The following is a 57,671-nucleotide window of genomic DNA, read 5'->3' on the forward strand; positions in this document are numbered from 1 at the left end:
CCCCGACGGCATCCCGGATCCCGAGAACCACCTCCTCGATCATCTTGGGGAAAAGACCTTATGAATCCCCGCGCTCTCCATCCTGAGCCCATCGCCTGCGAGCCCATTAGAGATAAAATACCAACAATGCGAACAGCGCGATCACCACCATAAAGTAAAGCAGCGGCGGCTTCATCACCGCAGGGGGCATCCAGGGCAACAGGTCCATAATCGGGTTGTTCGGACCCGGGGGCTGAAGGATCTCCGGGAAGGGATAGCCGGCCCGGTGCAGGAAGAACAGGATCGAGCCGACGATCAGCCATCCGTTGAGCGCCCCCGCGGCGAAGCCGGCGATGATCTCGGTGCCTTTCTCCCGTTTCGCCCGGCCAGCCAGCTGAATGGAGAGCGCCGGGCCAGCATATCCAAAAATCGCGGCTATGGCGATCGCAGCGGTCTCAATGAAAAAACCGGTGGCCGGATCCCGGGTGAACGATTCCCATATCGCCGGTGCGAATTGTTGCAGCAGGCTGAAGAAGAACATAATCCCCACGATCGAAGCGCTGACCAGGATCTCCTTGGCCACCCCCCGCAAGGCTCCGATCAGGGCGAACAGGGCCACAAAGGCCCAGAAGACCGCGTGCAACGCGATCATCCCCCCCTCCCGACCCCGAATCCTGCCGGAATGGAACCGTGAGCTTTCATCCACCCCATCACCAGGGCCGCCAGGCGTTCCGCTGCCTCCGGCCGGGCCAGTGCCGCCATCCGCTGGCGCATCTCGCTCAAGCGACCCGGGCTGCGGAGAAGATCCCGCACCACCTCGCCCAGCCGTTCCTCGATCTCTTCATCCGGGACCATGACGGCACCCCCATGTCGGACCAGGTAGGCCGCATTGCGTTCCTGGTGGCGCCGCACGTAAGGATAGGGCACCAGCACCGCCGGCAATCCGAACAGGGGGAGCTCTCCCAGCGTGGAGGCTCCTGCCCGGCACACCGCCAGATCCGCCATGGCCAGCGCCTCCCCCATCTCTTCATCCAGATACGCGACCGGCTGGTAACGAGCCCGGCATTCGGGAGACAACACCGCTTGCCGTTGTTGCATCGCTTCCAGATCGGCAGGCCCGGTGAGGTGGAGGACCTGGGCCTCCGCTGTCAGCGCCTCCAGATGACGGGCGACCGCCCGATTCAACCGGCGGGCGCCCCGGCTTCCTCCAAACACCAGCACGACGGGAACCTCCGGGGTAAACCCCCAGCGGGCGAGTCCCCGCTGTCGGGCTTCCTCTCGGACCCGGGCTGCCTCCACCAGCGCCCGACGCACCGGGTATCCGGTGACCACCACCGATCGTCGCGGAAAGGCCTCCCCGGCTTCCGACGCGGTCACCGCCACCCAGGCCGCCAGACCGGCCAGGATGCGGACGGCCAGGCCAGGCTCGATGTCCGGCAGGTAAACCAGAATCGGGATCCTCCACCATGCCGCGGCGAGGGCGGCCGGGATCGATACGAAACCTCCGGTGGTGAACACCGCCTGGGGGCGTCGCCGACGCATCTCCCCCCAGGCCTGAACCGCTCCCCGAACCGTCCGCCAGAGCCCCTGCAATCCCCGACGCCAGCCCATCCCATACACCCCGCCCGCTTCCACGGGAAGGAAGGCATAACCGCGGGATGGAATCAGGCGGGCTTCCATCCCATCCCGCGCGCCGACCCAGATCAGCTCCAGATCCGGATCAGCGGCCTGAAGCGCCTCCGCGACGGCCAGCGCCGGGTAGATGTGCCCGCCGGTCCCGCCCGCGGCGATCCAGATCCTCATCCCCTCGCCTCCTGGCGACGCTGAGCAACATCCCCGCCCCCATCAGCTCGCTGAGCAGCGCGGAGCCGCCGTAACTGATAAAGGGGAAAGGGATCCCGGAAAAGGGGATCAGGCCGGTCAGCCCGCCGAGATGGATCAACCCCTGCCATGTGATCCACAGCGTCACCCCCAGCGCCAGCAGACCCCCAAAGGCATCACGGGCATGTCGAGCCGTGCGGAACCCCAGGAACACCCAGGCGCTCAGCAGGCCGATCACCCCGATCACCCCCGCAAATCCGAAGGCCTCCCCCACCACCGCAAAAGCGCTGTCCGAATGGGGAAGGGGAACCTGGCCGCTGAGGACATAGAGGCTCGCTCCCGGCCCCTTCCCGAAGAGACCCCCGGAACGGATCGCCTCCCGGACCACGCCCAGATGCCCTGAAGCGCCCTCCGGGGTTCTCAGGGCCTCCAGGTAATCCAGCAACCGCGCCATGGCGTGGGGATGGATCTGCACCAGCGCCCCGAACACCCCAGCCCCCAGCGCCAGCCCCAGCAGCACCTGAATCCAGGTGGCGCCCGAGGCCACAAACATCCAGGCGGCGACCATTCCGATTAACAGCCCCGTCCCCAGGTCCGGCTGCAGGAAGATGGGGATGACCACCGTGCTGAGCACCATCAGGAAGGGGATAAACCCCCGGCTGAGCTCCCGCAGGCGCTCGCCCTTGGTAGGCAACCAGGTGGCCAGATACAGGATGATGATCGGCTTGACGAACTCCGAAGGCTGGAAGGAGCCGCCCGAGAAGGCCCGTCGAGCGCCCAGGCGTTCCTCTCCCATAACCAGCACAGCGACCAGAGAGGCCACCCCCAGCAGCATCAGGGGGATGGAGAGCCGCTGGAGGCGGCGATAATCCACCCGCCACAGCCCCAGAAGGGCGAGAGCTCCCACCAGCGCGGCCCCGGCCTGACGCCGGACGAAATAAAACGGATCATTGAAGACCTGGCGCGCCAGATAGTAAGTGGCGCTGTAGACCAGCAGCAGGCCCGATAGCACCAGAACGGCCAGCAGGATCAGCAACCCCAGCTCCAGGGAGGTGATCCCGGGCAGCAGCGTCAGGGGCCCGCTTTGTGAGACCGACTGCTCATACCACCTTCTTCGCGCCGTGGTCATCCCAGCGCCTCCACCAGCTGACGGAAATGGGCGCCGCGCTCTTCGAAATCCCGATAGGCATCGTAGCTGGCCCCGCCCGGCGACAGCAACACTACCTCCCCGGGGCGGGCCAGCCGGGCAGCCAGCGCCACCGCCTCCTCCAGCGTGCCCACCCGCTCCACCCGCTCCAGAACGGCCTCCCCCAGGCGAGCCCGGGCGGCCTGCACCGCCTCCACAATCCGATCCCCCATCTCTCCGAAACTGATCAGGATCCGCACCCGTCGGACGATATCCCGGGCGGCCTCATCCCAGGGAAGCTGTTTATCCCGCCCTCCAGCCAGCAGAATCAGGGGCTCATCGAAGGCCTCCAGCGCCACCCGCACGCGCTCCGGGGTCGTGGCGATGGAATCGTTCACATAGCGCACCCCGCGCACCTCCCGCACCAGCTCCAGGCGATGGGGCACGCCGGAGAAGGTGATCGCCACCTCCCGGATGGGATCGATGTCCACCCCCAGGCTGCCGGCGATCACTGCCGCTGCCAGAAGGTTCCACCAATTATGCCGGCCCCGCAGGCGCACCTCCTCCACCCGACAGATCGGCCAGGCATCCGCCCCCAGACGCAGGAAGAGGGTCTCCCCTCGAAGGAAGGCCCCACGAGCGACCTCCCGCTCCCGGCTGAAGAACCGCAGCCGCCCCCGCACCGCCGCCGCCAGGGATCGGGCGTTGGGATCATCGTAGCCCAGCACCGCGATGTCCTCGACATCCTGGAAATCCAGGATCCGCTGCTTGGCGGCGATATAGGCTTCCATAGTCTTGTGACGATCGAGATGATTCGGGGTGATGTTCAGCACCGCGGCCACCCGCGGGCTGACCGTCATGATCTCCAGCTGGAAGCTGGAAAGCTCCAGCACCACCCGATCCTCCGGGCCGATCTCCTCAACGGATTCGATCAGCGGGTTGCCGATGTTCCCGCCCACCCACGTTCGAAAGCCCGCCGCCCGGCACATCGCCCCCACGAGGGCCGTCGTGGTCGTCTTCCCGGAGGAGCCCGTGATCCCCGCCGTCCATCCTTGGCAGCGCTCCAGGAACAGCTGCGCATCGTTGGCCAGAGGGATCCCCCGCCGGATCGCCTCCTGGACGATCGGGATGTCCAGGGGAACGCCCCCGCTCAGACAGAGGAGATCGCAATGCTTCAGCAGCGAGAGCGGGTGATCCCCGAGCGCATACCGGATCGGCAGGCCTTCCAGGGTTTGCAGGAAGCCCTGAAGGCGCTCGGCCGGCTGTCGATCGCTGACGGTGACCTCAGCGCCCTGCCGGACCAGCCAGCGGGCCAGCGCCGATCCCTGCCGGCCCAGTCCCAGAATCACTACACGAGCACCAGCAAGATCCCGCATGGCCCATATTCCTGACACCAGGAATCGATCGTCACAACAGCGCCAGCGCCACGCCGATCATGGCGGACCAGATGGCGATTAACCAGAACCGCTGCACCACCTGGGTTTCGGACCATCCGAGCAGCTCGAAATGATGATGGATCGGGCTCATCCGGAACAGCCGCTTCCCCCGCGTCCATTTGAAATAAGCCACCTGCAGGATCACGGAGAGCGTTTCCACCACCGGGATCAGCGCCACGATGGGCAACAGGAGCCACTGGCCGGTCATCAGCGCCACCACTCCCAGGGTCGCCCCCAGGGCCTGGGAGCCGATATCGCCCATGATCAGCTGCGCCGGGTGGGCATTGAACCACAGGAACGCCAGGCACGACCCCACCACGATGAAGGCGAATGTCGCCAGATAGATCTGCCCCTGGAGATAGGCGATCACACCGTAGGCGATGAAACTCGTCGCAGTGATGATCCCGGCCAGGCCGTCCAGGCCATCGGTGAAGTTCACGGCGTTCGCCGAGCCCACGATGATGAACACCGCGATCGGAAGGTAGAAGAGCCCGATGTCGATCTTCTGCGGCACGGTGGGGATGGCCACGCTGCGCAGGCCCATCCCGAAATGCAATACCAGCGCCAGGGCGGCCCCGAGGGCGATCTGGATCGGGAATTTATGACGGGCCAGAAGCCCGCCGTTCCCCCGCACGCCCATCCAGTCATCCACCGCGCCCAGCGCCCCGAAGGCCAGCATCGCCGCCACCGGCACCAGGATCGAACGCCCGATCAGCTGATCCCCCGGCCATCCCATCTGCCTCAGGAACACCCGTCCCACCTCGGTGTTGGCGATCAGGTTACCGATGTTCAGGATCAGCGTCAGGACCACGACCGGCACGACGATCATCAGGCCGCCCATCGTGGGCGTCCCCATCTTCACCAGGTGGGTTCGCGGTCCCTCGATCCGGATCTTCTTCCCGATCCCGTTCGCCCGCAGCCAGCGGATCAGGGGTGGGCCCCATACGACAGCCAGCAGAAAGGAAAGGCCTCCCATGAACAACGCCTGTGCCACAGAGGCACCTCATTGGTGAAGGTATGGTTTTTCCCCTTCCCCCGGATCTTTTGGGCCCTGAGGAAGGGAGGCGCAAGTCCGGATCCAATTACCCCTCGCACAGGGCGCTGACGATTTCCTCCATATGCAGGCCCCGGGAGCCCTTCACCAGCACCACATCTCCGGGCTCCAGGATCTGCCGGAGGACCTCAATGGCCTCCTGGTTGGAATCACAGATCCACACCCGATGAGGTGGCAGGCCCACGGCCATCGCCTCCTGGGCGATGATGCGGGCCCGCGGTCCTACTGTGATCAGGAGATCCGCCACCGCTCCGGCTCGTCCCCCTACCAGCCGGTGCCCCTCGATCTCATAAGCGCCCAGCTCCAGCATATCCCCCAGCACCGCGATCTTCCGGCCATCCAGCTCCGCCAGCAGGTTTAGAGCGGCCAGCATCGAGGGCGGGCTGGCATTATAGGTATCATCGAGGATCGTAGAGCCCCGAAGGCCCGGCACCGCCACCAGGCGCAGCTGGGCCCGCCGATCCCGCAGGCCCGCGAAGATCTCCTCCCAGGTCAACCCTTCCAGAATGCCTACGGCGATGGCCCGCAGGGCGGTGTGGACGCTGTGGCGTCCCAGCAACGAGACCCGGACCCGCCGGAAGGTCTCGCCCCGATAGTGCAGATCGAACCGCACCCCCTCCAGCCCCTCACTCACGATCTCGTCCGCCCACAGATCCGCCTCCGGATCCAGGCCGTAGAAGAAGACCCGGGCCCGGGTCCGTTCCGCCATCCCTCGAACATACGGATCATCCCGGTTCAGCACCGCCACGCCATCTTCGGGCAGGGCCTCTACCAGCTCCGCCTTCGCCGCCGCGATGGCCTCCATGCTCCCCAGACGCTCCAGATGGACCGGGCCGACCATCGTGACCACGCCGATCACCGGGCGGGCGATGGCACAGAGGGCGGCGATCTCCCCTCGCGCATACATCCCCATCTCCAGCACCGCCCGCTGGTGGCGCGCCGTGAGCTGGAGCAGCATCAGCGGCAGCCCGATCTCGCTGTTCAGGTTCCCCTCGGTCTTGAGCGTCTCATACCGCCGGGAGAGGATCGCCCAGGTCAGCTCCTTGGTGCTGGTCTTCCCCACACTCCCGGTGATGCCGATCACCCGCACCGGAAAGCGAGCCCGCCACCATCCGGCCCAGCGGTGGAGCGCATCCAGCGTTCGGGGGACCCGAAAGCAAACCGGGAAGGTCAGGGATTCCGGCCATGGCCCTCGCTCGAGATCTACCACCATCGCGCCCGCTGGAACGTCCTGATGAACCAGGGCGGCGATCGCCCCACGATGGAACGCATCGCCCACATATTGATGTCCATCGGTCCGCTCCCCGGGCAATGCCACAAAGAGATCCCCTGCCTTGCATGTCCGCGAATCGATGGCCACATGCCGGATCGGCGTCTCCCAGGGCGGACGGCGTCCGCTCAACGCCTCGGCCAGATCCGCCAGCGTCATCCCCTCCACTGCAACTCGCGTCCCGATCTCCCCGGACATCCCGCTTTCACTCCATCACAGGATCGCTCGGCCCAGCGGCCAGCCGTGTATCCCTTCTTCAAGGGCAGCTCCTTACGGCCCTGACGACGATGGTGGGACCCCCAACAGCGGCAGGATCCTCGCAGCGATCCGGGCGAACACCGGGGCGGCCTCCTCGGAGCCCCACGGCGAGCGCCGGGGGCGATCCAGCTTCACCAGGATCAGCACCTGCGGATCCTCTACCGGACCGAATCCGACAAAGGAGGCGATGGTATCCCGGGGATCGTAACCCAGCGGCGTGGGGATCTGGGCCGTCCCGGTTTTGCCGGCCATCCGGTAACCCGGCACCCGAGCCTTCACCGCCTCCCGCTCGATCACCGCCGCCAGCATCTCCCGCAGCGTCCGCGCCGTCTGGGCGGATATCGCCCGACGGCGGATCCGGGGTTCCGTCCGCTTCACCCCCTCCGGGGTGCGGACCTCCTGCACCACGAAGGGCCGCATGATCAGGCCATCGTTGGCCACCGCGGATGCCGCCACGGCCATCTGCAAAGGCGTCACGGAGACTGCTTGCCCAAAAGACTGACGCCCCAGATCGGCCTCCCGCCAGTCTGGATCTCCATATGCTCGCACCCGCATCACTGCCTCGTAGGGGAGATCCACATCCGTGGGCTCCCCGATCCCGAAAGCGTGAAGAGCCGCGTAGAACCGCTCCGGACCCAGGAGGCGGGCCAGGTGGGCCGCGCCCACGTTCCGGGAGTAGATCAAAAGCTCCGTCATATCCAGCCAGCCCCGCCCGCCCGGGTAACGATCCCGATCCCAGTTGCAGATCGGCGCCCCCCCGAATTCCACGCACCCCTGGTCCAGATAACGATCCTCCGGCCGGATCACCCCGCTCTCCAGGGCCGCCGCCATGGTGAGGATCTTGAACACCGACCCCGGCTCATAGAGATCCTGGACCACCGGGTTGCGGGCATCTCGATCCAGGGTCTCCGGGGAATTGGGATCGAAGGACGGCAGGCTCACCATCGCCAGGATCTCACCGGTGCGAGGGCGGAGCACCACGGCATCCCCTCGCTGCGCCCCGCTCTCCTGCAAGCCCCGCGCCAGCTCCTCCGCCACCATCGCCTGGATTGTCCGATCGATGGTCAGCACCACCTCTCCCCCCGGCTCGGGCTGGGTCAGCGCCTCCTCCCTCACCGGCAACGGGCGTCCTTCCGCATCCACTGGGACGCGCAGGGTCACCGGCTTGCCGCGCAGGAATTCATCGTAGGCTTTCTCCACCCCGGCGGCGCCCTGCCGTCCTTCCATGCCCTGATCTCCCGGCCCGAAGAACACGAAGCCAACCACCGTGGCCAGCAACGAACCCTCCGGATACACCCGTTTCCAGTAAGGCATCACCCGCACCCCCCGGAGGCCGGTCTCCCCGACCCGTCGGCTGACCACCCGGGCCAGATCCTCCGGGATCCCCCTGGCCACCGGAAATTGCCACCCGGTATCCGGCCAGCCCCGCGCGGCCTCCTGGACAGAGAACCCCAGCAGGGGATTCAGGACCTCATCCACCTGTTGCAACCACTTTGCCCGACGGGTCGGATCTCCTCCGTAGGCGATAGGCGGATATTCCAGAACGACCTGATACCGCGGCGCATCGATGGCCAGCACCGCCCCGTGGCGATCCAGGATCCGGCCTCGCTGTGCTTCGAGCCGCAACTCCAGAGACTGAACGCCCAGCGGCTCCCCCGGCGCATAGAAGGTCAGATAGATCAGGCGGATCACCACCAGCCCGAGGAACAGGGCAGGCGGGAACGCCACCGGATGCAACCGCAGCGTCGATCCCGTTTCCCTCATGGCCCCGGGTTCTCCAGCGGAAGCGTCACCGGCAATGAGAGCGGCAGGCCTGGATGTTCCCCGCCGGGAACGAATCCCATCGCCCGGGCCCGCTCCCGTAGGCGCGGGATCGCGCTTTCCCGGGCGATAGCCTCTTCCATCGCGGCGTTCTCCCGCTCCAGCGCAGCACGGGTCTCGCTCAGATGCTGAACGATCTGCCCCTGCTCCACCGCCGTGGTGGAGAGGAACGTGAACAGCAAAGAGAAGGAAGCCAGGAACAGCAAGGCTCCTACCACCGCCAGAAGAAGGCGCTGCCGTCCGCTCATCCCAGTCGCTCCGCGATCCGCAATCGCGCGCTGCGGGCCCGCGGGTTGATCTGAATCTCCTCCTCCGAAGGCCGAAGCGGTTTGCGCGTGATCAGGCGCAGGCTCGCGCGATGTCCGCACGTGCAAACCGGAACCTCCGGCGGGCAGAGGCAATCCCGCGATTCCCGCTGGAAGAACGCCTTCACGATTCGATCTTCCAGGGAATGGAAGGCGATCACGGCCAGCCGGCCGCCCGGCCTCAACAACGAGACCGCCTGGGGAAGGGCCTGTTCCAGCGCCTGAAGCTCCTCGTTCACCACAATGCGCAACGCCAGGAACGTCCGCGTGGCCGGATGCTGATCCTCCCGCCCCCGGCCCACCACCCGGGCGATCAATTCGGCCAGCTCCGTTGTGGTTCGGATGGGCCGGTTCCGCACGATCGCCCGCGCGATCCGCCGGGCGAACCGTTCCTCCCCGTATCGACGGATGATCTCCGCCAGCTGCTTCTCCGGCCAGCGGTTCACGATCTCGGCCGCTGGGACCCCGCGGCCGGGATCATACCGCATGTCCAGCGGGCCCTCGATCTGGAAACTGAACCCTCGATGGGGATCCGCCAGCTGCCACGAGGAGAGCCCCAAATCGAACAGGATCCCATCGACCTCCAGGAAGTCATACCGCACAGCGATCCGCCGCAACTCCGCATAGGAACCATGGACCAGGATGGCCCGCTCTCCAAACGGACGCAGGCGCTCTCGCGCCCGCTCCAGCACCTCCGGATCCCGATCGATCCCCAGCAGGCGGCCATCCGGCGCAGAGCGCTCCAGGATCGCCGCCGCATGCCCTCCCCCACCGACTGTGGCATCGATATACACGCCGCCGGGTCGAACCTTCAGGCCCTCCAGCACCTCGCGAAGCAGAACCGGGATGTGCATGGTGAATCGCCGTTGCGACCGGGCAGGGCGCTAAATCTCGAGCTTCATCCAGTGCTCTGGCGGGATCCGGCCGTTTTGAAATCGCCCCAGGATCTCCTGCCAGGCAGAAGGAGACCAGATCTCCAGATATGTGTGAACGCCCACAATCACGGCTTGACCCTCCAGGCCCGCATACGCCCGGAGAGAAGCGGGGATGAGAATCCGACCCTGCTCATCGGGGATCACATCAAAGGCCCCGCCGAAGAAGAACCGGCGCCATTCACGGGCCTCCGGGGCCGTGAGAGGCAACTGGCTGATCCGCTCCGCCACCCGCCGCCATTCGGGAAGCGTGAACAAATACAGACAGGGCTCCAGGCCTCTGGTCAGCACCGCTCCCGCCGCAAAAAACGGCCGATAACGCGCCGGGAGGAACATCCGCCCCTTCGCATCGATCCCATGCCGATACTCCCCCAGGAACATCGGGGGATCCCCCGGGGGAAGCACCGGTGGCTCCAGCTCGTTTTTCCGTCGTCCTCTCATCACCACATCCCTCCACTTTCCACCACCCTACGCCTCCATTATACGGATTCCCTCCACCTGCACAAGAGATTTGGGAAATCTTAACGCAAGGCTTGGGTTATCTTGCGATAACGCCGTTCACTCCCGAAGCCTGACATTCAGCTCCAGAGAACGGCCGGAGGCTGGCGCTTTGTTGGGGAGAGCGCGAATACATTCGACCCGGAGGGCCTCTGGCCGATGCGGCGCATGGAGCGCGTCGAAGGAATTCCAACGCCAGCCGGAAGAGGTTTTCCGCATCGGCGTAGGCTGGGGCGCGGCGCGAAGCGCCAACAAGCCCGATTCCCATCGGCGCAAGAGGCCAAACACGGGGACCGGGAGCGTGCCGAACGAATTCGACCTTAAAAGCCTTCGGCCACCGGCCAGCCCCCGTCGGCCAGAAGGAGGCTTTCGTGCCAGCGAAGGCTGGCACCCGGGGCTCCAGCGCCTCGCCAGACCGACCTCGATCGACGCATCGGCCCGCTCCCGGCGAATGGTTTGCGTCCCATGCGCTCGACCGCACAGGGCTCCGCATTCAAGACGCAAAAGCTGCTCTTGTTTCGATGTCGTCGCTCAAGCGGCTTCGACAACGATCACCCGGCGGGTTCTTATCTGGGAAATCGCACGGTTGGCCGCTCCCGGCCGGAAGGACTGGGGGTTGCGCTATAATAGAAATGTTGTCGGGGGGATTCATCGCGATTCTATCCCTGCGAGGAGCACTCTATGCTGGCCGTTTACCTGAACCGGGGGCTGGAGATTCGACGCGACTATCCGGTGCCTCCGCCACCACCGGGGGAAGCCCGCGTTCGAGTGAGGATCGCTGGAATTTGCAAGACAGATCTGGAGCTGATGCGCGGCTACCTTGATTTCCAGGGCATCCCCGGCCATGAGTTCGTGGGCGTGGTGGAAGAGGCCCCGGGTCACCCCGAATGGATCGGCAAACGGGTGGTCGGCGAGATCAACGCTGCCTGTGGGATCTGCCCTACATGTCGGGCCGGGCGGCCCACCCATTGCCCCCATCGGACCACCCTGGGGATCTCCGGCCGCGATGGCGCGTTCGCGGAATATCTTCTCCTGCCCGTGGTGAACCTTCACGAGGTCCCCCCGGAGATCCCCGATGAAGCAGCGGTGTTCGTGGAGCCTCTGGCGGCGGCCCTGGAGATCACCGAACAGATTCACATCCATCCGACCGACCGCGTGGTGGTGCTGGGCGATGGGAAGCTCGGCCAGCTGGTCGCGCAGGTGTTGCAGCTCACCGGGTGCGATCTCCTGGTGATCGGGCGGAACCGGAACAAGCTGGATCTCCTGGCCCGGCGGGGGATCCCCACCGCGCTGGTGGAGGAAGTGGACGCGCTATCCGCCGATGTGGTGGTGGAATGCACCGGTTCTCCAGAAGGCTTCCATCTCGCCCGCCGATGGGTGCGCCCGCGGGGAACGCTGGTCCTGAAGAGCACCTATCACGGCACGGTGGAAGCCAACTTGACCATGATCGCCGTGGACGAGGTGGTGGTGATCGGCTCCCGTTGTGGACCATTTCCACCGGCCCTCCGGCTCCTCCAGCAGGGGCTTGTCGATGTGTTGCCGCTGATCCACGCTCGCTATCCGTTGCGCGAGGCTGCCCAGGCCTTTGAACACGCCGCCCGCAAGGGCGTGTTGAAGGTCCTGCTGGATGTTTCCCCATGACGGCGTTTATACACTGGGAAGCTGTGCAGAGGGAGGCTATTGTCTTTTACCGCTTCCGGGGCTCTCCGTGGAGCGACATTCCTCATGGCTTCCTCACCCGGAAGGGAGGGGTGAGCGCCCCTCCTTTCGCCTCCCTGAACCTGAGCCATTCCGTTGGCGATGACCCGGCAGCGGTGGCCGAGAACCTGCGTCGGGCCTTCACGGCCATCGGATTACAAGGGGAAGAGGCCGTCACCGCCTGGTTGATCCATGGGAACCAGGTGGCTCTGGTTGACAAGCGCCACCGCGGCATGATCCTGGAAGGCGTGGATGGGTTGGTCACCGTGGAGCCGGGGCTGGCCCTCTTCATGCGATTCGCCGATTGCATCCCGGTTCTGCTCACGGATCCAGCGCTCCCGGCGGTCGGCATCGTGCATGTCGGCTGGCGGGGGCTGGCAGCGGGGGTTCTGGAAGCCGCCCTGGAGCTCTTCCAGCGCCGCCTGGGACGCCCCCCCTCTGCCCTCCATGCGGCCCTCGGCCCTGGGATCGGAGGGTGCTGCTATGCAGTGGGCCCGGAGGTCATCGAAGCCCTGGAACCCCGCATCGGGAAAGCCCTTCCCCTGCACCGGCGCAACGGCGCCTGGCATCTCGATTTGCCGGAGGCTGTGCGCCAGCACCTGCGCGATCTGGGAGTGGCCTCTGTGATCGCCGCCGGGGTGTGCACCGCCTGCCATCTCGAGGACTGGTATTCCCACCGGGCTGAGCATGGAAGGACCGGACGCTTTGGGGCCTGGATCCGAAATCCGTGAGGGGATTTCCCCGCCGGCCCCGGCGGATGAGCGCGCCGCCATGCCGCGACAGCGACGGTTCCGGCCGGGAACGGAGGCCAGCCCCTTCCATCAGTTTATGGTGGCCCTGAACCGCCTGGAACGCCTTCCGTGGGCCTTCCTGGCCCTGTGGGCGCTGGCTCTGGGGGTGATCATCGGGCTGGCCTGGGGGAAAGCATCGGGATCCCTGGAGATCGGTATAGCCGCCGCAGGGACGTTCCTCGCCTTCGCCGGGGGCGATGCCCTGATGCTGATTCTGCTGCCTCGCCTCGGGTATTCCTTCGGCCCGCCCCGGCCCCCATTCGTCGCCTTCACCCTCTTCCGCCTGTTCTTGAGCCTGGGCACCCTTCCCCTTCAGCCGTTCTCCTGGGCGATCGGGCTGGCACTGATCGGACACCTCGCCTTCACCGGAAACCTCCTCAACGCGCTTTACCGGGAACCCTTCCGGCTGACCCTGACGGAGCTCGTGGTGGCCTCCCCCAAGTTGCGGGGAATGCCTCCCCTCCGGGTTCTGCACCTCACCGATCTTCATCTGGAGCGCCTGACCCGGCGGGAACAGCAGGTCTTGCGGTGGATCGAGGAGCTGGATCCCGACCTGATCGTCTTCACGGGGGATCTCCTCAACCTGAGCTATGTGCACGATCCCCAGGCCCAGGCTCAGTGCAGCCGGTTCCTGGAGGCGCTGCGCGCCCCCCTGGGCGTTTATCTGGTCACCGGGACGCCTCTGGTGGATCCGCCGGAGGTGGTGCGGCGGATCCTCTTCGGCTTCACCCACATCACCTGGCTGAACAACCAGGTGGTCCGCTTCGGGAAGCTGGGCCATCAAGGGCCTCAGGTTTGCCTGCTCGGCCTGACATGCACGCACGATCCGGAGCGCGATGGCGAGCGGCTGCGGGAGCTGATGCGCCAGATCCCGGCTCACGCCCTCACCGTCCTGCTCTACCACTCGCCGGATCTCTTCCCCGAAGCCAGCGCGCTGGGGATCGATCTCTATCTGTGCGGGCACACCCACGGCGGGCAGATCCGCCTGCCCCTCATCGGCGCGCTGGTCACCGCTTCAATTTATGGGAAGCGCTACGAGATGGGCCTGTATCGACGGGGTCCGACCACGATGTATGTGAGCCGGGGATTGGGAATGGAAGGACTCGGGATGCCCCGGATTCGCCTGATGTGCCCGCCGGAGATCGTCCTGATCCATCTGCAAAGCGATGAGCCGGAAGGGTCAAAAGGCCTTTCGACTTCCTCGTGAGACCGACACGACCGGACTATGATTAGGATAAGTGGAACCATGCACATCCCGATCGGGAAGGGATAGCCCGGCAATGCGCCGTCGCATGGAAACCGCGATCTCCCTCTTCCTCGCGCTGACCGTTGCTGGAGTCGGATGCGGGATCTGTATGCTGGGGACCCTGGCCATCCGTGGGGATCTCTCCTGGAGCATACGGGGCGCCCAGTATCGCCTGTGGTTGATCCGCGAACGGGAGGGCACAGGTCTGGCCCTCTCCCAAACGACACCCTACCGGAACCCGGAAGGCCGCCTGTGCCAGCGCACGGACGTCTGGTTCTGGCTCTGGGCGCCCCGGCTGAGCCTGCAACCGGTGACGTATGAAGAGTGCCCGCCTTCGGGTCATAGCCATGATCCCCGGTCATCCCTGAACTCCTCTTCTGCGCAGGCCAGGGAGAACGGGGCGGATGGGCCCACTGACCATGGGAGGGCAGGCAATTACCTGACCCTCAGAGCCCTGGTGGGGACCTCCGGCAGTGGAATAGCCTAAGAAGAATGTTTGGCCCCGTTCCTTGCCCTCTTCATGGCCCCCGGTGTAAGATGAACGTTGCACTTCGTCCTTATCCGGAGGATTTATGGATTTTGAACGCTTCCTTCGTTTGATCGGCATGCTGGTGCTGGGGGTCGCCGGGTGGCGGCTGGGGATGGACGCGGCCCGGCTGGGGCTGGATTCGCGCCCGGCCTGGCAATTCGCCCTGGCCTTCAGCCTGGTCGGCGCCATCCTCGGCCTCATCCTCACGCCCTGGCTCACCATCCGCCCGGCCGCCATGATCCGCCAGATCATCCGGCCGATCCCCTTACAGCAGCTGATCGCCGGCACGATCGGATTGATCCTTGGGTTGATCATGGCCGGGCTGGTTTCCTATCCGCTTTCTCTCCTTCCGGATCCCCTGGGCCGGGTGATGCCCTCCCTGGGGGCCGTGTTCTTCGGCTACCTGGGCCTCACGGTCGCCAGCACCCGCTACAAGGACCTGCTGGCCATATTCCCTCGCCACCTGCGCGATGGACGGGACGGTGAGCACGCGATCCTGCTGGATACCAGCGTGATCATCGACGGCCGGATCGCCGATGTGGCGCGCACCGGGTTCCTCCAGGCCACGCTCCTGGTGCCCCGCTTCGTCCTGAACGAGCTCCAGCACATCGCCGACTCCCAGGACCCCCTGCGGCGCAACCGGGGCCGCCGGGGCCTGGAGATCCTTAACCGGATGCAGAAAGAAGGTCACGTCCCGGTCCGCATCGTGGATATGGACGTGGAAGGTCGGGAGGTGGACGAGAAGCTGATCGCCCTGGCCCGCCGCTTGCGCTGTCCGATTATGACCAACGACTACAACCTGAATCGGGTGGCCGAACTGCAGAACATCCGCGTTCTCAACATCAACGAACTGGCCAACGCCGTGCGGACGGTTCTGCTGCCCGGGGAAACGTTCACGCTTTCCATCATCCAGGAAGGGAAGGAGCCCGGACAGGGTGTGGGTTACCTGGAGGATGGGACGATGGTCGTGGTAGAGGAGGGGCGCCGCTACATCGGCCGGGAGATCCCGGTGGTGGTGACCAAGGTGCTTCAGACGGCGGCCGGTCGGATGATCTTCGCCCGGCCCGAGGAACCGAGCCGCGGGGGCTCCTCTTAAGGCCTTCGCCTCACGGATCCCCCGGCGATCCGCTTCGCTACTTCGCCTGTCTACTCTACAAAGGAATCTCGCCGAGCGCACGGGAGGGGCGAGCGCCTCTCCGTCAGCTCAGGGAACCAGTTCGGGAGGCTGCGGCTGTCGCATGCCACATCTTCAGGAGGTGCGAAACCGATGGGCCTGGTGGTCTATAACTTCCTGACACGTCAGAAGGAGCCCTTCGTTCCCCTGCGCGAGGGGCGGGTTCACATGTATGTCTGTGGACCGACCGTCTACGATCACGCCCACCTTGGACACGCCAAGCTTTATGTCTCCATGGATGTGATCGTTCGCTACCTCCGGTATCGCGGCTATCAGGTCCGCTACGTCCAGAACATCACGGACGTGGGGCACCTGCTGGATACCGGGGAAGACCGCATCCTCAAGGGAGCTGCCCGGGAACGCCTGGAGCCGATGGAGCTGGTGGAGAAATACATGCGCAGTTATTTCGAAGACATGGACGCGCTGGGGGTGGTGCGTCCGGATATCTCTCCCCGGGCCTCCTGCCATATCCCGGAGATGATCGAGATGATCAAAGTCCTGATCGAAAAGGGCCACGCCTATGAAGTGAACGGCTCGGTTTATTTCTCGGTGGAATCCTGGCCGGAATACGGGAAGCTCTCCGGTCGCCGTCTGGAGGAGCAGGAGGAAGGTGTCCGCGTCCCGGTGCGGGAGGAGAAACGGCATCCTGCCGATTTCGCCCTGTGGAAGCGGGCAGAGCCGGAGCACATCCTGCGCTGGCCCAGCCCATGGGGCTGGGGCTACCCGGGCTGGCATATCGAATGCTCGGTGATGGCCACCAAATATCTGGGGCAGCCGTTCGATATCCATGGGGGAGGCATCGATAACCTGTTCCCCCACAACGAGAGCGAGATCGCCCAGGCGGAGGCCGCCAACGGGGTGCCCTTCGCCCGCTACTGGCTGCTCACGGGATCCCTCACCGTCAACGGCGTGAAGATGAGCAAAAGCCTGGGGAACGTGGTGCGCATCAAGGATGCCCTCCAGCAATACCGACCCCAGGCGATCCGCCTGTTCATCCTCTCCAGCCATTACCGCTCCCCCATCGACTACAGCGAAGAGGCCATGGAGGCAGCGGAGAAGGGCTTGGACCGCCTCTGGAACACGGTGATCGAGGTTCGGGAGCGGCTCGCCCGGGGAGATGTTCCCGAAACCGCGGAGCCGGAGACGTTCATGGAGGAGATCCAGCGGGCACGACGTGCGTTCCTGGAGGCGATGGACGACGATTTCGGCACACCGGAGGCCCTTTCGGTGCTCTTCGAGTTCTCCAAAACGGTCAACAGCCTGCTCTTCGGCGGGGCCCCAGTGGGGCGTCCCATCCTGGAGGCCATCGACGCCGTCTATCGGGAGTTCGGCGGCCAGGTCCTGGGGGTGATCCCCGACGTCATCCGGCCGGACATCCCCTCGGATCTGGTGGCCGGGCTGGTGCAGCTGCTTGTCGAGATCCGGGCGGAAGCCCGCCGCCAGCGCGACTTCGCCCGCGCCGATCAGATCCGTGATCGCCTTCGGGCCATGGGGATCATCCTGGAAGACCGTCCAGAGGGCACCGCATGGCGGATGGCCCGTTCTTGAATCGAAGGAATCCGACCCCAAAGGGCTTTCGGCCGACGGCCGGCCTTAGGATGTCGAATGAATTCGACCTTTTGAGGCCTCCGGCCAATGGCCGGCGCCGGCCAAAAAGCATCCTCGCGTCGGCGCAGGCCGATGCCCGGCGCGCAACACCTCATCCGGCCGATTTCCATCGACGCGATGGGCCGACACGAGGCCCATGGGTGTCTCGCAAGGCCGATCGGCCATCGGCGCGAAGCGCCAACACGGGGAGGCGGCTCATCTTCTCCGAGGCGGGGGCAGGATCCCCTGGCTCCAGTACCACTCGAGGGTCCGCCTGGCTCCTTCTTCAAAAGGCGTCGGTTCGAACCCCAGCTCCCGTTTCGCCTTCTCAGAGGAAACTTTCCAGTCGTAGAACACGTAAGAGGCCAGCGTCAGGGGATAATAGGGCTCCCGCCCGGTGAGATCCGCCAGCTTCGTCCAGATCCATGCCAGCGTTCGCATGGGCACGGCCGGCACGTTCACGCGCCACGCGGGAACTCCCGCGATGCGGGCTACGATCTCGTAGATCTCCCGATGCTGCCGGCTGCGATCCGCTACGTTGTAGATCTCCCCTACCCGTCCCTGGCTCAGCGCAGCCTCGATGACCCGGCACAGATCCGGGACGAAGATCGGAAACGTATAGCGACGGCCGCCGTGCACCTGAAGGCGCAATCCCTTCAGGAAATCCTCAAAAAAGAGCCGGTTGAACGCATAACGTCCCCACGGGCCATAAAACGCCCCGGGCCGTAAGATCACAGCCGGAAGCCCTCTGCCGGCCGCCTCCTGAACGATCCGCTCTCCTTCCAGCTTCGTCCGCTGGTATTCATCCACAGGCTGGCACGGATAGGTTTCATCGATCACGGTCCCCGGGCGCGGCCGCCCGACCACCGCCACCGTCGAGATGTGGATGAACCGCTGAACCCCCATCCGCTCCGCCGCCTGAACCACGTTCTGGGTCCCGATGACATTCACCGCCCAATACTGATCCCGAGGTCCCCAGAACCGAAAGTAGCCCGCGGCATGAATCACCGCATCGCATCCGGCGAGGGCCGCATGAACCGAGCCGGGATCCTGCACATCGCCGAAGGCGATCTCGACTCCCCGCTCCGTCAGGAACCTCCAGTCCGAGGACGGTCGAACCAGGGCGCGCACGGAATGCCCCCGTTCCACCAGGTAAGGACAAAGGTTCCGGCCCAGGAAGCCGGTCGCCCCGGTGACCAGCACGCGCATCGCTTTTTCCTCAATGCGGATCGAGATTACCCGGGTTGGGCTCAAACCCGGAGAGGGGGATCAACCCTGAAAGCCCTCCGCAGGAAACCAGCGGCGCCTCGCTTAGGGGGCCGCCTGAGCGACAAATTCCAGCCCCAAACGCTGAAGGGTTTCCATGGTGGGCTGGCCCGTCTCCGGGTCCCATCCGCGGACCTCATAATATTCCCGCAGCATCGTCTCCAGATCCGGGACGAAGCCCGCGGCCCCTCCATCGGCCAGGGGCTCCAGCAAACGCCCGGGCAACCGATCATCGGCCCGGGTAGCGCCGAGACGGCCGTTGATCGCTCGCTTCAATTGCCAGCCCCGCTCCCCCGCCTCCAGCATCGTGGGCAGATCCCAATCCCAGCCCATAGCGGCATTGAGCAGCGCGAGGACCATGCGGGGGGCGACGTTCGCAAAATAACACAGCACCAGGCTGTTACATACCGTGCGCCAGTCCTGATGGATCGCCACATAGCGCGCCTTCCCTTCGATCTGATGCCGGTCCAGATACGGGATGCCCAGTTCCTCGATGGACTGGCCCAATTCCACCATGAAGAAATCGCTCTGGTTATGGCAGGCCCCACGCGGGGAAGTCGCATAGCTCAACGCCATCCCGGCAACCCCCCGCGGATCGTGATAGGGAACCTCGAGGCCCTTCACCTCGACGGCCAGATCCTCCGCCCCGAACGCCCGTCCCAGCCCTCGCGCCCCCAGGGCCAGGAGCGCGCCGAACCCCTCCCGCCGGGCCGTCTGGGCAATCAGAGTCTCCACCGGCCGGACATCACCCCAGCGCAGGATGAGGCCGCCGGTCTCCTGCTCCGTGATCCGACCTTTTTCGAACAACAAATAGGCCAGGCCCAGCACGTTCCCCATGCTGATCGAATCCAGGCCGTAGCGATCGCAAAGATCCCCCAGGTGCGTGATCGTCGGAAGATCATCATGGAGAAGGTTCGGGCCGAAGGCCGCAATGGTCTCATATTCCGGACCCTTCGCCTTCGTCCGGGCATAGGGGCCCTCGGGGATGGTCACCACACGCCCGCAAGCGATCACACAGGCATGGCAGGCCGACACCCCGGAAAGGATGGTCTCGGCCATGGCCGCCCCGCTGATTCGGGAGGCCCCTTCCCAGGCCCCCTGCCCGTAATACCGTTTGGGCATGCTCCCCAGCAACTCGAAATACTCCGCCGCGCCCGCTGTTCCGGTCTCCCGGAACACCCGGGTCAGGTTATCCTCCCGCAGCGCCCGGTTGACCTGGGCTCGCAGCGTCTGGAAGACTTCCGGGCGGGCCAGGGGCACGGGTTGAGATCCCCGCACCGCAATGGCCTTTAAGTTCTTGGAACCCATCACCGCTCCCATCCCGGTGCGGCCCGCGACTCGCCCGTGATCGCACAGGATCAGGGCGAAGGGAACCTGGTTCTCCCCCGCAAGGCCGATGGCCGCCACCCGGGCGAGGGGGTCCCCTACCTCCTTCCGCACGATCGTCTGCACGGTATAGGGATCATGGCCCCAGAGATGAGAAGCGGGGCGGATCTCTGCCCGTCCCGAAGCGATCCACAGATAAACTGGCTCCGGGGCACGTCCTTCGATCAGCAGCGCATCATAGCCCGCGAACCGCAGCTCCGGCCCCCAGAACCCACCGCAGTTGGATTCACCCCACAGGCCAGTGGCGGGGGAACGGGCGCATACCGTGAACCGTCCTACCGCCGGCCCTGCCGTTCCGGTCAGGGGCCCCGTGATGAACAGCAGGGGGTTCTCCGGGCCCAGGGGGTCCACCTCCGGCTGCAGGCGCTCCCATAGCAGGCGAGCCGCCAGAGCGCTTCCCCCGATGAAGCCCTCGATCCAGGAGGGAGGGATCTCCTCCTGCGCGATGGCGCCAGTGGAAAGATTCACCCGCAGCAATCGCCCGAACCGTTCCATAGGGTCCCTCCGACAGGAGTTCCGCAGCGCATTTTCCCCACAAGCCCCATGGGATACCCGGAAAGCCCCATGCCCAGCGCCCTGACCTTCCAGAAGATCCACAAGATCCGCGTTCTGGGCCCTTAATCCGGATAATCCGCTTCCGGATCTGTATAGATGGGGAGGGGATGGGGGGTCCGTCGAACCCGCCACAGGCCTCGCAGATCCTCCAGGGCGGTGCGCACGATCTTCACCCGGGTATCCGGATCCTCCCGCCAGATCACCGGGACCTCCCATATCGTGTAACCCCGTTGTTCTGCCCGCAACAACAACTCCGTGTCGAAGAACCACGACTGATTGGCCACCAGGGGGATCAACTCGCGGGCCGCCTGGCGGGTGATGGCCTTGAACCCACACTGGGCGTCCTGAAAACGCCGGTGGGGGAAAAGCAACCAGACGATGAAGTTATAAATGCGGGAGATCAGCTCGCGTTTGAGCGAGCGCGTGATCCGGGATTGGGGGTGTAACCGGTTCCCAGTCGCGATGTGATAGCGCCCTTCGACCAGAGGCTGGATCAGGGGCATGAAGGCGCTGAGGTCAGTGGAGAGATCGACATCCATATAGGCCATCACATCGGCATCGCTCTCCAGCCAGGCCTTGCGCAGCGCCCGCCCCCGCCCCTTGCGGTTCAGCCGGATATAGCGCACCTCATCGGGCCATTGTGCGGCCAGCCGCTGCCCGATCTCCGGCGTGCGATCCACCGAGGCGTTGTCGGCGATCACAATCCGCCAGCGATACGGACAGTGCTCTCGCAGAAAAGCGCGCAATTTGTGAACACTGGGCTCCAGGTCCCGCTCCTCGTTGTAAACCGGAATCACCACATCCACCCGTATGGACCGGCTCATCGAGCGAAGGCCTCCAGGGCAACATTTCCCGCCCCGATATTTTAACCCGGGTCGCCAGAGATCTCCCCGGGAGGACACGCTTCCCTTTTCGAATCCCGGAGTGCGGTGCCCCAGCAACGCTTTAGAAGAGCGGCACCTCGGTGCCGCACTCCTAAAAGAATCTCGGAATGCGGTGCCTCGGCACCGCTTTGGAAAAGCGGCACCAAGGGCGCCGCACTCCTAAAAGGCTTATAGCTGGCTGCAGTGACCATATAGGTGCCCGGTTGCACCAGCCAATGGGGGGAGCATGAGGCCAGAAATCCATCTTTTCCTCCATCGATTCGGTATGTGATGCGCCACTTTAGAAGAGCGACACCAAGGTGTCGCACTCCCAAAAGCAGGAGAAGAGCGGCACCGAGGTGCCACACTCCAAAAGGCAGTGCCTCATCCATCTTGCTGTTCCACATCCCACGGAGCAGGACGGGGGGAGCCCTGGAGGGATTCCATAATCATTGGGGCGAACTCCGGGTAGAGAGCGGCGAAGGCCCGCAACAGCCCGAAGCAGCCAGCCAGCATCATATCCCCATAGGGAACGGCGAAGTAAACCGGATGGCGGGACCCCCGCAGCAGCCCGCGGCGAGGCCCCACAACCGCTATCCCTTCCGGATCCATCGGCGTCCTCTCGAACATCAGCGCCCCATGGCCCATATCTCCAAACACTTCCTCAAAATCCAGCGCGCCTTCCGCCAGCCGGCTCAGCAGGCGATCCAGCTTCTCCCCATCCAGAAAGCCCGTGTGGTGCTCGAAAAGTCCCTCCACCCGCCCCTCCCGCAAGCGAAAGGCGAGGGTGTGGAAATTCCCCACATTGACAACGAGGCATTGCCGCCAGGCCGCCACCCGGGGATCCAGGGTCGCCCCCAGGACCGCCGCGGGAGCTGTATCCATCCCCACCACCGGCCCATCGAAGACCTCCCGAACGGTGCGCACCACTGCCTGCAATCGGGTCAGGGCGGGAGGGATCTCCTCCCCTCGATGGGCGAAAACTGTGAGATCCCGATGCTCGGAAAGCTGCCGGGCGAGATAGTCGAACCGGAACTTCCGATCGGAATATCCAGGGGGCGCCGCGCCGTGATCGAAGACCGCCACCGCGATCCCATCGGGCCGAAGGGGGACATCGAAGGCTTCAAAAGCCTGCCGCAGCGCATCCCAATCGAAATCCCGCAACACCAGGCGGACCGCCTGCTCGTCCATGCGGGCGGCTTCTTCCTCCCCAATGATCCGCACCCCCATGGCCTGCACCGCGTCTAGGTCATCGTTGAATGTGCGCGCCGCCTCGGGCGTCGCATACACCGGAAGGCCCGCCCGGAGGTGGTCCTCCACGGCCCACTGGCATGGGCCTCCCCCCATCGTAACGCCGGTGAGGAGAACGGGCCGCCGCTCCCGGGTCGCCTGGCGGATCGCCTGAGCGACCCGGATCGTGGGCGAGGGCATGATCAGCTGATAGGCGTTCTCCAGCTCCCTCCGGCTATCGTAGAGCAGGATGTCCTGGGTCCCTGTCCCGATATCCACACAAAGGATCTTCAAGAGAACCTCCTCTACACTGAAAACACAGGTGAATCGCCAAGTCAACCCCATGGACGGGAGATCCGCTCCACCGGGCGTTCCAGCCGGGCCTCCAATGTCGCGATGGCTTCCTCCGGCGTCTCCACCAGCTGCGGGATCGCCGCATCCTCCTCCCGGATGTAAAACGGATCCAGATACGCTTCCAGCAAGCGGCGCCATCGGGAGCCCAGAAGCAGAAACGGCCGGGGAGGAAGCTCACCGGTTTGCAGAAGGCTCCAGGCCAGCGCCATCTCGCTTAGGGTGCCGATGCCCCCGGGGAGGGCGATCAGCGCATCGCCGGTGGTGACCAGATAGTGAAGGCGCTGAAAGAGAGTGGGGAATTTGATCTCCACATCCAGGTAAGGATTGGCTTTCAGGCCCCAGCGATCGAACCGATCCACCGTCACCCCGATGGTCCGACCGCCGGCCTCCTTCGCCCCGCGGCTCACTGCCTCCATCGTCCCGCGATATCCGCCGCTCACCACCACGAACCCGGCCTGGGCCAGCCGGCGACCGAGCTCTCGAGCGATCTGATAATCGGCGGATTCCGGGGGTGGAGCGCTGCTGCCGAAGACCGAGATCATCCGCTGCCGCATTCGAGTTCTCCTCCCGGGCTTCCGCGAAATCAACGCACGCCATACGGCTCAATGCCCCGTTGAGGGGAGCCACCCGAGGCCCCCTACTCCATTATTCATAAGCCATGAGCGCAGGCCTCTCCTGGAGGGTGGGCGGACGGCCCCGGGATGAACATCGCACTAAAACGTCCCGATGCCTCGATACCGAAAGCGCTCGATGAGAAGGATACCGAAGAAGGTGAGGAGGAGCAACAGCGTGCTCATCGCCATCGCCTGGCCCAGGTTCAGCTCGCCGGGCTGGCTCAGGAAGCGGGCGATGGCCAGGGGCATGGTGGTCATCGTCGGCCGGGCGATCAGGGCGGTGGCGCCGAACTCCCCCAGGGAGACGCAGAAGGCGAAGATCGCGGCCGTGAGCAGCGCCCGCCCCAGCAGCGGGGCTTCCACATACCACCAGACCCGCCAGGGGGAAGCCCCCAGGGTCATCGCCGCCTCCCGCCAGCGAGGGTTCATCCCCTCCATCGCCGGCAGGAGAATGCGCACCACAAAGGGATAGGCGATCAGCGTGTGGGCGATCACCACCAGAAGCGGCGAGGTACGCAGCGCCATGAGGGCTTCCACGATCCCTGGCCACGCCTCCAGAAACGTCGGAGGACGGCTGAACCCCACCAGGAACCCGAACCCCAGCGTGACCGCAGAAGTCGAAAGGGGAAGCATCAGCAGAGGATCCAGCCAGCGACGGCGGCGGCCGGCCATCCCGTAAGCCGCCAGCCCCCCCAGCAGAAGCGAGAGCACCGTGACCGCGACGGCGAAGACCAGGGAGTTGCGCACCGCCTCGATCGGCGGAATATACGTGACGGACCCCCTCCGGTTAATCCACAGCTCCCGATAATAACCCAGGGTGATCCATCCGGTGTAGACCGCCGCCTCCCCCGGCTTGCGGAGGGTCATTGGGGTGAGCGAACGCAAGACCAGCGCCAGCAACGGCAGCCCGATCCACAGGAAAAGCACCGCCAGCCCCAAACCCACTCCCACGCGCTCCAGCCCCCCGCGCGGCGGGCGGGTTGTGGAAGCCGCCGGCCGCCATTCCAGCGGGAACGTGAGCCGGGCCTGGAGGCGAGCATAGATCGCCAGGATCCCGAAGGTCAGCCCCAGCTGAGTCAGGGCCAGGGTGGCGGCAACGGGAAGGTTGAAGAGGCCAACCGCCTGCCGGTAGATTTCCACCTCCAGCGTGGCGTATCGGGGGCCGCCCAGCAACAGCACGACACCGAAGCTGGTGAAGTCGAAGAGGAACACCAGCGCCGTCGCCGCCAGGATCGCCGGCATCAGAAGGGGAAGCGTCACCCGTCGCAGGGTTTGCCAGCGGTCCGCCCCCAGGGTGCGAGCCGCCATCTCCAGTGTCGGATCCAGATGGGCCCAGGCGTTCCCGACGATGCGCAGCACCAGCGTAAGGTTGTAGAACACATGAGCGACCACGATGGCGGTCAGGGTGTTGAGGAAAGAGATCGGCGGCTCTGAGAGACCCAGCGCGGCCATCAGGATCTGGTTCACCCAGCCCCGGGGGCCCAGGAGCGCGGTGAAGGCGGCCGCCACCACGACGGTTGGCAGGACGAAAGGCACGGTCGCCATCGCCTGCCACCAGCCCCGGCCCGGAAAGGGATAGCGAGCGAAGAGGCCTGTTAAAGGCAGACCCAGCGCCAGGGTGACGCCGGTGGAAAGCGCCGCCTGACCCACCGTGAACCCCAGGACCCTCCAGAAGGCGGCCCCTCGAAGCGTTTGAGCCATGACCTCCCAGCGGATGATCCCTTCAGGGGCCAGGCTCAGGCGCAGGATCGAAACCAGTGGGTAAAGATAGAACACCGCAAAAAACAACAGCAGGGGAATCAACAGAAGATCCCGGCGGGACATCCGCGCCCTCGCTCCCTTATGGGATATGCTTGCACATCAGGCATGCTCCTATTTTGGCCTTATCCGCCTGAGGAGATTTCAGGATATAGGCGGCCACCGAAGGCGTCCCTCACCCTTCCCATGGCCATTTGCGCTATGATAGATGAAGAAGGCCATTAGGCTTTCCGATCGGAGCCCAAAGGTGCAGGCCCTGAGGATCGGAAAGGGGGCGCAGTGAAGCGAGCGCAGGTGCGGCAGGAGCTCGTGGAGATCTTCGGACCCCGCGGGGTGCTCTGGGAAGATCACCATCTCCTCCTCTACGAATACGATGCCTCCATCGATAAGGGACGCCCGGATTTCGTGGTCTTCCCCACTTCCACAGAACAGGTGGTCGCCGCCGTTCGGATCGCGAACCGCTACGGGCTGCCCATCGTGGTGCGGGGCGCCGGGACCGGGCTGAGCGGCGGCGCGGTGGCCGACCAGGGCGGCCTGATGATCGTCACCACGCGAATGCGCCGCATCCTGGAGATCGATCCGGTGAACCTGAGGGCCGTGGTGCAGCCCGGCGTGGTGAATATCGCGGTCTCCCAGGCGGCGGCGGCCCACGGCCTGTATTATGCCCCGGATCCCTCCAGCCAGAAGGCATGCACCATCGGTGGCAACATCGCGGAGAACTCTGGGGGGCCTCATTGTCTGGCCTATGGGGTGACGACCAACCATGTCCTGGGCCTGGAGGTGGTGCTGCCCGACGGCGAGGTGGTGGAGGTCGGCGGCGCCGCCTTCGACTGGCCGGGCTACGACCTCACCGGGCTGATCGTCGGTTCGGAAGGCACCTTGGGGATTGTTACCCAGGCGATCCTCCGCCTGATGCCGGCGCCCGAAGCGGTGGTCACCCTGCTGGCGGTCTTCGACACCGTGGACCAGGCCAGCGAGGCCGTATCCGCGATCATCGCCGACGGCACCATCCCGGGAGCCATCGAGATGATGGACCACACGGCGATCCAAGCCGTGGAGAGCGCCAAGCGCTGCGGTTACCCGATGGATGCCGGGGCCGTGTTGCTCATCGACGTCGAAGGGCTGCCGGAGGGCCTGGAGGAGCTCGCGCATCACATCGCCCGCATCTGCGAGCACTTCGACGCCCGGGAGGTTCGCATCGCCACGGACCCGGCCGAGCGAGAGCGCCTGTGGTCCGGCCGCAAGGGTGCCTTCGGGGCCATGGGCCGCCTCGCGCCCAGCTACTACGTTCAGGACGGCGTGGTGCCGCGGGATCAGCTGCCACGGGTCCTCCGTCAGATCCAGGAAATCGGGCAGCGCTATGGCCTCACCATCGCCAACGTCTTCCACGCGGGAGATGGAAACCTTCACCCGCTGATCCTCTTCGACGAGCGGGATCCGGAGCTCACCCGACGGGCCGTGGAGGCCGGAGCGGAGATCATCCGGGCCTGCGTAGAGGCCGGTGGAACCCTGACCGGCGAGCACGGGGTCGGGCTGGAGAAGCGGGATCTGATGCCCCTCCTCTTCTCGCCGGCGGACCTGGAGGCGATGGCCCGCATCAAGGCAGCCTTCAATCCCGAGAACCGCCTCAACCCCTGCAAGATGTTCCCTTCCACAAAAATGTGTCTGGAAACATGGAGCCGCCGCAAGGCCCGTATGACGGAGCCTGTTCGATATCGCACCACCCCGCCTCCTGCGGAGATGGAGGAGTTGTGGATCTAACCACCCGTTATTCCCTGAACGGTTCGGTCCCTTCGATCGTGCGGCAACCGCAAACCGTGGAGGAGGTCGCGGAGACCCTTCGGGAGGCAGCCCGCTCGGGATGGGCGGTGGTGCCATGGGGGAGCGGCGCCCATCAGGGCATCGGCCACGCCCCGACTCGTTACGACCTCGCCCTGGATCTCATCCGGCTCTCCCGGGTCCTGCGCCATCGCCCGGCCAATCTCACCATCCGGGTGGAAGCCGGGATCCGCCTTGCCGATCTCAACGCGATGCTGGCCGAACACGGCCAGTGGCTTCCCCTCGATCCGCCCTTTGGGAATCGGGCGACGATCGGCGGGATCCTGGCCACGGGCCTGAGCGGGCCGTTGCGGGCCCGCTACGGCTCGGCCCGGGATTTGCTGATCGGGATCCGGGTCGCCCTGGCCGATGGGACGCTCATCCAGGGCGGAGGCGAGGTGGTCAAGAACGTGGCCGGATATGACCTCCCGAAGCTGTTCCACGGCGCATTGGGGACGCTGGGGGTGATCGTGGAAGCGGCCTTCAAACTATGGCCGCGCCCCAGGGCGGAGGCCACGTGGGTGTTCAGCTTCCCCCGTGTAGAGGCCGCGCTGCCGCTGACCCTGGGCATGCTCCGCCACCCGGGCTTCCCCCTGGCGGTGGAGGTCCTGAACGCCCGGGCGTGGGAGATCCTGCGGGAAGAGATAGAACTCCCCGCGGATCCCGGAGCACGGGTCTGGGTGCTGGTGCGGGCCGGCGGATGGCCGGCGCAGGTTGAGCGGATCGGGCGGGACGCCGTGGCCGCGGCCTCCGGGGCCCGGGCGAGGGATCGCCTGCCGGAGGAAACCGCATCGGCCCTGTGGGCTCGCGTTCCCTCCGTCGCGGTCCTCCCCACCCCAGCGCCGGTGGGGGCGCTGGGCGTGCGCCTGGGGCTGCTGCCTTCCCAGCTAACGGAGGGCGCCGCGGCCCTGGAAGCTCTGGAAGAGATCCCGGTGCTCTGGCGAGCCCATGGGACCCTGGGCCTGATCTATGCGGAAGGCCATGGGCCGCTGGAGACCCTCCTCCGATGGGCGCAAGCGCTCCGCTCCTTCGCTCTCGCCCATAGGGGGCATTTCATGATCCTGGGTGGCCCGGAGGGGATCAAACAGACCCTGGGCCTGTGGGCCCCGCTCCGACCCGAGGTGGAGGTCATGCGCCGGATTAAAGCCCAGCTCGACCCGGAGGGCCGGCTGAACCCCGGGCGCCTGGGCTGGGCATAACCGGCAGGACCGCTGCGTGCCATCGTTCCGTGTGGTCAGGATAGAGGTTGAACATGAGCTGCGCCTTCTGCCGGATCCTTCGCGGTGAGGCCCCTGCCTTCATGGTGCTGGAGGATGAACGCTCCGCGGCCTTCCTGGACCAGCGTCCCCTGTTCCCGGGGCATTGTCTTCTGATCCCGCGGGATCATTATGAGACCCTGATCGATTTACCGCCGGAACTGGTGGGGCCGCTGTTCCAGAACGCCCGCCTCCTGGCCCGGGCGGTGGAAGTCGGGCTGGGAGCGGAGGGGTCCTTCGTGGCCATCAACAACCGGGTGAGCCAGAGCGTGCCCCATCTGCACATCCACATCGTCCCCCGGCGAAAAGGGGATGGGCTGAGGGGGTTTTTCTGGCCCCGGCAGCGTTACGCCAGCGAGGCCGAGATGGCCGAGATCGCCCGAAAGCTGCGCGAGGCGATCGATCGGCTGCGGGAGAGGGAACGTTGAAAACGACATCCTTATTCAGCATTCAGCCTTGTTCAGCCCAGAGTGCATTGCCCAAACGGCCCATACGGCGCATCAGACTCTCCCTGAGACTCCACCAGCGCTCCGGATTCGCTTGAAGATCGATCCGCTCCAGGGCGATCTGAGTCCAGCGCCGGGCCTGTATCGGATCCCGTCGAACGCGCTCATAGTAGCGGGCCAGCCGGACCGCCGGAAGCACCTCGTCCGGGATCTCTATCGCCCACTCCTGCCAGATCCGGGCTGCCTCCTCCAGGCGCCCCATCCGACGCAACAGTGTCCCCAGCGCATGCCACGCCGCCCGACGGAGCTCCCGATCTTCTCCTCCCTCTTCCAGCGCCCGGCGAAAGGCTCGTTCGGCAGCCTCCCAGCGGCCGCTCTCCTGATACCACCGGCCCAGCTGCACCCAGTCCCAGCCCTGGACCGCGGGATCGAGCTCGGGTGTTTCAAACAGATGGGCCAGCCGGGCCGCCAGGATCACCATGGAAAGCACATCCTGGCGGTTGTGAAGGAACACCCCCTCCAGCAGATCCAGATCCCGGGTTTGCAGATAAGACCAGTAACGGGTGGGGATCTCGTAGCCGGGCACATCGTCCGGGGAACGCTCCAGCCCCAGCACCGCCTCCTCCAGGGCGGCCAGCGCCCGGGAGGGAAGACGACGCCGCCAGAGACGACGGGCAGTGGATAAAAGATCCCAGTGCGGGACGTCCAGGCCATGCCAGCGAAGCCGTTGCACCGCCAGGCGCATCTCGATCAGGGGAAGATCAAAGCCCCGCCCGTTGAACGTCACCAGTCCCTGCACCTCCCGGGTCATCGCGAGGAAAGTCCGCCAGAACATCGGCTCCCCTGCCGGATCCGCCAGGAAAAGCTGACGGAACACCAGCGCCTCCCTCTCGATCCGGGCGAAACCGATGAGGAAGACCATCGTCCCGGCCCCTCCTACCAGCCCGGTGGTCTCCGTATCCAGGAAGAGCACCCCTTCCGGCGGGATGTCCAGCCAGTCCGGATGGCCCGCCAGGGTCGCCACCGCTTCCCGCGGGGCCCTCCGCCAGGCCTCCAGCGGCGGGAACAGCGGCATGGATTCCTCCCACAGGCGGACTCCCTCCCCCCGCGAAGGAGGAGATTCCGTTCGCTCTGGACGGCTGCCTCGAAGCCGGCGCCATCGGGCTTCCAGGGATTCCATATTCACGCCTTCGATGTTATAGGTCTTGGGGGGGTTCGCAGCGATAGGCGGATGCCCCGAGATTCATCGGGGACCCCGCAGGACCTCCACACCCATGTAAGGGCGCAGGACCTCAGGGACCACAATGCTGCCATCCCGCTGCTGATAGTTTTCCAGGATGGCGATCACGGTGCGGGGAAGGCCCAGGCCGGATCCATTGAGGGTGTGCACGTATCGCGGGCGCGCGCCCGGGCGTGGCCGGTAGCGCAGGTTCGCCCGTCGGGCCTGGAAGTCCTCGGTATTGCTCACCGAGCTGACCTCCAGCCATTCGCCACAGCCGGCCGCATAAACTTCCACATCGTAGGTCTTCGCCGCCGCAAAACCCAGGTCCCCCGTGCAGATCTCCACCACGCGGGTTGGCAGCCCCAGACGCCGGCAGGTGTCCACCACGTCCTCCACCATCTTCTCCAGCTCCAGATAGGAGGTCTCCGGCGTGGTGAACTTGTATAGCTCCACCTTATCGAACTGATGCCCGCGCTTGATCCCCCGCACATCCCGACCGGCGGACATCCGCTCCCGGCGGAAGCATGGCGTGTAGGCCACGTAATACAGGGGCAGCTGATCCGCCTCCAAGATCTCATCCCGATGCAGGTTGGTGAGGGGCACCTCAGCGGTGGGGACCAGCCAGATATCATCCTCCACATCGTGATAGAGGTTGTCCTCGAATTTGGGAAGCTGCCCGGCACCCACCAGCGCCTCCCGCTTGACCACGAAGGGCACATAGACTTCCGTGTAACCATGGATCTGCGTGTGAAGGTCCAGCAGCCACTGGATCAGGGCCCGCTCCAGGCGCGCGCCCAATCCCCAGAGCACATAAAAGCGGCTCCCGGAGAGCTTGACCCCCCGCTCGAAGTCGATCAGCCCTAGGCGAGGTCCCAGCTCCCAGTGGGGGAGCGGCGGGAAGTCAAACTCCGGGATCGCTCCCTCCACCCGCACCACCCGGTTGGCGGATTCATCGGGACCAATGGGGACGCTGGGATGCGGGATGTTCGGGAATTGTAGCAAAAGCTCCTCCCGCCGCGCTTCCAGATCCCGAAGCCGCGCCTCCTCAGCGGCCAGGCGTTCACCCAGTTCCCGCATCTCGGCGATGCGGGCCTCCCGCTCCGGGCCCGGCGGCATTTTCCCGATCTCCCGGGAGACCTGATTGCGCACCGCCCGCAAGCGCTCCACTTCCTGCAACGCCGCCCGATACGCTTCATCCAGCTCCAGAAAGCGATCCACCAGATCCGGGGATTCCCCGCGATGCTGAAGCCCTATCCGGATCTCCTCCGGATTGCGCCGGATGCGTTCCACGTCCAGCATAGTGCGCTCCTCTGAAGGAGAGTCCAGGCAGCCCGTATCCCAAACTCACCGCATAACCATAAACAGGTGAGAAGGTTCCCGTCAAACTTAACCCAGTAGGTGCAGGATCGCGAAGGAGGAGGCCATTGGGATCATTATAGGGAGCGAGCCGGTTCTTCGAGAGTCTTCCTGTCTCACCCGAGCGGGCTTTCCTCGCCCGCCTCCGAACCCGCACCCATTCTTAATCCGAAGCCTCAGGGGGCGCCTGGCGCAACACCCACAGGAGCACCCCGGCCAGCAGAACCAGAGCCAGGGCTTTGTAAAGGGCGGACGGGATCAGCAGGGCGATCCCCCCGGCGGCCGCGGCAAAGCCGTAATAAGCCATCCGGATTCGATGCGGAGACCACCCCGCATCCAGCAGGCGGAAGTGCAGATGATCCCGCCCCCCTTGGGTGGGACGTCGCCCCCGGCGCCAGCGATAGGCGATCAGCCACGCCACATCCGCGATGGGCAACGCCATGGCCATCACAACCGTGGCCACCTTCGCACCGCCGATGATCGCCAGGACCCCCAGGGTGTAGCCGAGGAAGAGCGTGCCGGAAGACCCCAGAAACAAACGGGCGGGCGACCAGTTCCAGGGAAGAAACCCCACACAGGCTCCTGCCAGGGCCGCCGGCAGCAAGGCCACGCTATGCTGAGGCGGATCCAGGCGATACCCGGCGTGCAGGAACAGGATCAGCGCCACAATGGCCACCACCCCGCTGGCCAGGCCGTCGATCCCATCCAGCCAGTTCACCGTGTTCATCATCCCCACCAGCCAGAAAACAGTCAGCAGGACAACCATCAGCGGGGGGAAATAAAGCGGGCGACCGGTCAGCGGGTTGTTGACATATTCGATGAAGATGAGAAAGGGCAGCGATAGAAGGGCGATGAGGGCCTGGCCGAGGAACTGCGGCCCCGGAGGGAGCTCCCACCGATCATCGATCAGCCCCAGGATCAGGCTGAGCGTTCCGCCCAGCAAGAGGCCCGTCAGGCGGATGACCTCTTTCGGATCGAAGCGAGGGATCGGGAGGATCTGCGCGAAGAGGACCGCCAGAACGAACGCCAGCCAGAGCGCCAGGCCGCCGGTGCGCGGGATCTCCCCGCGATGCCGCCGACGCCCTCCCGGTCGATCCAGCATCTCCAGACGATAGCCCAGACGCGCCGCCACAGGGGTCGATCCCCCTGAAAGCAGAACGGCGATCAGGAACACCAGCAAGGCTGCGAGAGGGAAGGGCATCCTCGTTCCGTTCCGGAATCGTGAGTCTCATGATGGATAGGTTGAAGCGCGGCTGACCCGCTCCGCAATGTGACGGAGCTGCTGAAAAACCTCCCGGGCCGGGAACTTCTGATCCCGAGGGAATCCCACGTGGATCTGGAGGTGATGGGGCTCCGCGCGACGCACCGACAGTCGGGCGATATAGGGATAACAGCGGCTCAGATCCCCCAGGCATTCCTCGATCACCCGCGGCGCGATGGTTCCCCGATACGCCAGGCGTCCCCCCGCCAGATCCATATTCTCCCACTCTCCCCAGGCCATGCGCTGGAGGATCTCCCTCCCGGTCCACATCGCAGGGTTGGCCCATTCCCCCTCAAAGGCCGGAGGCTGTCGGAGCCGAGCTCGCACGATCATCAGATCCCGCCGCCCGCGCCACCGGGAGAACAGCCAGAGAAAGGGCACATCGCGAGGCTCGAAAACCAGGAGCAGCTCCACCTCCCGGAAGGGGGTTTTGGCCTCGCGCATCCGCAGCCGAACCAGCGACGTCCCCACCCACTCCAGCGTGGTCCGCTCGCTGAGCAGGGGCAGCCCCTCCCGCATCCAGCGCAAAAGGCGCTGGCCTTTATGCACGTTCCATTGCATGCCCAGGAAAAACCACCCCACCACCAGGATGGCCCCTGTCATCAGGATCGGCACACCCAGATCCATCCCGTGTCCCCCAGGGGGATTTGCTTTCATTATAATTTAGGAAGCGCACAGCTCGCCCCCAGAGAGCGATACATTGGCGCAACTCCTGACCTTCATCCAACGACATCATCCCGGATGGCTCGCGTTCGTCTGGATCTTCTCCTGGTAGAGCGGGGATTGGCGGAGAGCCGGGAGCGCGCCCAGCGGTTGATCCGCGCGGGTCGGGTGCGAATCGGGGACCGGGTTGTGGATAAGCCGGGGGCCCTGGTTCCGGCGGATGCGCCGATCACTGTAACCGCGCCGCTCCCCTATGTGAGCCGGGGCGGCATCAAACTGGCCGCGGCCCTCGCGCGCTTCCCGGTCCCGGTCCAGGGAGCGATCTGCGCAGACGTCGGCGCTTCCACAGGAGGATTCACGGATTGCCTGCTTCAGCATGGCGCGGCCCGGGTTTACGCGATCGATGTGGGCTATGGCCTCCTGGACCTGCGATTGCGTCAGGATCCCCGGGTGATCGTCATGGAGCGGACCAACGCCCGCTACCTCCCATCGCTCCCGGAGCCGATCCATCTGGTGACAATCGATGTCTCTTTCATCTCCGTTCGCCTGATCCTCCCCAACGCCCATCGCTGGCTGGTCCCGGAAGGTCACGCGATTGTCCTGGTGAAGCCCCAGTTCGAGGCCGGTCGCGCCGAGGTTCGGCGGGGCGTTGTGCGCGATCGCGCCGTTCATGAACGGGTGTTGCGGACATTGATCGAAGGGGCCATGGGCCAGGGCTGGTGGCCGCGCGGGCTGATCCCCTCGCCGCTGCTCGGGCCGGCCGGCAACATCGAGTTCCTGCTATGGCTTCAAAAAGGGGAAGGGCCGGCAGATCCAGAAGCGATGATCCGCGAGGCCTTCGCCGAGCTCGAAGCCCATCCTCCCTCACGGGAATAGAGACATGGCCTCTCCCCGAAACTCCGTGGATCTTTTAAGATAACTGCAGTTGTCGTATTCATCTTCTCATTTCGGGGAACGGTCGCCGATGAGTTCGCGAAAATCCATCACGCCTTTATGGCGATGGGTCGTTATGGGGGCCGTGCTGCTGAGCCTGGGGGTGCTCTTCAGCCGGATGCCGCGGCCGTTCCCCTTCCCTTCCCAGATTCCAACAGGGACGCCGACCGCCACCGCATCCCCCTCTCCAACCCCCTCCCCGACACCGACGCCCACCCCTGTCCCCTCCCCCAGCGAGTGGCTGACGCGGGCTCGAGCGGCGATGCGAGCCGGAGCATTTGAGGAGGCCGCGACGGCCTACGCCGCGGCGCTTCAGGGCCCGCTGTCCATGGAGCAGGCCGGGGAAGCATGGGTGGGCATCGGGCGGGCGTTGCTGGCCGCTGAGCAGCCAGCGGAAGCGGCGCAGCGGCTGAGCCAGGCACCTCTGGAGATCATGTCGCCCGAATGGGCGCGCCAGGTCTGGGCGCTCCTTGGAGACGCGCGGCGACAGGCCGGGGATCCGATCGGGGCGGCGGAGGCGTATGCCCGGGCGCTGGCTTCCGGCTCTCCGCTGACCGTGGAGCTGCGGATGCGACGGGCGCTGGCCCTTCGAGAGGCCGGTCGGTGGGAAGCGGCCGCAACGGAGCTCCGGGCCGCCCTACCCTCCGCCCGGGACCGAAGCCAGGAAGCGGCGATCCGGGAACAGCTGGCGGAAACCCTGGAAGCCCTTCAGGCCTATCCGGCGGCGCTGGAGCAGTATCAGGCGATCCTTTCCTTCGCCCAGAATCCTGCCTACCGGGCTTACATAGAATGGCGGGCTGCTCAGGCCCTTTTAAACGCCGGACAAACCGCCGAAGCCTATGCGCGGCTCCAGCGCCTGATCCGCGAGGCCCCGGATACCATCGGGGCCTACAATGCGCTGGTCCGCCTGGTGGAAGCCGGGATTCCCGTTCCCGATGACCTGCGCGGACGGATCGATTACTTCGCTGGACAATGCCTTCCGGCCGTTCAGGCCTTTGAGCGCTGGATCGCCGCCCATCCAGACCATGGCGATAGCCATTATTACGCGGCGCTGTGCTACCGGGATCTGGGGAACGCGAATGCGGCCCATGCCCATCTGGACGCGCTGCTCCGGGATCACCCTGAGGCTTCTCACTGGGCGGAGGGATGGCTGGAGAAAGGGCGGCTATGGATTCAGGAGGGCAACGCAGACGCTGCGGTCGCGCTCTGGGGTCGTTTCCTCGCCCGCTTCCCGGATCACCCCTTTATCCCCCGCCTGCTCTGGGAGGCGGGGCGCCTCCTGGAGCGGAACGGCATGGAGGCATCCGCGGCGGCCTTTTATCGTCAGCTAACGGAACGATTTCCCACCGATGCGCGCGCGCCGGAGGCGTGGCATCGACGGGGTGTGCTGGCCTACGCCCGCGGGGATCTGACCACTGCCGCTGCGGCCTGGGAGACCCTGCGGAGTCGATATCCCGACTCGCCCTGGGCGCTGACGGCGCAATTCTGGTTGGGGAAAGTGGCGATGGCCCGCGGGGATCGCGAGCGCGCCGCTTCGGAATGGCGGGAAGTCGCCGCCCGGGCCGCCGGGCGCTTTCTCGGGGAGCGAGCCCGGATGCTTCTGAACGGCCAGGAGTCCCTGGAGGGAAATCCCTCCCCGGCCTTTCCAGATCCTGAATCCGGACGGGAGGAAGCGGAGGCATGGCTGGCGGCCCGGCTGGGGATTACGGACACCGCCGTGTTGCGGAGCTCTCGCTTCCTGTCGGATCCGGCCTGGCTGGCCGGGGAAGAGGCGTGGCGGATGGGATGGGTGGAAGAGGCCCGCAAGCTCTGGACCGACGTGCGCCAGCGTCTGGAGGGGGATCCACTGGCTCTCTATCAGCTATCGCTGGCCTTTCGAGCGCGCGGGGCCGATGCGCTATCTCTGCAGGCTGCGGCGCGCATGCTGGCCCGCCTGGGCGTTTCCCCTCGGGAGGCCCCGCCGTTCCTCGCCCGTCTGGCCTATCCGACGCCCTATCTCGAGCAGGTGCTGGCGGAAGCGCAGCGCTACAACCTGGACCCGCTGCTCCTTTACGCCCTGATGCGTCAGGAGAGCCTGTTTGACCCTTATGCGGTATCCTCCGCGCAGGCCCGGGGGCTGATGCAGATCATCCCGCCGACGGCCCAGGCCATCGCCGGGGCGCTGGATCAGCCGTATCGGGAGACATGGCTGTATCGGCCTCGGGTGAATATCGCCTTTGGGGTTTATTATCTGGCCCGACAGCGGGATCGCTTCGGGGGAAACCTGTGGGTCGCCCTGGCCGCGTATAACGGGGGACCGGGGAACGCGGCGCGCTGGTGGGAAGCGGCCCGGGGGGACGTAGATCTCTTCTATGAACGGATCACCCTCGAGGAAACCCGGCGCTACCTGGAACGCATCCTCGAACACCTCTCGGTGTATCGGCTGCTTTACGCCCCCCGATAGCTTATATGCTGGAAATCAGCGCCCGCTGTGAGAAGCCAGGCCGGATAGCAGTGAAAGGCGCGCTTTCACGAACGCGATCTCATCCTCCCGGGTCTGCACCTCGCCATCGAGGCGGGCCGCCCGCAGGGCGCGCAACATCTGCCCGATGGCCGGGCCCGGCGGGATGCCCAGCCGCCGCAGATCGTCCCCTCGCAGGATCGGTCGAACCCCCCGCCAGTGATGGGCATACTGATAGAGGTTCTCCCGGGCCCGGCCCATGGGCGCGGCGACCCAGACCACGAAGAGAGCAATCACCGGGTAAATATCCAGATGCTCGGCGATGGTGCTGGGCTTCAGCGGCTCCGCCAGTCGATCCAGTTTCCCCTTGATCTCCTGGATGCCCCGCAACACATTCGCATCCCGCGCCGGGAAGCGCAGCCGGCGGATGGCCTGCTCCAGCTGGACGGCAGACAGACGATAGCTCATCACCCCCCATCCCGCCAGGATCCGCCAGCGCTCCGGCGTCTCTTCGATCACCCGCCACTCTCCCCGCTCCAGCGCGGTCCGCATGACCTGGAAACGCTCCCGCAGCCACGCATCCGCCTGAAGCCCGGGCATCACAAAGGCGAGCGCTCGCCATTCCTCCAGCCGGGCCAGGATGCGCTCGGGCTCGGCCTCCGCCAGGATCAGCTCCATCTCGTGGCGGATGCGTTCCCCGCTCACCCGCGCCAGGAGATCCACCGCATGGTGGATGAGCTCCTCTGTCCGGGGTTCCACCCGGAACCCCAGGCGGGCCTCCAGCCGGGCCGCCCGCAGGATCCGAGTGGGATCCTCCACAAAGCTCAGGGAATGCAGCACGCGGATGAGGCCTCGCTGGAGATCCTGGAGCCCGCCATAGAAGTCCAGGAGCTCCCCGAATCGGTCCGGGTTCAGGCAAACCGCGAGCGTGTTGATCGTGAAGTCCCGTCGGTGCAGATCCTGCTTGATCGAGCTGGGTTCCACCTGCGGCAGGGCCGTGGGATGGGCGTAGAACTCGCGACGGGCCGTGACGAAGTCGATCGCCTTCAACCCCTCCACCGGCCCGGCCGGCGTGGCGATCGTCACCCCCTCCAGCAACCACTTGGCGGTGCCGAAGCGCCGATGGGCCACCACCCGCCCTCCGTAGCGCGCGCGCATCGCATCCGCCAGGGCGATCGCATCCCCCTCCACCACAATGTCCACATCGACGATGGGGTGGTTCAGGATGAGATCGCGAACCAGGCCGCCTACGAAGTAGGCAATGAAGCCCATGGACTGCGCCGTCGCGCCGATCTCCCGCACGAGGGCCAGCCAGGAGGGTGGGAACGCCGCCTCCATCGCGGAGGCCACGCTGAGGCGCGGGCGAACCCGCAGGCGCTCCCCCCATAGCTTGATCAGATCGGTTCGGGTGACGATGCCCACCACCTCGCCATCCTCCACCACCGGGATCTGCCCCCAGCCGGTCTCGATCATCAGACGCTGCACCTTCTCCACCGGATCGGAGGGGAGGACGAAGATCTCGCCCTTCTCCATCACCCGCTCCACAGGCTGCCCCCCCAGGCCATGCTGGAGCGCCCGGTCGACGGCGCGACGGGTGAGCAGCCCGATGACCCGACCGCCCTGAACCACCGGGAAGCCTTCATGGCCGGTCCGCTGCATCTCCTTCGCCGCCTCGCTGATGGGGAGATCCGGGGGAAGAACACGAACGCCACGGGACATGATCTCCGCCACCGTCACGGCAGGTCGGATGTGGCGGGGCAGGATCCGCAGCAGCTCCTCCCGGACCTCCTCGAGGGAGCGATCCCGGATCACCGCGGCCGCTGCTCGCGCGTGGCCGCCGCCGCCGAAGTGAGCGGCCACGCCGCTGGCATCGATGTCATCCGTGGTGGTGCGGCAGACCATCTGGATGTGCCCGTCGAACTCCACCAGCACGAAGAGGGCGGAGGGTTCGAAAAGATCCCGGAGCCGATGGGCGACGGTGGAGACCTCCTCCATAAAACCATCCGCCCGGGCTGCGGCGATCACCACAGTGTGTCCTTCGATCTCCCGGGTCTCCGACGACTCCACCAGGCGATCATACAGGCGACGCTGGGCCTCCGTCATCGGGTGATGGAGGAACTCGCCCAGAACCGCCAGATCTGCCCCGCGCTCGATCAGCCAGGCGGCCGCCCGCAGGTCGCGAGGGGTGGTCGATGGATAGGTCAGAGAGCCTGTATCCTCGTAAATCCCCAGCAACATCAACGTAGCCTCCACCCACGTCAGGCCGATCCCCCGCTCGGCCAGCCCCTCCACCAGGACCGTGGTGGTGGCCCCGACCGGCTCGCCATGGTAAGTCCAGCCTGGAGGCAGATCCCGGGTCAGCGGATGGTGATCGATGATCTGCACCCGCGTCTGAGGCCCCGTTCCCCGCACGGTCGCCATCGTCTGCGCATCCACCAGGATGACCTGATCCACGGGGCGCCGGATCAGCTCGTCCGGGAGCATAAACGGCAGCTGATCCCCATATAGGTTGAGGAAGGCGCGCACATTCCGGTTCACCCGACGGGGGAGCACTGGGATCGCCCGCGGGTAGAGCTTGGCCGCCGCCAGCTGCGCGGCGACGGCGTCGAAATCCGCGTTCTCATGGGTCAGGATGAGGGTCAGGCCCTCCTCCATCCTGCTCTCCACTGGGAAGCTCAAGAAACCCCGGTCCCGAACTGGCGATCGCCCGCGTCCCCCAGGCCGGGCACGATGAAGCCGTGGGGGTTCAGGTGACTATCCACCGCCGCCACATAAACGGGGATCTCCGGATGAGCCTGAGCGAAGCGATCCAGCCCCTCCGGAGCAGCGATCAAACCCACGAAGACGATACGCGGCACCCCCCACCGCTTCAGGATATCCGCCGCGGCCACTGCTGATCCTCCGGTCGCCAGCATCGGATCCAGAATGAAGCACCATGTCACGGTGGGTTGGGGAGGCAATCGGTTGTAGTATGCGATCGGCTGGAGGGTGCGCTCATCCCGATAGATCCCGAGATGCCAGACCTGAGCCTCTGGGAACACCTGCAGGGCCCCCTCCACCATCCCGAGCCCGGCCCGCAGGATGGGGACCAGGCCAATGGTTCCTCGCAGGCGCTGCCCCCGAGCCTCCCCCATGGGGGTGATCACAGGGACCTCCTCTACCTCCAGATCCCGGGTAGCCTCATAGAACAAAAGGGGAGTGATCTCTCGCAGCAGCTCCCGAAACCGCTTGGGGCCTGTTCGCTGGTCCCGCAACTCGGTGAGCTTGTGCTGAACGACAGGGTGGCGCACGATCCGAACCTGGCTCATGGCCGAACTCCTGAGGGGAAGATGTGCCGCTCAGGAAACCCGGCGAGCCACCGAAGGCAGCCCGCCCCGTTCCCCGCATGGCCCTCACAGCGCTCATCGACACAGATAGGGCATCGGGTCCAGGATGTCCCCATACGGGCCGTTCCGCGCCCCCGCTTTCTTCAGCATCCAGTGGACAAACCCCCTGGATCCCGCCCGCCCCAGCGGCTGCCCGGGTTGCACCCGCTCCCCCACCTGAACTTCCAGGGTGCCTGGCATGAGGTGACCATAAATCGTAACGTAAAGGCCATCCGGCCTTTGATGCTGAATCCGAACCTGGGTCCCATAGGGATGATCCGGGCGCTCCGCAGCCATCACCACAATCCCTTCCGCAGCCGCATAAACCGGTTCGCCGGGCGGAGCCTGAAAGTCCACGCCCTCATGGCCGGGCAACCCCCACACCGCGAAGGAATCCGGATCAGCTCCGAAGGCACGATGGATCGCCGGCGGCTTCACTGGAGGCTGCAGCCAGCGTCCTGATGGATAGACGGGCAACTCCTCCAGAGCTCCCCGCAGGATCTCCAGGCCCTCCTTCGGGACCCAGCCCGTATGGGCGGCATCGGGAAAGGCCACCTGGATCCATTGTCCTCCCTCCGATCGCCCGAGGGCTTCCCGCTCCGCCCCTTCGGGGAGCTGGCCCAGGATCGGCGCCCCCGGATCCGGTTCCTGATGGACCGCCAGCGAAGCCCGGGCGCGAACCCGGGGAAGCTGCACCAGGAGGACCGGCACGGTCTCCGGGATCCCTGCGGTCACCCGGGTATACGCGGCGGCGATCCATGCGCGTTCCCGGCGTATCGGATCCAGGATGGCCCACCACACACCATCCGCGCTCTGTCCCACCACCTCCACCTCAACGCCCGCCTCCAGACGACCGATGATCGGGGCGGAGAACCCCGGCCCGCCCCGGACGTTCAGGCGATCCGTGGTGACGACCCGAAGCCCTCGGCCCAGCCGGGCACCATGAGCGGCACGGGCATCCAGGATCCTTTGCAGGCGCTCCGGCGTGGGGGCGAAGAGCACATCCAGGTGAATGGAAGGTCGACGCTGGCGAAGCTGGGCCGCCGTATGCCCCGGGCGTCCATCCGGAAGGACCAGCGACACGATCAGCGGCTCTCCGGGAAGCGTAAGCGCGATCTCCGGGTTCGTGGTGGGGATCACCCGGAACCGCTCGATGTAGAAGCGGGATGCTTCCATCCATCGCCAGTCGGCTCCTGCGGGCAGGAGCAACAGGTGCTGGAGCGCGCTCATCGCAACCCTTACGGAGAGATCCAGCCCGGAGATTTTGGCGGGCATGGGCCCTCTGGAACGGCCTCCCTGCCCATCGGATCCTTCCATCCTCCAGCCGGCTATCCGAAGCGTTCTCCTGACCCCAGGGATCGGCCCGGATGGTCGATGGCGGTCAAGGGCGGCCGGCGATGATGCCAGGGCGTGGCCTGCTCGTAGGCGTAAGCCACCCGAAGGATCTTCTCCTCGCCCAGCGCGGGCCCCAGGATCTGCAGGCCGATGGGAAGACCCTGGCTGTCGAAGCCGCAGGGAACGCTGATGCCGCAGATCCCGGCCAGATTCGCCGTGATGGTGAAGATATCCGCCAGATACATTTGAAGCGGATCGGATGTGCGCTCCCCAAGCCGGAAAGCGGTCGTCGGGGAGGTGGGACAGACCATGACGTCCACCCTCTCAAAGGCCTGCTCGAAATCCCGCCGGATCAGCGTGCGCACTTTCTGGGCTTTCAGATAATAGGCGTCATAGTAGCCCGCGGATAAGGCGTAAGTTCCCAGCATGATCCGCCGCTTGACCTCCGGTCCGAAGCCATATCCCCGGGTCAGGCGATAGGTATCCCAGATCGTTTCCCCCTGGATGCGGAGGCCGTATTTGACGCCGTCGTAACGGGCCAGGTTCGCGGAGGCCTCCGCCGGGGCGATCATGTAATACGTGGGCAGGGCATAAGCCGTATGCGGCAGGGAGACCTCAATGACCTCGGCTCCCAGCTCCGCCAGCACCTCGATCGCTTCTCGAACCGCCCCCTCCACCTCCGGCTGCATCCCGGGGATGAAATACTCGGGGGGAACGCCCACCCGCACACCCTTCAGATCGGGAATCAGCGCCCGGGTATAATCGGGGACCGGCGCGGGCCATGAAGTGGCATCCCGGGGATCGGGCCCGGCGATCCACTGCAACAGGATCGCCGCATCCCACACGTCTTTGGTGATCGGCCCGATCTGATCCAGGGAAGAGCCATAGGCCACCAGGCCGTAACGGGAAACCCGACCATAGGTCGGCTTCAACCCCACAACCCCGCATAGCGCGGCCGGCTGGCGAACCGAGCCGCCCGTGTCCGTGCCCAGGGCCCCCGCGCAAAGATCCGCCGCGACCGCCGCCGCGCTGCCCCCCGAGGAGCCCCCCGGCACTCGCTCCAGATCCCAGGGGTTGCGGGTCGGGCCGAAGGCGGAGTTCTCTGTGGAAGAACCCATCGCGAACTCATCGGTGTTCGTTTTCCCCAGGAACACCGCGCCGGCCTCTCGCAACCGGACGATGGCGGTAGCCTCATAAGGCGGAACGAAGTTCTCCAGGATGCGGGAGCCGCATGTGCAGCGCACACCCTGCACACAGATCACATCTTTAATGGCCAGGGGGATCCCGTTCAGCGGGGGGAGCGGCGTGGTCGGATCCCGTCGCCACGCCACCCACCGCTCGTCTGCCTCCCGGGCCTGGGCCAGCGCCAGATCCGGGGTCACCGTGAGATAGGCGTGCAGGATCGGATCCAGGGCCTCAATGCGCGTTAGGTAATCCTCGGTGACCTCTACGGCCGAGATCTCCCCCCGACGCAGATGCTCCAGAGTTTCATGGATCGTCCATGCGTGAGGAGCCATCCCCCCATCCTCCTCCAGTGATCATTGAATGGCTACCCGCTTCAACCCTTTTTCTCATTCCTCCAGAACCGGCTGCACCTGGAAACAGCCATCGGCCTGAGCGGGGGCGTTTTGAAGCAGCCATTCTCGCGGCATCGGCTCGCCCGGCTCATCGGGCCGGAAGACATTCCGGATCGGCAGGACTGTGGCAGTCGGAGGGATATCCGAAGTGTCGACTTCCTGAAGCTTTCGGAAATAGCCCAGGATGGCGGAGAGCTGCTCCGCATACAGGGATTTCTCCTCATCCGTCAAAGCCAGTTTGGCCAGCTCCGCGATGTGCTCGACTTCCTCACGGGAAAGGGCCATGGCGACCTCCTCGGGCATGGAGAGCTCCGCACGGAGCCCAACCGCGCGGCTCCTACCGAATTATAAGAGAGGGAATCCATCTGCGGGACAGCGAAGGAAACCCTTCAAAAATCCGCTCGGTCAGGAGCTCCACGGCAGGGCTCCTCCTAAGATTCTGGTGGCCAGGTCCTGATCGTAAAACAACACCGGGGATGCCCGAACGGAGCATCCCCGGCGCATCCGCGTTACCTTCCTCAGCGGTCAGAGGATTATCCTTCCTTCCCATCCTCCTCAGGCCCCAGATCAAGCAGGCCCAGCGGCAGGCGCGGCAGCTTCGGCTTTTCCTCCTCCCGCCCGAAGCGGATCACCTCGCCGGTATCCGTGATCGCCTCCACAGACACCGCCAGGGACTGGAGCTCCTTGACCAGCACTTTAAAGGAGGCCGGCAGTCCGGGCTCCTCGATCTTCTGGCCCTTGACGATGGCCTCATAGGTCTTGACGCGGCCCTGCACGTCGTCCGACTTGACGGTGAGCATCTCCTGGAGCGTGTAGGCCGCGCCGTAGGCCTCCAGGGCCCAGACCTCCATCTCGCCGAACCGCTGCCCGCCGAACTGCGCCTTGCCGCCCAGCGGCTGCTGGGTGATCAGCGAGTAAGGACCAGTGGACCGGGCGTGCACCTTGTCCTCCACCAGATGGGCCAGCTTCATCATGTAAATCACCCCGACGGTCACCGGCCGATCGAAGGGCTCGCCGGTCTTGCCGTCGTAGAGGATCATCTTCCCCAGGATCGGCATCGGCTGGCCCGTCTCCAGCATCACCTCTGTGGCCCGCTGGCGGACCTGCTCGTCGGGAATGTCTTGCGTATCCACCCCGAGGCGCTCCATCCACAGCCGCAGTCCCACCAGGATGGCCTTTTCATCCGCCTTCCGGCGCTCTTCCGGGGAGCGCGGATCATCCTCGAACACCAGGATCTCATCTGGATCGTAGCCCCGATCGCGGAGCCATTCCCGGAGGTTGCTGCGGCGAGCGTAGACCTCATCGGTGGCCAAGCGGTCCACATCGTAGCCCCGGTCGCCCAGGATCGCCGAGAGATAGAGCAAACGCGCCTCCGCATCATCCCGGAGCTCCGAGAGATCATAACCCTGGGCTTTCAGCCAGCCCCAGCACTGACGCCGGGCATCCTCCCAGGCCGTGTCGATCATCCAGGCCCGGGCCAGCTCCGCCTCGATCTCCTGCTCATCCGCCCCATCGAACACCGGGGTGATCGCCCGGAAGCCCAGCCGCGAGGCCGCCCAGCCCAGATGGGTCTCCAGAAGCTGGCCGATGTTCATCCGGCTGGGCACCCCCAGGGGGTTCAGGATGATATCCACCGGAGTGCCATCGGGCAGGAACGGCATATCCTCGATGGGCACGACCTTGGAGATCACACCCTTGTTCCCGTGACGGCCGGCCATCTTGTCGCCCTCGGTGATCTTCCGCCACTGGGCCACCGAAACCCGCACCACCGCGTTCACGCCGGCGGGGAGCTCCCGATACTCATCCCGAGTGAAGAGCTTCACATCGATCACCTTCCCGTGCTCGCCGTGCGGCATCCGCAACGAGGAATCCTTCACCTCATGGGCCTTCTCCCCAAAGATGGCCCGGAGCAGGCGTTCCTCCGGGGTGATCTCCCGCTCTCCCTTCGGCGTGACTTTGCCCACCAGGATATCCCCTGGGCCCACCAGCGCCCCAATGCGGACGATCCCGTTCTCATCCAGATCCCGGAGCTGCTCCTCGCCAACATTGGGGATGTCCCGCGTGATCTCCTCCGGGCCCAGCTTGGTTTCACGAGCCTCGGCTTCGTGTTTCTCAATATGAATGGAGGAATAAACATCCTCCTGCACCAGCCGCTCGCTGATCACAATCGCGTCCTCAAAAACCTGGCCCTCCCACGAAAGGAAGGCCACGATGAGGTTGCGGCCCAGAGCCAGCATCCCCTGATCCGTGCTGCTGGAGTCGGCGATGACCTGGCCCTTCTTCACCTTCTGGCCCTTGAAGACCAGGGGGCGCTGGTGGATGCAGGTGCTCTGGTTCGACCGCTGGAAGCGCCGCAACGGATAGCGATACAGGCGCCGGTTGGTGCCCCGGATCACGATCTCGTCGGCCGTGGCCTGGACGACCTCCCCATCGACCTCTGAGAGGAGGACGTGGCCGGAATCCCGGGCCGCCACCCGCTCCATCCCGGTCGCCACGATGGGGGCCTCGGGGCGCAGGAGCGGCACCGCCTGGCGTTGCATGTTGGAACCCATCAGGGCGCGGTTGGCATCATCATGCTCCAGGAAGGGGATCAGGGAAGCCGAGACCCCCACAATCTGCCGCGGAGCCACATCCATGTAGTCGATCCGCTCCGGGACCTCCATCATGAACTTCCCCATATGACGGGCAGGGACACGGGCCTGCTTGAAGTGCCCTTTCTCATCCAGCTCCACGCTCGCCTGGGCGATCACATACCGCTCTTCCTCGTCGGCCGTGAGATACACAATCTCCCGGGTCACAAAGGGCTGGACCCGGATCTCCTTCAGCGGCAGACGGGCGATCCGCTTCGCCAGGCCGGCGTCCACCTCCGTCCCGGCCGGCGCGATCACCTCCCCGGTCTCCGGATCCACCACATCCTCCCGCAGGATCCGGCCGATCAGGGCCTCCGGCTGGTTGGGCACGGCTCGCAGCACCTTCCGGTAGGGGGTTTCGATAAAGCCGAACTCATTCACCCGGCTGTAGATCGCCAGCCGGCCGATCAGACCGATATTCGGCCCCTCCGGCGTTTCAATCGGGCAGATCCGGCCGTAGTGGCTGAGGTGGACGTCCCGCACCTCAAAGCCAGCGCGCTCCCGCCGCAGACCACCTGGCCCCATCGCAGAAAGGGTGCGCTTGTGCGTGAGCTCCGAGAGAGGATTCGTCTGATCCATGAACTGGGAAAGCTGGCTCGAGCCGAAGAACTCCCGCAGCGCAGCCATCACCGGGCGGATATTAATCAGCTGCAGCGGGGTGACCGTGGCGGGATCGGCAATGCTCATGCGCTCCTGCACCACCCGTTCCATCCGGCGCAGTCCCACCCGCATCTTGGCCTGGATCAGCTCGCCCACCGTACGCACCCGCCGGTTGCCCAAATGGTCCATATCATCCGGCGGGCGCAGCCCGTTGTTGATGCGGATGAGCTCCTTGATGATGGCCACGATATCCTGCTTGGTGATCGTGCGATGGTGAATCGGAATGGAAAGCTCCAGACGCCGGTTCATCTTATACCGGCCGACCCGGTGCAGATCATACCGGTGCGGATCGAAAAGCTGGGCCGCAAGGAAAGAAGTGGCGTTCTCCAGCGTCGGTGGATCGCCCGGACGCATCCGACGGAAGAATTCGACGAGGGCTTCCTGAGCCAGCGTGCGACCTTCCCGGGGCTCCAGCCGGCCCTCCTGGTGGAGGGTGCTCAAAATGTAGGGATGATCCGGATGGGTGTCCACATCCTGAAACAGCTCCAGGAGCTCCTCGTCGGTTCCCTCCTTCAGGAGATCGCTGATCCCATCATCCAGCGCGGCCAGGGCGCGCAGGAAGAGGGTGACCGGCACCGTGCGACGACGATTGAAGCGAAGGATCAACAGGTCATTGCGCCGGGTCTCGAACTCCAGCCATACGCCCCGATCCGGGATCAGCTTGGCCATCGCCAGAGGGCGACCCAGCGTGGGATCCTCCTCCACATCAAAGTAGACGCCGGGCGAGCGGATCAGCTGGGAGACCACCACCCGCTCGGTGCCGTTATAGATGAACGTGCCGTTGCGGGTGATCCACGGGAGCTCCCCGAAGAAGACATCCTTTACCATGGGCTCCCGCCCGGCCACGATCAGCGCCACCTGAACCCACATCCCGCGGCCGTAGGTGAGGTCCCGCTCCAGACACTCCAGCTCCGTATATTTGGGCTCATCGAACCAGTAGCGCAGCTTCAGCTGCCGGGCCACCGGGTTGTTGCCCGGGAAATATAAACGCATCTGGCCGTTCACGCTCTCGATGGGAGAGATCTCATCAAAGAGCTCCTTGAGGCCCTCCTCGATAAACCACTGGAACGATCGATGCTGGATCTCGATCAGATTCGGCGGCTCCAGGATCTCCGGGATATGCGCGTAGCGCTTCTCACCGTTGATTCGAATCATCACAGATCGCCCCCTCCCGTTCAGGCTTGCATGCTCGGTTTAATCCAGACATCCGCTGCTGGGCCCCCATTCAGGAAGGCAGGATGGACCCAAAACCCCAAGAAGAAGCCCGCGGCACAACTTCGGATAGGATCGACGGGGCTGGACCTCCATGCGGGAGATCGGATGGCCCCTGCCCTTCTCTTCCCCTTCAGACCCCAGGGAGGCAAGGTGCAGGCCAGAAGGAGCCTTATCGCCTCCCGGATGGGCATCGAACGGTGCAAGCCCTGAGCGCCATCGTGGTCCCAAAAGGTGGCTTTTGAACATCCGAGTGGGATCTGCAGTTCCGCCTCTGGGGATCCGATGGGAGATATCGGGATCTCCAGGAAAACGCCAGGAAAACGCAGGCCAATCTTCATACCCTCCCATGACTGGCCCTGAAAAGGCCAATCCCGCTCCCCGCGTGAAGCTTCCAGCGGTCTGCTGTGGGGTTTGCAAATCGCAAATCAACAATATAGCAACAAACCCAGTTTATGTCAAATCCGATCGCTTCCCGTTCCTCGATGTATGTGGCCCCCCAGGCCACAGAGGAGGAGGAAGTTAGGAAAAGATCCCCAGGGCCGAACCGGCCCCGGAAGCCCTTGGGAGGAAAGACGCTTATGAGGCACGGATCATGAACTCCGAACGACGCTCCCACAACGCCTGAAGCTCCTGAAGCTGGCTCTCCAGCGGGCGCAGGGCGGCAGCCAGATCGCCCCCGCCACGGATCGTCTGACCCAGCGCATCGACGCTTCCCTGCAGCTCCTCGATCTTCTGCAAAAGGTCCGCATCGAAGCGATAAAGGGCCTCCAGCTCCGCTTCCCCGATGCGGACGGCATCGAAGAAACCCGCGTAACCATATCGCGCCACCCCTACCTGATCGGCCAGCGTCTGGAGCTGGCGCACGATACGATCGATCTCATCCACGCGCGCGAGATCCCGCTCGGAAAGCTCCCGCTGGAGCCCCAGGAGGCGATCGGCCAGCTCCCGAAGCCGCCGACGGATGGTTTCCCGGAGGATCCGATCCGCATCCCGCCGTTGCTCCTTCTCTTTGTATCCCGCATAACCAGGCAGGAGTCGGAGCCAGCGCTCCAGAGCGGGGCGATTCGCTTTCACACGCTCCAGAATCTCATCCATGAGGACCTCCCTCTTCCCCAAGGAGACAGGAAACCCGTTCCGTTCTCTTCCCCTGGACCCCTGTTAGATTCTGGATTCCATCATGAACGGCGGCCCTTTCCCTCCGCCAGCTCGACGATCTGGCGCAACAGGGTGACCAGTGTCACAGCGCTCTGGACCAGGGCGGCCGGGGATGGCCGTGCGCTTCCTCCGCGCTCCTGTCGGGCCCGCATATAAAGATAGGCCGCCAGGACCCCAAACAGAGCGCCCAGGGCTCCCCCCACCAGCAACCACTGTCCTTCGCGGCGCACGTTTCGCCCTCCTCCGGGATTCATGGCGATGTCGCCTCTTAATCATAGCTCAACTGCTCTGGCTTTATCTACTGAGGAATCTTCGAGGGATCGGGAGCCATCCCCTCATCACCGAGCGAAGCGTCCGCAACCGGGGAAAGAATTCTTTCTGCCTCACGGGGGAGGGATCCGGCTCGCAAGTTGAGTTATGATAAAAACCTGGAGGCCCGCATGGCGTCGAGCCCTCGGATCTTCTCCCTCCCCGGGGGCTCGGTCCGGGGGAGCCATCCCATCCCAGGGAGGAAACCATGCCGTTCGCAACGATCAACGGCATTCGCCTCGTCTATGACGTCCGCGGCCAGGGGATCCCGGTGCTCTGGATCCACGGCTTTCCCCTGGGGCGCTGGCTCTGGGACCCGCAGGTCCATGCCCTGGCCGATATCGCCCGCTCGATCGCCGTGGATTTGCGGGGATTCGGGGGCAGCAGCGCGCCGGAAGGTCCCTACACCATGGAAACCTACGCGGCCGACCTGCAGGGATTGTTGGATACGCTGGGGATCGATCGGGTGGTGCTGGCCGGGCTTTCGATGGGCGGCTATGTCGCCTTCGCCTTCTATGCGGCTTATCCGGAACGGGTCCGGGCCCTGATCCTGGCCGACACCCGGCACCAGGCCGACACCCCGGAGGCCCGGGCGAACCGATACGCGCTGATTGAACGAATCCGGGCCGAGGGGACACCCGCCGCGGTGGAGGCGTTCCTTCCTCGCCTGTTCGGCGCCACCACGCAACGCGAGCGGCCGGAGCTGGTGGAAACCCTTCGACGCAAGATGCTCACGAACCCCGCCGCCGGGCTCATCGGCGCGCTCCAGGCGATGGCCGAACGGCCGGACCGCACGGAGCTCCTTCCCTCCATTCAGGCGCCGGCGCTGGTGATCGTCGGCGAGGAGGATGCGGTAACCCCGCCGGATCTCGCCCGCCAGATGGCGGAAGGGATCCCCCGTGCCCGGCTGGTGGTGATCCCGCGAGCTGGCCACCTGGCCAATGTGGAGGCTCCTGAGGCCTTCAACGAGGCGGTCCGCGGGTTCCTTCGGGAACTTGAGGTTTGAAGAGCCCAGGGAGGCGTGCAGGGGCAGGCCCCCGTTCCTGCCCCCCACGCGCCCATCGGGATGGGAAACCATGTCTACGGAAAAACGGGCGATCGCCACCGTGCAGCGAGCGGTCCGCGAGGCCGCTCATCGCTTTCAGCTCTTCGCCTCCGGGGAGCCGGTTGTGGTGGGCGTCTCCGGCGGGCCGGATTCCCTGTGCCTGCTGGATGTGCTGCGGGATCTGGCCCCAGAATTCGGGATCACGGTTCACGTCGCCCATCTCCACCACGGCCTGCGCGGGGCGGAAGCGGACGCCGATGCGGCCTTCGTGGCGGAGCTGGCCCGGGTCTGGGGGCTGCCCTGCACCGTTGAACGGATGGATGTCCACGCGCTGGCCGATCAGGAGGGTCTTTCCCTCGAGGAAGCAGCCCGCCAGGCCCGCTACACCTTCCTGGCCGAGGTCGCTGCCCGGGTGGGGAGCCACACCATCGCGGTCGCTCATCATGCGGATGATCAGGTGGAAACGGTGTTGATGCATCTTTTGCGGGGAAGCGGCCTGGCGGGCTTGCGGGGCATGCGCCCGCGCATGCCCCTCACGGAATACCATGGCCTGCTGCGCCGACCCCCGGAGGGGCTCTGGCTCGTGCGGCCCCTTCTGGGGATCTGGCGGCGGGAAATCGAAGCTTATCTTCAGGCCAAAGGGCTGACGCCCCGTTTCGACCGATCGAACCTGGATCTCACCTTTTTCCGCAATCGGCTGCGCCACGAGGTCCTTCCCTTCCTGGAGCGTCTGAACCCCCGGTTGCGGGAAACCTGGTGGCGGATGGCCGAGGCCCTCGCGGCGGATTATGAGTTCCTGGAGCAGACCCTTCGTCAGGTCTGGCCCACCGTCGTCGTCAGCGAAGAGCCGGAGCGCATCGTCTTCGACCTCGCCCGCTGGCGGGGCCTCCCTCTGAGCCTCCGGCGCATGGCCTTGCGGGAAGCCGCCTTCCGTCTGGCCCGCCGCCTGCGGGACCTGGGATTCGAACATGTGGAGGAAGCGATCCGGATGGCTGAGGAAGGGAGGACAGGGAGCATGCTGACCTGGCCCGAAGATCTGCGGGTGGTGGTGGCCTATGGGAATCTGATGATCGCCCGCGAAGGCGCCGTCTGGCCGGATCCGGACCTTCCCCTGCTGACCGCCCCCTTGCCGCTGCGCCCTGGAGAGACCCCATGGCCCGATGGCCGGTGGGTGGCGATCTGGGAGGAAATCTCCGCCTGGGATCCCGTCCGGCTGCAGCATGCGGATCCATGGACCCTTTACCTGGACGCAGAGCGCGCGGGGACCCACCTGGCTTTCCGGGGTCGTCGTCCGGGCGATCGTTTTCACCCGGCCGGGATGCCCGGCCCCGTGCGCCTGAAGACGTTCCTGATCAATCAAAAGATCCCCCAGGCCTGGCGCGAGCGGTGGCCGCTGCTGGTCAACGAGCGGGATGAGATCCTGTGGGTCGCTGGCGTGCGGCCCGCGGCGTTTATCCGGCCTGGCCCCGATACCCGGCGGGTATGGCGCATCGCCATCCGGCGGGCGACCGGGAATGACCGCCGGTCGCCCCTCTGATGAGAGATTGGCCCTCACCTGCAAAGGCGCTGCTGAAAGATCCTCCTGACAGAGCGTCAGATCAGTGCCCGGAGCAGTCCTGCCCCCGCTCCCGCCAGCACGACCCATGTGGCGTTGATCGGGAAACGGGCGAGGATCGCCAGGCTGAGCAACCCGATCCCTACGGTCAGAGGATCCACCAGGGAAGCCGGCGCGAGCTGGACCAGGACCCCCGCCATCAGCCCAAGGGAAGCCGCGTTCACGCCGTCCAGGAAGGCGCTGACTGCCGGAGAGCGCCGCATCCGGGGGATCAGCGGGCCAGTTAATGCAACGAATACAAAGGACGGCAGGAAGATCCCGAGCGTCGCCAGCAGGGCCCCCGGGACCCCGGCCAGGAGGTAGCCGATAAAGGTGGCGGTGGTGAGAACCGGCCCCGGGGTGACCTGGCCGATCGCTACCGCGTCCAGCAACTGGGCCTCCGTCAGCCAGCCCAGACGGGCTACAAAATCCGCCCGCAGAAAGGCCACCAGCACATAACCGCTTCCATACAGGATGGCGCCGATCTTCAGGAAAAGCAGAAACATTAAGGGAAGGCTGAAGGGAGCCGGAAAGGTGGAGAAAACCAGCATGGGCCATCCCGCTATGCCTGTTAGGGGAATGTGGAACCGCAACCTTCGACGGGCGAGCATCATGAATACGCCCGCCATCACCAGGAGGAGCAGCTCATGGACGCCCCACAGATAAAGCCCGAAAACCGCCAGGCCAGTGAGCGCCAGAGGGAAGCTCCGCACCGTCCGACGCCCCAGGTCCCACAGCGCCTGGGCGATCAGGGCCAGCACCACCGGCTTCACCCCGTAAAGGATCCCCGCCAGGGCCGGCGTGGTTCGAAAATGGACATAGAGAGCGGCCAGGGCCATCACGAGGATCATCGCTGGCGCGATGAACGCCACGCCCCCCAGAACCAGCCCTGCCCATCCGGCCCGCACAAAGCCCAGATGAATCGCCATCTCGGTCGAGTTGGGCCCTGGGATTAAATAGGTGGCGCTCAGGAGATCCAGGAACTGCTCCTCCGTCACCCACCGTCGGCGGCGGACCAGCTCGCGGTGCATCAGAGCGATATGCGCCGCCGGCCCGCCGAAGGCGGTGAAGCCCAGCCCTAGGAAAAATTTCAACACCTCCAGCGCGGAGCCCGAATGCGCCCGCTTTTCAGAGCCCGCCATCCCGGATACTCCCCACAAGCGGATAACGGGAGAACGCCCTACCTGGATCCTGGAGGGCGATACAGCCACCTTGAGCTCTCTGACTCCAGCTGCCAGATCCCGCCATCCGGCGCCTCCATGAACAAAACATTGGAACGTATCCGCGCGGTGGCCTGAATCCGCGTGGTGAACCCATGTTCCGGCCGGAGCGCCCATCCCAGACGGGCCTGGACCTCGGGGTCGCTCCGCCAGACAAGCCCGAATCCCCGAACCGGCTGAAAACGCCCAGGAGGTGGCGTCAGCGCGGGATCGGATTCCGGCATCCCCTCCTCAAAGAGGTCCACAAACACCCGCCATCGATGGACCGGCTCGTCTTCAAAGAGAACGAAAATCTCATCGCGGGCTTGAATCCAGATCATATGCCCGCGCTCGAAAGGTTGATAAGCGGCGAAGGAGACCACGGGGGGGCCCGATGGACATTCCGCTGGAGGGTTCGCGAAGAACCATCCCGCCGGGCATTGTCGAAGGGGTAAACGAAGGCGGCGGGAGATCCGCGCGCCCGATGAATCGAACACAAGCAGCATATATTCCAGCGGCTGGCGCAGAGCCCCAGGGGCCGTCAGGATCCGGGAGCCGGTGGGAGAAACCGGCACCCCCTGGGTCAACCGGCCATCCACAACCAGATACAGCCAGGCCTGAACGGCCCCTGCCGATTCCCAGGTGAGCGTAAACGTTTCCCCCGGCATAATGGCTTCCCGATCCGCACGAAAGAACCGGATGGCAAGATCCGAAGCCCCCGGCGAAGCGCCGGATGGCGGAGAAGCCATAGGCACGGCCGTCGCGGATGGAGGGGTGAGAGAAGGCCCGCCGGTGGGCTGGGGCGGAGAGGCCACCGGCATGGCCGTCCCGGATGGCGCAGGGATCTCGGATGGCTCGATCGCGGAGGACAAAGGCTTCGTGGGGAAGGGCGCTGGAGCGGAAGACGCAGGGCTCACGCCCGGCGCCGGGCCTCGAAGGATGTTCGATCCACAAGCCGCCAGCCACACCAGCAAGACCCCGCCCGCAAGGGTCTTCCTAAAATATGTGCGTGGTCGCATGGAAACCTCCTGTATGGATCTCCAGAGATCTCACTCCCATCCCTCCCTCTCCTCTAAGCGGGCGAGATCCTGCAAGGCCTTCCGCTCCCGCATCAGGATGTAACCGCCCCGCTCCGTGCGGATCCATCCCATCCGGTTCCACCGGCTCAGGATCCGGATGGCCGTCTCCAGGGTGGTGCCGGCCATCCGGGCGATATCCTCCCGGGAAAGGGGGATGGTGATCCAGACGCCCTGGGGGTCCGGGCGCCCGGCCCGCTCGGCCAGGGTCAGCAGCGTATAGGCGATGCGGTTCTCCACTTTCTCCAGGATCAGGGCGCGGATCGACATCGCGCGCTCCAGGCGTTGGCCGAGCATCTGCAGCAGGCGGACGGCGACCCGCGGATACTGCTCGAGGAGCGCCAGGTAGGCCGACCGGGGGATGCGCAGGAGGGTAACCGGGGTGGCGGCCTGAGCGGTGGCCGGATTACGGCTCAGCAAGAGCGTCGCTCCCCCAAACACCTCGCCCGGCCCCAGGAGCTCCAGGATCACCTCCTTCCCCGGGGATGCATGCCGGAGCATGCGCACCCGTCCCTCCGCCACGATCCAGACGGCATCCGCCTCATCGCCCTGATGGAAAATGTAATGCTCCGCTGGGAAGGAGAGAAGCTCCACCCAGTGGCCGATCTCGTGATAGGCCTCCTCGTCCAGACCGCTGAACAGAGGAACCGATCGGAGCGTCTGCAGCAACGTGCGCATCGCCCAGTCCCTTACTGGATCTCCCTCAGGGGTTATACCGCTGGTCAGGTAGAATTAAAACTGCCATGCTCCGGTTTCGATTTTCGCCGGACTCCGGCCACAGCCCAAACCTCGGAAACGAGGAGGCAAGGATTGTCCGCTTCGAATCCATTGCGACCCACCGGAAGGAGCTCGGAAGAGATCCGGCTGGCGCTCCCCAGCAAAGGGCGTCTGGAGGAGCCCACCCTGGCTTTCCTGGCCGCCTGCGGCCTCGCGGTGGAGAAGGCCAACCCCCGGCAGTATGTGGCCCGCATCCCGGCGTTGCCCGGGGTCACCGTGCTCTTCCAGCGAGCGGGGGATATCCCGCTGAGCGTGCGAGACGGGGGGGTGGATTTCGGCATCACCGGCTACGACGTGGTGATGGAACGGCTGGACCATGACCCGCGGGTGCTGATCCTGCATGAGGCGCTCAATTACGGCCATTGCGATCTCGTCCTGGCAGTCCCAGAAGCCTGGCCGATTGAGACGGTCGATGAGCTGGCCGCTCTGGCCCGATCCCGCGCCCAGGAAGGACACCCCCTCCGGATCGCCACCCGCTTCACCCATCTGGTGAGCCGCTTCCTGAAGGAACGCGGGATCGCCGAATTCCATCTGGTGGCCTCGGAGGGAACCCTGGAGGTGGCCCCGAGCATCGGCTATGCGGACCTCATCGCCGATCTGACCACGACGGGGACGACGCTGCACGACAACCGGTTGAAGCCACTGCGCGATGGAGTGATCCTCCACGCTCAGGCCTGCCTGATCGCCAACCGTGAGGCCCTGAAGGCCCGGCCGGAGGTCCTGGCGGTGGCCCGCCAGCTGGTGGAGTTCTTTGAAGCCCACCTGCGGGCAGAGGCTCACTACATGCTCTTCGCCAATATGCGGGGGGAATCCGCGGAGGCGATCGCCCGTCGCCTCTTCACCCAGACCGATCTGGGCGGCCTCCAGGGGCCTACCATCTCCCGCGTCTATGTCCGCGAGGAGGACCCCGGCTGGTTCGCCATCCATATCATTGTGCGCAAGGATCGCCTGAACGAGGCCATCCAGCAATTGCGGACCATCGGGGGCAGCGGGGTGGTGGTCGCCCCGGTGACCTATATTTTTGAGGAAGAGCCTCTCCGCTGGCAACGGGTGCTGGAGCAGCTATCGTAGAGGGCTTTGGCTGTGCGAGCGGATATCGGGCCGCTTCTCCTCGGGGAATTCGTCTCAGGAGGCGCTTCCGTGATCGAACGCTGGCTGCGCCCTGATCTTCGGGATCTATTCGGCTACAGCATGTCGGCATCGCCGGATGATCTGGCCGCTGCCTATGGGGTATCACCGGATCGATTGATCCGGCTCCATGCCAATGAGAACGTCTACGGTCCCTCCCCGCGGGTATATGCCGCCCTGGCTCAAGGCGCGTGGCATCAGTATCCGGACCCGCGGGGGAGGGCCCTGCGCCGGGCGCTGGCGGAATATACCGGGCTCGGCCCGGAGTGGATCGCCCTGGGCAACGGCGCCGATGACGTCATCGACCTCCTGGCTCGCCTCCTGATCGGGCCCGGGCGCACCGCCCTGATCGTGGAGCCCACGTTCGAAATGTATGCCCTCTCTGTCCGCTGGCATGGCGGGAAGGTTCTCACGCTCCAGCGGGATGAGGCCTTCCGAATCCCGCTCGCAGAACTTCTCGAAGCCGTCCATCGCCATCGCCCCGCCGCGGTCTTCCTCGCTTCCCCCAACAACCCGGATGGCGCCCTGCTCCCTGAAGAGATCCTCCACGCCCTGCTCGCAGCGGATGTGATGGTCATTGTGGACGAAGCCTACTTCGAGTTCTCGGATCACACTTTTGCAGGCTGGCTTCCGGAACACCCCAATCTGGTCATTGTGCGAACCTTCAGCAAGTGGGCAGGGCTGGCCGCCCTCCGCCTGGGCTACGCGCTGATGCACCCGGAGCTGGTCCGGGCGTATGATGAGATTCGGCCGCCGTTCAATGTGAACCTGGCCGCCCAGCAGGCCGCCCTGGCATCGCTGGAGGATCGAGCGTATCTTATGGCGAACGTCGCGCGGCTGGTGGCGGAACGGGAGCGGCTTTACCGGGCGCTGCAGGAGTTCCCCTTCCTCCGGCCGCTCCCCAGCCGGACCAACTTCATCCTGTGCCGGGTGGTGAACCTGGACGCCCATCGCCTCTGGGAAGAGCTCCTGCGCCGCGGGATCCTGGTTCGCCGTTACACATCGCCGGAGCTGCGGAATTACCTCCGCATCTCCGTCGGGCGGCCGGAGCATACCGGGGCGCTGCTTCAGGCTCTAACGGAGATCGCCAGGGAGGTTCCCCATGGCCCCTCGTGAAGCTCGCCGTCAGCGGCGCACTGCGGAAACCGAGGTCGCGATCTTCCTGCGGCTGGACGGACATGGGGAGGCCCGGGTGGCGACCGGGATCGGTTTCCTGGACCACCTGCTCCACCATCTGGCGGTCCACGGGTTGTTCGATCTGGAGGTCCAGGCTCGAGGGGACCTGCATATCGACCCCCATCATACCGTGGAAGACGTCGCCATCGTGCTGGGGCAGGCTCTGGACGAGGCGCTGGGAGATCGAAGGGGGATCACGCGGATGGGGCATGCCTGGGTGCCTATGGATGAGGCCCTGGCCTTCGTGGCCGTGGATCTCTCGGGGCGGCCCTATGCCGTGCTGGACCTGCCCTTTAGCGGCCCGTCCATCGGCGCGATGCCTACCTCCCTGATCCCCCACTTTCTCGAAACCCTGGCGGTCCACGCCCGGATGAACCTGCATGCTCGATTGCTCTACGGACGGGACGATCACCATCGGGCGGAGGCGCTTTTCAAAGCCCTGGGTCGGGCCCTGGATATGGCGGTGCGCCTGGATCCCCGCCGA

At 65.4% G+C, this 57,671-nt stretch carries 47 protein-coding genes (1 of these 47 running past the window's edge); 16 read left to right on the plus strand and 31 right to left on the minus strand.

Annotation, left to right across the window (positions count from 1 at the left end; genetic code table 11):
• Positions 1-106 precede the first annotated feature (106 nt).
• The 10 genes from VAE54_RS07760 to mraZ all read right to left on the minus strand — a co-directional run bounded on the left by VAE54_RS07760 (position 107) and on the right by mraZ (position 10,443).
• Complete coding sequence (locus VAE54_RS07760) at positions 107-631, minus strand: CvpA family protein (RefSeq protein ID WP_322801379.1); 525 nt, start codon at positions 629-631, stop codon at positions 107-109.
• Positions 628-1,782, minus strand: a complete 1,155-nt coding sequence (murG, locus tag VAE54_RS07765; RefSeq protein WP_322801380.1) for an undecaprenyldiphospho-muramoylpentapeptide beta-N-acetylglucosaminyltransferase — start codon at positions 1,780-1,782, stop codon at positions 628-630. Before murG ends, VAE54_RS07760 begins: the two co-directional genes overlap by 4 nt.
• Entirely contained in the window at positions 1,700-2,929 is a 1,230-nt protein-coding gene (locus VAE54_RS07770) for an FtsW/RodA/SpoVE family cell cycle protein (RefSeq protein WP_322801381.1), read from the minus strand. Before VAE54_RS07770 ends, murG begins: the two co-directional genes overlap by 83 nt.
• Complete coding sequence (gene murD / locus VAE54_RS07775) at positions 2,926-4,302, minus strand: UDP-N-acetylmuramoyl-L-alanine--D-glutamate ligase (RefSeq protein ID WP_322801382.1); 1,377 nt, start codon at positions 4,300-4,302, stop codon at positions 2,926-2,928. Before murD ends, VAE54_RS07770 begins: the two co-directional genes overlap by 4 nt.
• Positions 4,303-4,333: 31 nt before the next feature.
• Positions 4,334-5,356: a phospho-N-acetylmuramoyl-pentapeptide-transferase gene (gene mraY / locus VAE54_RS07780; RefSeq protein ID WP_322801383.1), complete on the minus strand. Its 1,023-nt coding sequence runs from the start codon at positions 5,354-5,356 to the stop codon at positions 4,334-4,336.
• An 88-nt stretch (positions 5,357-5,444) separates the two neighbouring features.
• Positions 5,445-6,884, minus strand: a complete 1,440-nt coding sequence (locus VAE54_RS07785; RefSeq protein ID WP_322801384.1) for a UDP-N-acetylmuramoyl-tripeptide--D-alanyl-D-alanine ligase — start codon at positions 6,882-6,884, stop codon at positions 5,445-5,447.
• A gap of 72 nt (positions 6,885-6,956) precedes the next feature.
• Positions 6,957-8,708 carry a penicillin-binding protein 2 gene (locus tag VAE54_RS07790; protein WP_322801385.1) on the minus strand — a complete coding sequence of 584 codons (1,752 nt, stop codon included), beginning with the start codon at positions 8,706-8,708 and terminating at the stop codon, positions 6,957-6,959.
• A complete protein-coding gene (locus VAE54_RS07795) occupies positions 8,705-9,013 on the minus strand; it encodes a hypothetical protein (RefSeq protein ID WP_322801386.1) in 309 nt (102 codons plus the stop codon). Before VAE54_RS07795 ends, VAE54_RS07790 begins: the two co-directional genes overlap by 4 nt.
• Complete coding sequence (gene rsmH / locus VAE54_RS07800) at positions 9,010-9,924, minus strand: 16S rRNA (cytosine(1402)-N(4))-methyltransferase RsmH (protein ID WP_322801387.1); 915 nt, start codon at positions 9,922-9,924, stop codon at positions 9,010-9,012. Before rsmH ends, VAE54_RS07795 begins: the two co-directional genes overlap by 4 nt.
• A 30-nt stretch (positions 9,925-9,954) precedes the next feature.
• The gene (gene mraZ / locus VAE54_RS07805; protein WP_322801388.1) at positions 9,955-10,443 is read right to left on the minus strand and encodes a division/cell wall cluster transcriptional repressor MraZ; all 489 of its coding nucleotides are present in this window, start codon (positions 10,441-10,443) and stop codon (positions 9,955-9,957) included.
• 738 nt (positions 10,444-11,181) lie between these two features.
• Between mraZ and VAE54_RS07810 the strand changes: the two genes are divergently transcribed.
• From VAE54_RS07810 to cysS, 6 genes are all read left to right on the plus strand, one after another.
• Positions 11,182-12,141 carry an MDR/zinc-dependent alcohol dehydrogenase-like family protein gene (locus tag VAE54_RS07810; RefSeq protein WP_322801389.1) on the plus strand — a complete coding sequence of 320 codons (960 nt, stop codon included), beginning with the start codon at positions 11,182-11,184 and terminating at the stop codon, positions 12,139-12,141.
• The gene (pgeF, locus tag VAE54_RS07815; protein WP_322801390.1) at positions 12,138-12,929 is read left to right on the plus strand and encodes a peptidoglycan editing factor PgeF; all 792 of its coding nucleotides are present in this window, start codon (positions 12,138-12,140) and stop codon (positions 12,927-12,929) included. Before VAE54_RS07810 ends, pgeF begins: the two co-directional genes overlap by 4 nt.
• 40 nt (positions 12,930-12,969) lie before the next feature.
• Positions 12,970-14,196, plus strand: a complete 1,227-nt coding sequence (locus VAE54_RS07820) for a metallophosphoesterase (RefSeq protein ID WP_322801391.1) — start codon at positions 12,970-12,972, stop codon at positions 14,194-14,196.
• 73 nt (positions 14,197-14,269) lie between these two features.
• Complete coding sequence (locus VAE54_RS07825) at positions 14,270-14,722, plus strand: hypothetical protein (protein ID WP_322801392.1); 453 nt, start codon at positions 14,270-14,272, stop codon at positions 14,720-14,722.
• Positions 14,723-14,807: 85 nt separating this feature from the next.
• Complete coding sequence (locus VAE54_RS07830; RefSeq protein WP_322801393.1) at positions 14,808-15,860, plus strand: PIN/TRAM domain-containing protein; 1,053 nt, start codon at positions 14,808-14,810, stop codon at positions 15,858-15,860.
• A 171-nt stretch (positions 15,861-16,031) separates the two neighbouring features.
• A complete protein-coding gene (gene cysS, locus VAE54_RS07835; protein WP_322801394.1) occupies positions 16,032-17,486 on the plus strand; it encodes a cysteine--tRNA ligase in 1,455 nt (484 codons plus the stop codon).
• 255 nt (positions 17,487-17,741) lie between these two features.
• On the opposite strand, the gene VAE54_RS07840 is transcribed toward cysS, so the two are convergent.
• From VAE54_RS07840 to VAE54_RS07865, 6 genes are all read right to left on the minus strand, one after another.
• Entirely contained in the window at positions 17,742-18,734 is a 993-nt protein-coding gene (locus VAE54_RS07840; RefSeq protein ID WP_322801395.1) for an NAD-dependent epimerase/dehydratase family protein, read from the minus strand.
• Positions 18,735-18,836: 102 nt separating this feature from the next.
• Positions 18,837-20,672, minus strand: a complete 1,836-nt coding sequence (locus VAE54_RS07845; RefSeq protein ID WP_322801396.1) for an aldehyde ferredoxin oxidoreductase family protein — start codon at positions 20,670-20,672, stop codon at positions 18,837-18,839.
• Between the two features lie 122 nt (positions 20,673-20,794).
• Positions 20,795-21,556, minus strand: coding sequence for a dolichyl-phosphate beta-glucosyltransferase (locus VAE54_RS07850; RefSeq protein WP_322801397.1), 762 nt, complete (start codon positions 21,554-21,556; stop codon positions 20,795-20,797).
• A 423-nt stretch (positions 21,557-21,979) separates the two neighbouring features.
• Positions 21,980-23,119 (minus strand): DUF1786 domain-containing protein, encoded by a 1,140-nt coding sequence (locus VAE54_RS07855; RefSeq protein WP_322801398.1) that lies wholly within the window; start codon positions 23,117-23,119, stop codon positions 21,980-21,982.
• Positions 23,120-23,160: 41 nt separating this feature from the next.
• Positions 23,161-23,733 (minus strand): LOG family protein, encoded by a 573-nt coding sequence (locus VAE54_RS07860; protein ID WP_322801399.1) that lies wholly within the window; start codon positions 23,731-23,733, stop codon positions 23,161-23,163.
• 159 nt (positions 23,734-23,892) lie between these two features.
• Positions 23,893-25,617, minus strand: a complete 1,725-nt coding sequence (locus VAE54_RS07865) for an iron ABC transporter permease (protein ID WP_322801400.1) — start codon at positions 25,615-25,617, stop codon at positions 23,893-23,895.
• Positions 25,618-25,830: 213 nt separating this feature from the next.
• Here VAE54_RS07865 and VAE54_RS07870 point away from each other — a divergent pair, with 213 nt between their 5' ends.
• The 3 genes from VAE54_RS07870 to VAE54_RS07880 are packed head-to-tail and all read left to right on the plus strand — an operon-like array spanning position 25,831 to position 29,053.
• The gene (locus tag VAE54_RS07870; RefSeq protein WP_322801401.1) at positions 25,831-27,312 is read left to right on the plus strand and encodes an FAD-binding oxidoreductase; all 1,482 of its coding nucleotides are present in this window, start codon (positions 25,831-25,833) and stop codon (positions 27,310-27,312) included.
• A complete protein-coding gene (locus VAE54_RS07875) occupies positions 27,303-28,568 on the plus strand; it encodes an FAD-binding oxidoreductase (RefSeq protein WP_322801402.1) in 1,266 nt (421 codons plus the stop codon). The genes VAE54_RS07870 and VAE54_RS07875 overlap by 10 nt, the downstream gene beginning before the upstream one ends.
• A gap of 53 nt (positions 28,569-28,621) precedes the next feature.
• Positions 28,622-29,053 (plus strand): HIT family protein, encoded by a 432-nt coding sequence (locus VAE54_RS07880; protein WP_322801403.1) that lies wholly within the window; start codon positions 28,622-28,624, stop codon positions 29,051-29,053.
• Between the two features lie 22 nt (positions 29,054-29,075).
• On the opposite strand, the gene VAE54_RS07885 is transcribed toward VAE54_RS07880, so the two are convergent.
• The 4 genes from VAE54_RS07885 to VAE54_RS07900 form a co-directional block, all read right to left on the minus strand.
• Entirely contained in the window at positions 29,076-30,146 is a 1,071-nt protein-coding gene (locus tag VAE54_RS07885; protein ID WP_322801404.1) for a ribonuclease H-like domain-containing protein, read from the minus strand.
• Between the two features lie 168 nt (positions 30,147-30,314).
• Positions 30,315-31,592 (minus strand): serine--tRNA ligase, encoded by a 1,278-nt coding sequence (serS, locus tag VAE54_RS07890; RefSeq protein ID WP_322801405.1) that lies wholly within the window; start codon positions 31,590-31,592, stop codon positions 30,315-30,317.
• A 220-nt stretch (positions 31,593-31,812) separates the two neighbouring features.
• Positions 31,813-32,850: an MraY family glycosyltransferase gene (locus VAE54_RS07895; RefSeq protein WP_322801406.1), complete on the minus strand. Its 1,038-nt coding sequence runs from the start codon at positions 32,848-32,850 to the stop codon at positions 31,813-31,815.
• Positions 32,851-32,877: 27 nt separating this feature from the next.
• Positions 32,878-33,537 (minus strand): hypothetical protein, encoded by a 660-nt coding sequence (locus VAE54_RS07900; protein ID WP_322801407.1) that lies wholly within the window; start codon positions 33,535-33,537, stop codon positions 32,878-32,880.
• A 114-nt stretch (positions 33,538-33,651) separates the two neighbouring features.
• On the opposite strand from VAE54_RS07900, the gene VAE54_RS07905 reads away from it, so the two are divergent.
• The gene (locus tag VAE54_RS07905) at positions 33,652-34,449 is read left to right on the plus strand and encodes a TlyA family RNA methyltransferase (protein ID WP_322801408.1); all 798 of its coding nucleotides are present in this window, start codon (positions 33,652-33,654) and stop codon (positions 34,447-34,449) included.
• Between the two features lie 88 nt (positions 34,450-34,537).
• Entirely contained in the window at positions 34,538-36,949 is a 2,412-nt protein-coding gene (locus VAE54_RS07910; protein WP_322801409.1) for a transglycosylase SLT domain-containing protein, read from the plus strand.
• Positions 36,950-36,964: 15 nt separating this feature from the next.
• On the opposite strand, the gene VAE54_RS07915 is transcribed toward VAE54_RS07910, so the two are convergent.
• From VAE54_RS07915 to VAE54_RS07950, 8 genes are all read right to left on the minus strand, one after another.
• Positions 36,965-39,601, minus strand: a complete 2,637-nt coding sequence (locus VAE54_RS07915; RefSeq protein WP_322801410.1) for a CBS domain-containing protein — start codon at positions 39,599-39,601, stop codon at positions 36,965-36,967.
• A gap of 20 nt (positions 39,602-39,621) precedes the next feature.
• On the minus strand, positions 39,622-40,254 hold the full coding sequence (gene upp / locus VAE54_RS07920) for a uracil phosphoribosyltransferase (protein WP_322801411.1): 633 nt from the start codon (positions 40,252-40,254) through the stop codon (positions 39,622-39,624).
• A 93-nt stretch (positions 40,255-40,347) separates the two neighbouring features.
• Complete coding sequence (locus VAE54_RS07925; protein WP_322801412.1) at positions 40,348-41,586, minus strand: SH3 domain-containing protein; 1,239 nt, start codon at positions 41,584-41,586, stop codon at positions 40,348-40,350.
• A gap of 53 nt (positions 41,587-41,639) precedes the next feature.
• Positions 41,640-43,163, minus strand: a complete 1,524-nt coding sequence (gene gatA, locus VAE54_RS07930) for an Asp-tRNA(Asn)/Glu-tRNA(Gln) amidotransferase subunit GatA (RefSeq protein WP_322801413.1) — start codon at positions 43,161-43,163, stop codon at positions 41,640-41,642.
• A gap of 54 nt (positions 43,164-43,217) precedes the next feature.
• Entirely contained in the window at positions 43,218-43,508 is a 291-nt protein-coding gene (gatC, locus tag VAE54_RS07935) for an Asp-tRNA(Asn)/Glu-tRNA(Gln) amidotransferase subunit GatC (RefSeq protein ID WP_416223787.1), read from the minus strand.
• Positions 43,509-43,756: 248 nt separating this feature from the next.
• Complete coding sequence (locus VAE54_RS07940) at positions 43,757-47,668, minus strand: DNA-directed RNA polymerase subunit beta (RefSeq protein WP_322801415.1); 3,912 nt, start codon at positions 47,666-47,668, stop codon at positions 43,757-43,759.
• A gap of 636 nt (positions 47,669-48,304) precedes the next feature.
• The gene (locus tag VAE54_RS07945; protein ID WP_322801416.1) at positions 48,305-48,823 is read right to left on the minus strand and encodes a hypothetical protein; all 519 of its coding nucleotides are present in this window, start codon (positions 48,821-48,823) and stop codon (positions 48,305-48,307) included.
• 80 nt (positions 48,824-48,903) lie between these two features.
• A complete protein-coding gene (locus VAE54_RS07950) occupies positions 48,904-49,113 on the minus strand; it encodes a hypothetical protein (RefSeq protein ID WP_322801417.1) in 210 nt (69 codons plus the stop codon).
• A gap of 287 nt (positions 49,114-49,400) precedes the next feature.
• On the opposite strand from VAE54_RS07950, the gene VAE54_RS07955 reads away from it, so the two are divergent.
• Positions 49,401-50,198, plus strand: coding sequence for an alpha/beta fold hydrolase (locus tag VAE54_RS07955; protein WP_322801418.1), 798 nt, complete (start codon positions 49,401-49,403; stop codon positions 50,196-50,198).
• Positions 50,199-50,268: 70 nt separating this feature from the next.
• Positions 50,269-51,774, plus strand: coding sequence for a tRNA lysidine(34) synthetase TilS (tilS, locus tag VAE54_RS07960; RefSeq protein WP_322801419.1), 1,506 nt, complete (start codon positions 50,269-50,271; stop codon positions 51,772-51,774).
• A gap of 56 nt (positions 51,775-51,830) precedes the next feature.
• Here tilS and chrA read toward each other — a convergent pair whose 3' ends face one another.
• From chrA to VAE54_RS07975, 3 genes are all read right to left on the minus strand, one after another.
• On the minus strand, positions 51,831-52,973 hold the full coding sequence (gene chrA, locus VAE54_RS07965) for a chromate efflux transporter (protein WP_322801420.1): 1,143 nt from the start codon (positions 52,971-52,973) through the stop codon (positions 51,831-51,833).
• Between the two features lie 38 nt (positions 52,974-53,011).
• Positions 53,012-53,698 (minus strand): hypothetical protein, encoded by a 687-nt coding sequence (locus tag VAE54_RS07970; protein WP_322801421.1) that lies wholly within the window; start codon positions 53,696-53,698, stop codon positions 53,012-53,014.
• 381 nt (positions 53,699-54,079) lie between these two features.
• A complete protein-coding gene (locus tag VAE54_RS07975) occupies positions 54,080-54,784 on the minus strand; it encodes a Crp/Fnr family transcriptional regulator (RefSeq protein ID WP_322801422.1) in 705 nt (234 codons plus the stop codon).
• A gap of 132 nt (positions 54,785-54,916) precedes the next feature.
• Between VAE54_RS07975 and hisG the strand changes: the two genes are divergently transcribed.
• The 3 genes from hisG to hisB form a co-directional block, all read left to right on the plus strand.
• Positions 54,917-55,954 carry an ATP phosphoribosyltransferase gene (hisG, locus tag VAE54_RS07980; protein ID WP_322801423.1) on the plus strand — a complete coding sequence of 346 codons (1,038 nt, stop codon included), beginning with the start codon at positions 54,917-54,919 and terminating at the stop codon, positions 55,952-55,954.
• Positions 55,955-56,023: 69 nt separating this feature from the next.
• Positions 56,024-57,127, plus strand: a complete 1,104-nt coding sequence (hisC, locus tag VAE54_RS07985; protein ID WP_322801424.1) for a histidinol-phosphate transaminase — start codon at positions 56,024-56,026, stop codon at positions 57,125-57,127.
• Positions 57,114-57,671 carry the 5' portion of an imidazoleglycerol-phosphate dehydratase HisB gene (hisB, locus tag VAE54_RS07990; RefSeq protein WP_322801425.1) on the plus strand. 39 nt of this gene lie beyond the right edge of the window, so the window shows 558 of its 597 coding nt (coding positions 1-558); its start codon is at positions 57,114-57,116; the stop codon falls past the right edge of the window. The genes hisC and hisB overlap by 14 nt, the downstream gene beginning before the upstream one ends.

Source organism: Thermoflexus sp., from assembly GCF_034432235.1.
In the GTDB taxonomy this organism is placed as follows: Bacteria; Chloroflexota; Anaerolineae; order Thermoflexales; family Thermoflexaceae; genus Thermoflexus.

Bases quoted from the DNA above. Each gene is read 5' to 3' on its own strand.
- gatA (WP_322801413.1), bottom strand. From the start codon at position 43,163: ATGGCTCCTCACGCATGGACGATCCATGAAACTCTGGAGCATCTGCGT.
- VAE54_RS07895 (WP_322801406.1), bottom strand. From the start codon at position 32,850: ATGCCCTTCCCTCTCGCAGCCTTGCTGGTGTTCCTGATCGCCGTTCTG.
- VAE54_RS07885 (WP_322801404.1), bottom strand. From the start codon at position 30,146: ATGCCGCTGTTCCCGCCGCTGGAGGCCTGGCGGAGGGCCCCGCGGGAA.
- VAE54_RS07925 (WP_322801412.1), bottom strand. From the start codon at position 41,586: ATGCCCGCCAAAATCTCCGGGCTGGATCTCTCCGTAAGGGTTGCGATG.
- tilS (WP_322801419.1), top strand. From the start codon at position 50,269: ATGTCTACGGAAAAACGGGCGATCGCCACCGTGCAGCGAGCGGTCCGC.
- VAE54_RS07785 (WP_322801384.1), bottom strand. From the start codon at position 6,884: ATGTCCGGGGAGATCGGGACGCGAGTTGCAGTGGAGGGGATGACGCTG.
- VAE54_RS07840 (WP_322801395.1), bottom strand. From the start codon at position 18,734: ATGCGCGTGCTGGTCACCGGGGCGACCGGCTTCCTGGGCCGGAACCTT.
- VAE54_RS07830 (WP_322801393.1), top strand. From the start codon at position 14,808: ATGGATTTTGAACGCTTCCTTCGTTTGATCGGCATGCTGGTGCTGGGG.
- VAE54_RS07975 (WP_322801422.1), bottom strand. From the start codon at position 54,784: ATGCGCACGTTGCTGCAGACGCTCCGATCGGTTCCTCTGTTCAGCGGT.
- VAE54_RS07860 (WP_322801399.1), bottom strand. From the start codon at position 23,733: ATGCGGCAGCGGATGATCTCGGTCTTCGGCAGCAGCGCTCCACCCCCG.
- VAE54_RS07770 (WP_322801381.1), bottom strand. From the start codon at position 2,929: ATGACCACGGCGCGAAGAAGGTGGTATGAGCAGTCGGTCTCACAAAGC.
- VAE54_RS07810 (WP_322801389.1), top strand. From the start codon at position 11,182: ATGCTGGCCGTTTACCTGAACCGGGGGCTGGAGATTCGACGCGACTAT.
- mraZ (WP_322801388.1), bottom strand. From the start codon at position 10,443: ATGAGAGGACGACGGAAAAACGAGCTGGAGCCACCGGTGCTTCCCCCG.
- VAE54_RS07970 (WP_322801421.1), bottom strand. From the start codon at position 53,698: ATGCCGGGGGAAACGTTTACGCTCACCTGGGAATCGGCAGGGGCCGTT.
- VAE54_RS07850 (WP_322801397.1), bottom strand. From the start codon at position 21,556: ATGAGCCGGTCCATACGGGTGGATGTGGTGATTCCGGTTTACAACGAG.
- VAE54_RS07945 (WP_322801416.1), bottom strand. From the start codon at position 48,823: ATGGATGAGATTCTGGAGCGTGTGAAAGCGAATCGCCCCGCTCTGGAG.
- VAE54_RS07905 (WP_322801408.1), top strand. From the start codon at position 33,652: ATGGCTCGCGTTCGTCTGGATCTTCTCCTGGTAGAGCGGGGATTGGCG.
- VAE54_RS07880 (WP_322801403.1), top strand. From the start codon at position 28,622: ATGAGCTGCGCCTTCTGCCGGATCCTTCGCGGTGAGGCCCCTGCCTTC.
- murD (WP_322801382.1), bottom strand. From the start codon at position 4,302: ATGCGGGATCTTGCTGGTGCTCGTGTAGTGATTCTGGGACTGGGCCGG.
- cysS (WP_322801394.1), top strand. From the start codon at position 16,032: ATGGGCCTGGTGGTCTATAACTTCCTGACACGTCAGAAGGAGCCCTTC.
- rsmH (WP_322801387.1), bottom strand. From the start codon at position 9,924: ATGCACATCCCGGTTCTGCTTCGCGAGGTGCTGGAGGGCCTGAAGGTT.
- VAE54_RS07845 (WP_322801396.1), bottom strand. From the start codon at position 20,672: ATGGAACGGTTCGGGCGATTGCTGCGGGTGAATCTTTCCACTGGCGCC.
- VAE54_RS07795 (WP_322801386.1), bottom strand. From the start codon at position 9,013: ATGAGCGGACGGCAGCGCCTTCTTCTGGCGGTGGTAGGAGCCTTGCTG.
- VAE54_RS07825 (WP_322801392.1), top strand. From the start codon at position 14,270: ATGCGCCGTCGCATGGAAACCGCGATCTCCCTCTTCCTCGCGCTGACC.
- VAE54_RS07955 (WP_322801418.1), top strand. From the start codon at position 49,401: ATGCCGTTCGCAACGATCAACGGCATTCGCCTCGTCTATGACGTCCGC.
- pgeF (WP_322801390.1), top strand. From the start codon at position 12,138: ATGACGGCGTTTATACACTGGGAAGCTGTGCAGAGGGAGGCTATTGTC.
- gatC (WP_416223787.1), bottom strand. From the start codon at position 43,508: ATGGCCCTTTCCCGTGAGGAAGTCGAGCACATCGCGGAGCTGGCCAAA.
- VAE54_RS07915 (WP_322801410.1), bottom strand. From the start codon at position 39,601: ATGGAGGAGGGCCTGACCCTCATCCTGACCCATGAGAACGCGGATTTC.
- VAE54_RS07910 (WP_322801409.1), top strand. From the start codon at position 34,538: ATGAGTTCGCGAAAATCCATCACGCCTTTATGGCGATGGGTCGTTATG.
- VAE54_RS07865 (WP_322801400.1), bottom strand. From the start codon at position 25,617: ATGTCCCGCCGGGATCTTCTGTTGATTCCCCTGCTGTTGTTTTTTGCG.
- VAE54_RS07900 (WP_322801407.1), bottom strand. From the start codon at position 33,537: ATGGATCTGGGTGTGCCGATCCTGATGACAGGGGCCATCCTGGTGGTG.
- chrA (WP_322801420.1), bottom strand. From the start codon at position 52,973: ATGGCGGGCTCTGAAAAGCGGGCGCATTCGGGCTCCGCGCTGGAGGTG.
- serS (WP_322801405.1), bottom strand. From the start codon at position 31,592: ATGCTGGACGTGGAACGCATCCGGCGCAATCCGGAGGAGATCCGGATA.
- VAE54_RS07940 (WP_322801415.1), bottom strand. From the start codon at position 47,668: ATGATTCGAATCAACGGTGAGAAGCGCTACGCGCATATCCCGGAGATC.
- VAE54_RS07820 (WP_322801391.1), top strand. From the start codon at position 12,970: ATGCCGCGACAGCGACGGTTCCGGCCGGGAACGGAGGCCAGCCCCTTC.
- VAE54_RS07760 (WP_322801379.1), bottom strand. From the start codon at position 631: ATGATCGCGTTGCACGCGGTCTTCTGGGCCTTTGTGGCCCTGTTCGCC.
- VAE54_RS07790 (WP_322801385.1), bottom strand. From the start codon at position 8,708: ATGAGGGAAACGGGATCGACGCTGCGGTTGCATCCGGTGGCGTTCCCG.
- murG (WP_322801380.1), bottom strand. From the start codon at position 1,782: ATGAGGATCTGGATCGCCGCGGGCGGGACCGGCGGGCACATCTACCCG.
- upp (WP_322801411.1), bottom strand. From the start codon at position 40,254: ATGAGCCAGGTTCGGATCGTGCGCCACCCTGTCGTTCAGCACAAGCTC.